Origin of the sequence: Frankia sp. CgMI4 (assembly GCF_001756285.1) — a bacterium.
Lineage (GTDB): Bacteria > Actinomycetota > Actinomycetes > Frankiales > Frankiaceae > Frankia > Frankia casuarinae.
The window spans coordinates 57,672-99,632 of record NZ_MAQZ01000044.1 but is presented as its reverse complement, the minus strand read 5'-3'; the positions used below and the strand labels follow the sequence as shown (position 1 = coordinate 99,632).

Below are 41,961 nucleotides of genomic sequence, written 5' to 3'. Positions count from 1 at the left end.
CGATCGAACTCCGCCTCTGATCCATCGCACCACTCAACCCGATCCGGCTGAGTGAGTTCGGCAATCTCGCGCACCCAGGCAACCAGCCTGGCGTGCCTCGTGGGGGCCACGTCCAGCCCCGAAACCTGTGCCGCGGTTGTCACAGCTCACACCTCCGGTCGAGTCGAACCTGCCGCGCTCTCTTCCCATATGCAGGTACCCACTTGAGAACTCGAACGTACTCGTGGAMGTTCAGACAAAACCCACAATATAGGGGAAGTTCGAGGCCACGTTCAGGATCATTAGACTGTACCGCGCGTTCCGTCCGCAGTCGCGCGATAGCGAGTGCGCAGAAGCGTCGGATCCATCACGCACCGATACGGACCGACCGCTGCCGTCCAGCTCCGCTTCGTGACGGCGGCAACCCTCGGGTTATCGTTCTCGGCGTGGCTTCCCTCGTACAGCAGCCAGCCGGGCCTCCGCAGACGGACATCGCCTCGCACCCGCGTGACCTGGTGCGACCKCGCATGCGGGGATGGCTACATGCCGGCGCGTTCCCGATCAGCCTGACACTAGGCGTCATTGCGGTGGCACTGGCTACCACGCTGCGTGCCCGGCTCGGTATCGCGGTTTACGCCCTGAGTATTGCGGCCCTCTTCGGAACGAGCGCCCTCTATCACCGGACGATGTGGTCGACATCACGTGCCCGGGCGCGCATGAAGCGTCTCGACCACTCAATGATCTTTGTTTTCATCGCCGGGACTTACACCCCCTTCGCCCTKATCGCGATGCCGCCGACGACCGCTCGGGTGGTCCTGGCGGTGGTGTGGGGAGGGGCGGGACTCGGCGTCGCCATCCGGATGCTGTGGCTGCACTCGCCGCGGTACCTGACCGTGCCGCTCTACATCGCGCTCGGCTGGGTAGCCGTCTTCGTGATCCCGGAGCTCGCCCACCGGGCCGGGATCGCCTCGATGGTACTTCTGCTCGTGGGGGGGGTCTGCTACAGCCTCGGCGCCGTCGTCTACGCCTGCCGGCGACCGGACCCGGCACCCACGATCTTCGGCTACCACGAGGTGTTCCATGCCTTCACCCTCGTCGCCGCGACCTGCCACTACATTGCGCTGCTCTTCGCCATCTACTAACAGCCTTCCCCCGCACGGCGGCTACCGGGGGCTCCGGCGGCTACAGCCGAGGGCCCACCGAGCGGATCTTCTCCACCTGTTCCATGGCCTCCCGGAGCTGGCGCAGCCAGCTGTCGGCGTTCTCGCCCACCAGACGTACGCACCAGGCGAGGGCCTCGCTGCGGCTGCGCGCCACCCCCGAGTCGACGAGGGTGTCGAGCACCTGGCGTTCCGGCTGGCGCAGCCGAGTCATCACCGGCACGGACAGCGCGGTGAACAGCTCGGTGGTGTCACCGACGGTCGCGCCCCACGCCACCTTGCGGTTGTACCGATGTTCGGCCTTCGTGGCGATGGCGATCCGTTCCTCACGGGTCTGCTCCCGGAACCGCCGGATCCGGGCCCCCGTCGCCGACGGCCCTCCTCCGGGCGCGACGCCGCCGGCCGCGAGTACCCCGATGACCGTGATCTCGTCCCGGTCCACGACCACCGTGGGCATCCCGGCGAACCACCCGGCCGGGATGTGCTCGGCGAACCAGGCTGCGGCGTCGTCCGCCGGAACCACCTCCGCCCGCTCCCCCGGTCTGCCGTACCCCCGTCCACGCGGACCGGACATGACGTGTCCCCTCGATCTCCGATCGGGACCCGCGCGCGGGCCCGGCCTGCCGGCTGATCCGGACCCGGAGGCCCGATCTGGCACTCCAGAGCGGATCCGAAGAACCCCTCGTGACAATTACATGCTTACCGCACCGCCAGTCTTACCGCATCACCAGTGCAACATGCTTACCGCATCACCAGTGAAAGAAGAGGGACGGTCAGCTGGCCACCTTCACCCCGAGTTGGCGGCGCACCTCGGCTGCGGTCCGGGCCGGCAGCTCACAGACGAAATCCCGGCACACRTACACCCCAGCCGTTTCCCGGCCGACGGTCAGCGGTCCGCTGGTCACCACGACCGCACCGGGCGCCGTGCCGAGGCGGGCGAGCCGTTCCAGCGCCGGGCTGTCCACGACCGCGACCTCGGCCGGCCCGGCCAGCAGCGCCTCGGCGACCGCACCGGCCCAACCGGCGAACCGGGCATCMCGGGCCAGCAACGGAGCGACGCGCGCCACCGTCGTCTMGGCGGCCGACCGGTGTTCGGTGGAACCGGTCAACGCCGCGTAGCTGACCAGGGCGCCGGCGACAGCCGCCTGGCCCGACGGGGTCGCCGAGTCCGAGTCGTCCCGCGGCCGGCGCAACAGCACCTCCGCGTCGTCCGCGGTATCGAAGAACCCCCCGTCAGAGGCCGCGAACCGATCACGGACGATGTCCAGCAGCGTCCCAGCGAGCGCGAGCCACTCCGGATCGCCGGTGACCTGGTGCAGGGTGAGCAGTCCCTCGGCGACGTCGCCGTAGTCCTCCAGTACCCCGGCGTTCACGCCAACCCGCCCGTCCCGGCTCGTCCGGCGCAGGCGTCCGTTGACGAGATGCACGTCCCGGAGCAGGACGGCGGCCTGTTCGGCGGCCCGCACCCAGTCCGGCTCGTCGAACAACGCGCCAGCCTCGGCCAACGCCGCGATGGCCAGGCCGTTCCAGGCGGCCACCACCTTGTCGTCGCGAGCCGGCTGCGGCCGGGTCGCCCGTGCCGCGGCCAGGGCCGCGCGGACCGCCGCGAACCTCGCCGGATCGTCCGGGTCCGCCGGCAGGCGCAGCACCGACGTACCACGTTCGAAACTGCCCTGCTCGGTGACGCCGAAGACGCCGGCGGCCCACCGCCCGTCTTCCGGCCCGAGGACGGCGACGAACTGGGCGGGTGTCCAGGCGTAGCTGGCCCCCTCCTCGGGGTGCGCTCCCGCCGGGGCAGCGCTCGCGGGAACGGCATCCGCGGGAACGGCATCCGCGTCGAGCGCCGAGGCGAACCCCCCCTGGGGGGTGCGCAGATCCGCAAGCAGGAAGGCTGCCGTCTCCCGGACCACCCGTTCGGCCAGTGCCGACCCGGTGGCCCGCCACAGGTGCAGGTAGACCCGCAGCAGCAGCGCGTTGTCGTAGAGCATCTTCTCGAAGTGCGGGACCGTCCACGTCGCATCGACGCTGTACCGGGCGAACCCCCCGGCGAGCTGGTCGTAGATGCCCCCACGCGCCATCCGTTCGCAGGTCACCGCGACCATCTCCAGGCTGCGCGCGTCCCCCGTGCGGGCGGAGTGYCGCAGCAGCATCTCGGCGACCATGGACGGCGGGAACTTCGGCGCACCGCCGAATCCACCGTGACGGGCGTCAAAGCGGGCCGACAGCCCCGCCACGGCGGTGTCGAGCAGAGCCGGGGTGATCTCGGCTGCGAGACCGGACGCCGGACCACGCGTCGCCGCCTCGGCGAGCCGGCGGGCGATGTCCRCCCCCGACTCCTCGATCTCGTCCCGCCGGGTCCGCCAGGCCTCGGTGACCGCCGTCAGGACCTGGCGGAACGACCCCATGCCGGGCCGGGGACGCGGCGGGAAGTAGGTGCCGGCGAAGAACGGCTCGGCGGTAGGGGTGAGGAACACCGTCATCGGCCAGCCGCCGTGCCCGGTCAGGGCGACGGTGACGTCCATGTAGACGGAGTCGACGTCGRGCCGCTCCTCCCGATCCACCTTGATGTTGACGAAGTGGTCGTTCATGTACTCGGCGGTCGCGGCGTCCTCGAACGATTCGTGCGCCATGACATGGCACCAGTGGCAGGATGCGTAGCCCACCGAGAGCAGCACCGGCACCCCCCGCCGGGCCGCCTCGGCGAAGGCCGCCGGGCTCCAGGGCCACCAGTCGACCGGGTTGTCCGCGTGCTGCAGCAGGTACGGAGACGTCTGCTCCGCGAGCTTGTTAGGCACCCGAACTCCTCATGATCTGCGTGTCCGCCAGGCCCGCGGAACCCCGTAGGCCTCTGGATATGCAACCAAAGGCGCGCCCAGGTAGTCCGCCCTCATCTCCACGCCGCGCCGACGTGATCGGCGCGCTTCCTCGACCGGCCCGCCGCGCCGACGTACCCGGCGGATAGGCTCGTGGGACCGCACGATCCCCGCCGTCCGCTCGCCCGACCGCCGTCCGTCAGGCCGCCGTTCCCGCCGCGAGAGCGGTGAGAGGGTCGACGTACCAACGAGTTTGGATGGCACGAGCGATGAGTGAGACGGCCGAGCCCGGCGCCCGGACCGGCGCCGCGGACACCACGGTGGCACCGACCGGTGCGTCTGGCGGGATCATCCCGGCAGCCGCGGGCACCGCGGGCGGCGCCCCCGCCGGGACCGGGAGCGTCGAGCCGAGCTTCCGGTACGACGCCCGGCTCGCCGCCGACATCGAGCGGCGCTGGCAGCGCCGGTGGGCCGACGAGGGCACGTTCAACTCGCCGAACCCGGTCGGGCCGCTCTCGACGGGCTTCGAGAAGGTCGCCGGCCGGGAGCCGTTCTACATCATGGACATGTTCCCCTATCCGAGCGGCTCGGGGCTGCACGTCGGGCACCCGCTGGGGTACATCGGCACCGACGTGTTCGCCCGCTATCTGCGGATGTCCGGCCGGCACGTGCTGCATCCGTTCGGATACGACTCCTTCGGCCTGCCCGCCGAGCAGTACGCCATCAACACGGGCCAGCATCCCCGCGACACCACCAACGCCAACATCGCCAACATGCGCCGCCAACTCTCCCGGCTGGGGCTGGGCCACGACACCCGCCGCGAGATCGCGACGACCGACGTGGGCTACTACCGCTGGACGCAGTGGATCTTCCAGCAGATCTTCAACAGCTGGTACGACCCGMAGGCCGGCCGGGCCCGGCCGATCGCCGAGCTGATCGAGGAGTTCGCCGCGGGCACCCGGGCGCYGGTAGCCGGCCCCGCCGGGGGGAACACGGCCGTGTCGGTTGACGCGGTCCGGGCGGCGAACCCGGCCGGGCTGGCGTGGACCGAACTCGACGAGGTGTCCCGCCGGAAGGTCGTCAACGCGCACCGCCTGGCCTACATCTCYGAACAGCTGGTCAACTGGTGCCCGGGGCTGGGCACCGTGCTGGCGAACGAGGAGGTCACCGCCGACGGCCGCAGCGACATCGGGAACTACCCAGTGTTTCGCCGGCCGCTGAAGCAGTGGATCCTGCGGATCACCGCCTATGCCGAGYGGCTGATCTCCGACCTCGACCTGGTCGACTGGCCGGACTCGATCAAGCAGATGCAGCGCAACTGGATCAGTCCGAGCGAGGGCGCCAGCGTCGAGTTCACCGTCGTCGCCCCCGGCGAGGAGGCAGGTGCGTCCGATCCGTCTGGCTCATCGACCGCCCGGCGTATCGAGGTCTATACCACCCGCCCGGACACCCTGGCGGGGGCCACCTTCCTGGTACTCGCGCCCGAACATCCCCTGGCCGACGCCCTGATCGCCGACACCTGGCCGGCGGACACCCCGGTGAGCTGGCGCTTCCCGGCGGGACGGCCGGGYGGCGGCACGGAACCGGCGGACACCGCCGGGCCGGAGGCGGGCGCCGATCCGGCGTGGACCCCGCGAGCCGCCGTCGACGCCTACCGGGAGTTCGCGGCCCACCGCAGCGACCGGCAGCGCGGCGAGGAGGTCATCGACCGCACCGGCGTGTTCACCGGCTCGTACGTGCGCAACCCGGTCGGTGGCGGGGTCATCCCGGTCTTCCTGGCCGACTATGTGCTGCTGGGCTACGGCACCGGGGCAATCATGGCGGTACCGGCGCACGACAGCCGGGACTTCTCCTTCGCCCGCGCGTTCGACCTGCCGATCCCCGCCGTGCTGGAGCCGGACGCGGACTGGTACGCCGCGCACGGGGTAGTGCCCGCGACTCCATCAGCGCAGTGGCCCGAGGCGTTCAGCGGTGCGGGCGAGTATCGGCCCGGTCCGGCCAGCGCCCCGGTGCTGGTCGGCCTGTCGAAAAGCGAGGCGATCAAGGCCACGGTTCACTGGCTGGAGGAGATCGGCGCCGGCAGGTCGGCGCGGTCGTACCGGCTGCGGGACTGGCTGTTCTCCCGCCAGCGGTACTGGGGCGAGCCGTTCCCGATCGTCTTCGACGTCGACGGGCTGCCCCACGCGGTTCCCGACGAGCTGCTGCCGATCGAACTGCCGGAGATGACCGACTTCCGGCCCACGGCGATGGCCGAGGACGACGCGAGCGACCCGGTGCCCCCCCTGGCCCGGGTGGCCGACTGGGTGACGGTCACCCTGGATCTCGGCGACGGGCCGAAGCAGTACCGGCGCGAGACGAACACCATGCCGCAGTGGGCCGGTTCGTGTTGGTACTACCTGCGCTACCTGGACCCGACCAACACCGAGCGCTTCGTCGACCCGACCGTCGAGCGCTACTGGATGGCCAGGCCGGGCGCGGTTCCCGGCGACGGCGGCGTCGATCTGTACGTCGGCGGTGTCGAGCACGCCGTGCTGCACCTGCTCTACGCCCGGTTCTGGCACAAGGTGCTCTACGACCTGGGCCACGTCTCCACCAAGGAGCCGTTCAAGCGGCTGTTCAACCAGGGATACATCCAGGCGGATGCCTTCACCGACGCCCGGGGCATGTACGTCCCGGCGGCCGAGGTGACGGCGACCCCCGACGGCCGGTTCCTCTTCCAGGGCGCCCCGGTCAACCGGCGCTCGGGCAAGATGGGCAAGAGCCTGAAGAACAGCGTCAGCCCGGACGAGATGTACGACAGGTTCGGCGCCGACACGCTGCGCGTCTACGAGATGGCGATGGGCCCGCTCGACGCTGACCGGCCATGGCACACCGACGACATCGTCGGTTCGCACCGGTTCCTCCAGCGGCTGTGGCGCACCGTCGTCGACGAAACCACCGGGGCGGCCGCCGTCGTTGACGAGCCGTTGGACGGCGAGGCTCTTCGCGTCCTGCACCGGACGATCCTCACGGTCACCGCCGAATACGCGGGGCTGCGGTTCAACACCGCGGTCGCCCGGCTCATCGAACTAACCAACTTCGTCAGCAAGAGCTACGGGAAATCCCCCACCCCCCGCGCGCTCGCCGAGCCRCTCACCCTGATGGCGGCCCCGCTGGCCCCGCACATCGCCGAGGAACTGTGGTCCCGCCTCGGTCACGAGGAGTCGGTCAGCACGGTCGCCTTCCCGATCGGGGATCCGGCGCTGGCCGCCGAGTCGGTCAGGACGATCCCGGTCCAGGTGAACGGGAAGGTCCGGTTCACCATCGAGGTTCCGGACGGTTCAGCGGAGCAGACGGTTCGCGATCTGCTCGCCGCACATCCCGAGTTCGCCCGGCAGACCGATGGTCGGACGATCAAGAAGATCATCGTCGTGCCCGGTCGGATCGTGAATATCGCCATCTCCCCCGCCTAGCCGGGGTCTGCGGCAGCCGCCTACCGATCGCTCCCCGCGGAGCCCGCGGGGGGTCCAGGCTGGGTCGGCAGGTCCAGCTGCTCGCCGCCACCCGCCAGGCCCGCCGTGCTACCGGCGCCGGCGGTGCCGGCGGTCTCCTCGACGACCTCCCCGTCGATAACCGGCCCGTCTCCACCGTCCAGCCGGCGCATCGCGTTCGGATCAGGGTCGACGCCGGCGAACTCGCCGCTGGCGACGTTCGACCGCATCCGGCGCAGGCTCTTCGAGAGGAAGAAGAAGATCACACTGGAGGCCGCGATCAGTGCCAGGACGACGAGGAGCCCGACGGCTCCGGCGTCGATCTTCCTCTCGACCAGCACGGAAGCGGCGAAGACCTCGTTCACGGGCACGTCCTCACACCTGGTGTCCTCTGGTGTCCGCCACACCTGCTGTCACCGCCCGCCACGGGGACACTCCACGACGGGCGCCGATTCCGACCCTACGCCCTGCCGTACGAGTCCTCCGCCTCCGCGGTCACGCACCGTTGACTAGATCACATACTGTTCGAAAAGTCACATGCCATCCGAAAAGTCACATGCCACCTGAAAGGTMAGGTTACCGGAGAGTCACACGCCGTTGAACAGATCGTCTTCGGGCAGCATGCCGACCTCGATAAGAGAACGGGCCAGCTGGTAGTCCTCTGTCGGCCAGGCGTCCCGCTGCACCTCCAGGGGTATCCGGAACCACCATCCGGTGGGGTCGACCTGGGTGGYGTGGGCGATCAGTGCCCGGTCGCGGGTCTCGAACCAGTCCGCGCACTCCACCTGGGTGGTGAGCCGACCGGTGTCCTCGGCRCGGTCGACCCACTCGGCCAGCCGCTCGGCATAGGGGGACTCCAGACCGCGGGCCATCATCTCCTCGTGGAGAGCGAGGACGCGCTCCTTGTGGAAGGTGAGGTGGTAGTAAAGCTTGAGCGGCTGCCAGGGTTCGAGGCCGGCGTCGACACCGACCTCGGGATAACGGTCGGGATCACCGGCCGCCTCGAACGCCTCCACACTGACCCGATGGGTCATGATGTGGTCGGGATGCGGATACCCGCCCGACTCGTCGTAGGTCGTGATGACCTGCGGCCGGAACTGACGGATCAACCGGACCAGCGGACGGGCCGCCTCGCCGAGCGCGATGGTGGCGAACCGCCCGTCCGGAACAGGCGGCGGCGGATCGCCCTCAGGCAGTCCGGAGTCGACGAAGCCGAGCCACTCCTGGCGGACCCCGAGGATGAGCCGGGCGGCCTCCATCTCCTGCCTGCGGATCTCCGCCATCCGGGCGGCGACACCCGGCTGGTCCATCGCGGGGTTGAGGATGCTGCCCTCCTCTCCCCCGGTACACGTGACCACGAGGACGTCGGCGCCCTCGCTGGCGTAACGTGCCATGGTGGCGGCGCCTTTGCTGGACTCGTCATCGGGGTGGGCGTGGATGGCCATCAGGCGCAGGCCATGCCGATCGTGGACCGCGGGCATGCGGCCCATTGTTCCTGATGCCTCGACGTTGCTGATGCCTCGACGTTCCTGATGCCTCGACGTTGTTCCGGGCTCACCGGTCTGGGTGATCCGACCTCGTCCGAGGAACCGCCGGGGCCCGCCCCGCGTTCGGTCTGGAAAAGTCACCCAACGCCGTGGCACAATGCACCGTCCGCGCATGCTTCGACGGCAGGCCTGCCGTCGACCGGCGCACCGACATCGTCGTCGGCCCGGTCCGGAGGGCCGATGGACGACGGCCGGTTCCGTCGTCCTCCCACCCCTGCGTGAAGCATGCGTGGTCGAGGTCGAAGGCAAGGGCTGTCGGATCACCCGTAAGGGCTGACCCGCCGGTCCGGAGCTTCCGGGCGGTCCAGACGCCGCCAGAGCCACCAAGCCCGACATCGGATTCCTTGATTCATTTTGGTATGATGACCCTTTTGATGTTCACCGAGGAGCGTGACCCGCGTGACGCAGCAGACTTGGCTCACCCAGGAGGCATACGACCGGCTCCGCTCCGAGCTCGACTACCTGACCGGCCCGTGGCGTACGGAGATCGCGACCAAAATTGAGGCTGCCCGCGAGGAGGGCGACCTCAAGGAAAACGGCGGCTACCACGCGGCCAAGGAGGAGCAGGGCAAGCAGGAGGCCCGGATTCGCCAGCTCACGGACCTGCTGCGCGACGCCCAGGTCGGCGAGGCACCCGCGGCGACCGGCGAGGCCRGCCCCGGCACCGTCGTCGAGGTGCGCTTCTCCGGCGAACGGGAGACGGAGAAGTTCCTCATCGGCTCGCGTGAGGACCACAGCACGCCCATCGAGGTCTTCTCCCCGGCGTCCCCGCTAGGCGGCGCGGTGAGCGGGCACAAGGCGGGCGAGACCGTCTCCTACACGCTGCCCAACGGCCGTTCGGCCAAGGTCGAGATCGTCTCGGTGTCGCCCTACTCGGGCTGACTACGCCAGCAGCGGACGAGCGCCGGCCCGGCTGCACGGGTGGCGGCGTCGGCGTACCGTCAACGGGTGGAGGATCTGCCGGCACAGCCCAGTCATTCCATACCACCGACCGTGCCCCCGACCGTGGCATCTGCGGTCCACCCGCCGACGGCCGCCGCCCCGCAGTTCACCACCCTGGGTGGGCTGCGCCGCAGCGGGCACGCGCACCGCCCGGTGCGGACGGAGCTGCGCGACAACCTCGTCGCCCTGATGCAGGGCGACGGCCCCCGGTTCCCGGGCATCGTYGGTTTCGACGAGACCGTCCTTCCCCAGGTCGAGCGGGCCATCCTGGCCGGTCACGACATCGTCTTCCTCGGCGAGCGCGGGCAGGGCAAGACCCGGCTCATCCGCACTCTGGTGAGTCTGCTCGACGAGTGGTCGCCGGCCGTCGCCGGCTGTGAGATCAACGACCACCCCTACGCGCCGGTCTGCGGCCGATGCCGGGCGCTGGCGGCCGATCTCGGTGACGCGCTGCCGGTGGTCTGGCGGCACCGCGGCGAGCGGTTCAGCGAGAAGCTCGCGACCCCGGACACGAGCGTCGGCGACCTCATCGGCGACGTCGACCCGGTGAAGGTCGCCGAGGGCCGCACGCTCGGCGATCCCGAGACGGTCCACTACGGGCTGGTGCCACGCACCAACCGCGGGATCTTCAGCGTCAACGAGCTGCCCGACCTCGCCGAACGGATCCAGGTCGCGCTGCTCAACGTGCTGGAGGAGCGGGACATCCAGGTCCGCGGCTACCTGCTCCGGTTGCCGCTGGACCTGCTGCTGGTCGCCTCGGCCAACCCCGAGGACTACACCAACCGGGGGCGGATCATCACGCCGCTCAAGGACCGGTTCGGCGCCGAGGTCCGCACCCACTACCCGCTGCACCTCACCGACGAACTGGCGCTGATCCGCCAGGAGGCGGTGATGTCCTGGGCGGGGTCCCCGCTCGGCGCACCGGAGATACCCGATCACCTGGTGGAGATCGTGGCCCGGTTCACCCGGCTGGTGCGCGACGCCCCCCAGGTCGACCAGCGCTCGGGGGTGTCGGCCCGGCTGTCGGTGGCCGCGRCCGAGACGGTGGCGGCTTCGGCGGTCCGCCGCGCGGCGCTGACCGGCGAGGAGACGCCCACCRCACGGGTGGTCGACCTCGCCGCGATCGTCCCGGCGGTACGCGGCAAGGTCGAGTTCGACCAGCTGGAGGAGGGCCGGGAGGACGAGGTCCTCGCGCTGCTGTTGCGCCGCGCGGTGGCCGAGACATTCCGGGCAAGGCTGGCCGGCGCGGACCTCACCGGCCTGCAGGCCCGCTTCGACGCGGATGGCCCGGTCGAGACCGGCGACCTGGTAGCGGCGGCCGAGCTGCTGCGCCGGGTCGGGCCGGTGCCCGGGCTCGCGGCGATCCTGACCAGGCTCGGCGTGGACGGGGCGGAGTCGCCGGGGCTCGCGGCGGCCGCGCTGGAGCTGGCGATGGAGGGACTGCACCTCAACCGCCGGCTGGYCAAGGAAGAGCTTCCCGGACGGACCGTCTACGGCACCTGACCCGGCGGCACCTGGCCTCGGCACGGAAGCTTCCAGGAGGAACAGTGAATTCCGGAACATTCCGGTATGGCCCGTGGGACGGCGGACCCGACCCACTCGCCTCTCCCTTCACCGCGTCCGACGCCCTGGATGAGATGTCCCGCCAGATTCTGGAGGGACGCACCCCGCGGGAGGCTCTGGAGTCGCTGCTGCGCCGGGGCATGCCGGGCCGGCGTGGTCTGGACGACATGCGCCGGGCCGTCGAGCGGCACCGGCGRGAGGCCCGATCCCACGGCCGGATGGACGGGACACTCCAAGAGGTCCGCCGGCTGCTCGACACCGCCGTGGGCCAGGAACGGGCGGCGCTGTTCCCCGACCCCTCCGACGACGCCCGGCTGCGCGAAGCCGAGCTGGACGCGCTGCCCGCGGACCCCGCCCGTGCGGTGCGCTCGCTCGCCGAGTATGACTGGCGGTCCCCGCCGGCCCGCGAGACGTACGAGAAGATCTCCGAGCTGCTGCGTCGCGAGGTCCTCGATTCCCAGTTCAAGGGGATGAAGCAGGCCCTGGAGGGGGCCACGCCCGAGGACTTCGCCCGGATCCGGGAGATGGTCGGCGCGCTCAACGCCCTGCTGGAGGCGGACGCCCGCGGTGAGGACACCGACGAGGCGTTCGCCCGGTTCATGCGGGAGTTCGGCGACTTCTTTCCGGAGAACCCCGGCTCGCTGGAGGAACTGGTTGACGCGCTGGCCCGCCGGGCCGCCGCCGCCGCGCGGTTGCTGGCCGGGCTCACCCCGCAGCAGCGCTCCGAACTCGCCGATCTGATGTCCACGGCGATGGAGGACCTGGGGCTCGCCGCGGAGATGTCACGACTGGCGCAGGCGCTGCGCGCGTCCCGACCTGACCTCAACTGGGGTGGACGGCTGCGGGGGCGGGCCGGCCGGTTGGGCGACGGCCTGAGCGGCGAGGAACCGCTCGGTCTCGGCGACGCCACCACCGCGCTGGAGGAGCTCGCGGAGCTGGACGAACTGGCCGCCGCGCTGGGGCAGGACTACGCCGGGGCCTCCCTGGAAGACGTTGACCCCGAGGCGGTGGCCCGGGCGCTGGGCCGGTCCGCCGTCGACGATCTGCGAGGGCTGCAGGAGATCGAACGGGAGCTGGAGCGGCAGGGATTCCTCACCCGCCGGGCCGGGAGCCTCGAGCTCACCCCGCGGGCGGTGCGCCGGATCGGGCAGGCCGCACTGGCCCGGATCTTCCGGCAGGTCTCCGCCCGGGGCCGCGGGGATCACAGCGTGACCGACGCGGGTTCCGCCGGGGATCTGCTGGGCACCTCCCGGGCCTGGCAGTTCGGCGACACCCAGCCGATCGACGTCGTCCGCACGGTCCGCAACGCGGTGCTGCGCGGCGGTCCGCCCGGCCGGGGCCACCCGATCCGCCTGGCGGTGGCCGACTTCGAGGTCGCCGAGACGGAGCGCCGCGCCACGGCGGCGGTGTGCCTGCTCGTCGACCTGTCCTACTCGATGGCGCTGCGGGGCACCTGGGGCATCGCGAAGTCGACGGCACTCGCGCTGCACACGCTCGTCAGCACGTCGTTCCCGCAAGACAAGATCCACATTGTCGGCTTCTCGGACTACGCCCGGGAGCTGCGGYCGGTCGAGCTCGCCGGGCTCGACTCCGAGATGGTGCAGGGCACGAACCTGCAGCACGCCCTGCTCATCGCTGGCCGGTTGCTGAGCCGCTACCCGCAGTCGGAGCCGGTCATCATGGTGGTCACCGACGGTGAGCCCACCGCGCACCTGCTGCGCGACGGTACTCCCTCGTTCTCCTGGCCGCCGATGCCCGAGACCCTGGAGCTGACCCTGGCCGAGGTCGACCGGCTCACCCGGCGCGGCGTGACCGTCAACGTGTTCATGCTCGACGACGAGCCACGGCTGGTGCAGTTCGTCGAGGAGATAGCCAGACGCAACGGCGGGCGGGTTCTCTCACCCGATCCCGCCGCCCTCGGCAACTACGTCATCCGGGACTACCTGCGGGCCCGGGGCAGGCACCGCACCGCCCGCTGACCGCCGCGCCACCCCGCCCGGCTCGGCGGCGAGGCGTTCCCAGAACTCGACCGCGAGCYCCTCGTAGCCGAGCCCGAGATCGAGGGTCCGGCGCAGCGACCAGGCCAGGGCGCCCGCGGGCAGCGCGATCAGGGAGCGGTACACCTCCAGGTGAGCGCGATGCGCCGCCGCCTGGGCCCGCGCGAGCCGGCTGACATCACCCGGCCGGCCCAGATCGGCGAATGCCAGCTTGAGCAGGCCGGGATCGCGCAGCTCGGTGCGCCCGGCCTCCGGGACGGTGAGCCACGCGGCCAACCTGCTCCGGCCGGCGTCGGTCAGGCGAAAGATCCGCCGCCTGCGGCCGGACTCCTCCCGTTCCTCCGAGAGGAGTCCGGCCGCGGCAAGGCGGGGCGGCTCCTTGTAGAGCTGGGCGTGCGGAAACGACCAGAAGTTACCGATCGAGCCRGCAACCGCGACCTTGAGCTCGTACGGAGTGGCGCTGCCAYGCCGCGCCACCTCCCCCAGGACCAGATACGACACCGGCGTCAGCGCGATTCCAGCCATGGTCTCGATGATATGGCTTGAATGATACGGGTTGAATGATACGGGTTTATAGGTACCGTCTCTTCCGGACTATCTAGCACCTAGCCGTCTTACCCCTACAGCCCTCTCCAACCGGCCCATGGAGAGGGGTCGACAAGGGCGGGAGGCGCGGCCCGCCGACCCACCCGTCCCACAACGCCCGCGAGCCGCCACAGAAGGCGACAGTACTGCTACTCTGCGCTGTCGTGACGTCACGGAGTGCAGACCAGGAGTCCGAGCGACGGGCGGACGCGGCACGCCTCCGCCCACTCCCGCCGGCGGATGTACCCGGCGCCACCCGGGCCCGCCCACGCCCGCCGGCGCGATCGAGGCTCACCGTCGCGATCCTGCTGACGGCGGGCGTCGCGCTGGCACCCGCGGCCCTTCCGGCCAGCCCCGCCCAGGCGGCGTCGGACACCGGGCGAGGGGGCGCGCCGATCGCCGCCACGTACCCGGGATCCACCGCGGGACAGCTCCTCTCGGCGCCGGGGGCGGTGACCCTCGCCGAGCAGCGCGAGGTCGAACGGTACTGGAGCGCGCAGCGGCGGGCCCGAGCCTTCGGGGCCCGCACGAACGACCATGCCGATGCCGCCCCCCTCAGTCCCGGGCCGGCCCCGCCTGCCGCCGGCGACTCCGAAACGGCCGCGAGCGACGCTCCCCCGCCCCCGAGCGCCGGAACGCCCTACACCCGGGGCGGGCTGGTGACCACGACCACCGGCCGGTTGTTCGCCACCATCGGCGGCAGTGACTACGCCTGCTCCGCGAGCGTCGTGTCCAGCCCCAGCCGTGACCTCGTGGTCACCGCGGGGCACTGCGTGCACGGCGGTAGCGGGGAACAGTTCGCGCGGAACGTCATCTTCATCCCCGGGTTCGACAACGGCGCGATGCCCTACGGCATCTGGACCGCCCGCCGGCTTACCGTGACGTCCGGGTGGGCCCGCCAGGACGACTTCGACGTCGACACCGGCTTCGCCCTGTTCAACCCGTCCCCGTCCCGCGGCCGTCATCTCGAGGACACGGTCGGATCCCAGGGCATAGCCTTCGATCTTCCGGGGACGTATCCGCAGTACACCTTCGGCTACCCGCGGCTGCCCCCCTACGACGGCAGCCAACTCGTCTACTGCGCCGGCCCCGGCTTCGGCGACCCCTACGGCAGCCCGTCGATCGGCGTCGCCTGCCGCATGACGGCCGGCGCCAGCGGCGGGCCACTACTCACCGGCCTCGGCCGGCTCGGTTCCGGGCACGGCTGGGTCGACGGGGTGGTCAGCTACGCCTATGCCGGAGTCAACGACAAGCTGTACGGAACTCACTTCGGCGACGTGGTGAAGTCGCTCTACTACCAGTCCTACCGGCTCTAGCGGATCGCCGTCCCCCGGGATACGGCCGACGGACGACGATCGATACCTTCTGCGCATGCCGCATTCGGGCAGCTTCGGGCTCCTCCTGACCGTGCACGTCGTTCTCGGGGTCTTCGTCATCGGTCCGCTGACGCTGATCACCGTGGTCACCCCGCGCCTGCTGCGGTTGGGGGCCGGTGCCCTGCCGATCCTGCGCCTGTGCGTGCGGATGATCCGGGCTCTCGCGCTCGCCTCACTGCTCATCGTCGTGACGGGCCTCGGGCTGGTGCATCAGGGATCATTCGGCAGCGTGCGGTCGCTGGGCGACCCCTGGCTGTCGGGTGCCCTCGTGCTGTGGGTGGTGGCCACCGGGATCTCGCTGGGCATGATCGCGCCCGGGCTCGCYCACGCCGTCAAGGAGATCGACGCGGGCGGTGACACGCGTCGGCGTACCCTTCCAATCATGGGGGGTGTCGCCGTGAGCACCGCCTGCTGGATACTGATCATCGCTTTCATGGTCATCAAGCCCGGGACCTGACGCGGCCGGGCCACCGCGACGATCCGGGCAGGCGGGTCGTCGCTCAGCTCGCCTGCGCGAGCGTCCCGCGACGATCGACTTCCCCGCGATGCACGACATCGTCAAGCTTGTCCAGGATGCGACCCCAGACCTGGCGGGGGAGCTCATGCCCCATCCCGTCGATCTCCAGCAGCTCCGCGAGCGGGATCGCCGCGGCCGTCAACCGACCACCGAGGACCGGGACGAGCGGGTCCGCGTCACCGTGGACGACGAGGGTGGGGACCGGGAGCCGCGCGAGCCCGGGGGTGCGGTCGGGCGCCGCGAGCACGGCGGCGATCTGGCGCATGACCCCGACCGGGTTCGGGCGACGGCCCCATTGGATCTCGGCCCGCCGCCGCAGCCACGCCACGTCCGGCGCGAACAACGGCGAGCCCAGGACCTCCTGCGCCTCGTGCCCGGCGAGGACGAACTCCTCCAGGTCGGCCGGCGCCGGCCGCAGGAACAGCGCGATCGCCTCGGCGGTCGGCTGCACCCKGTGGTCACCCGGATGGGACATCATCGAGGTGAGGCTGCGCACCCGCTCGGGGTTCCCGAGGGCCACGATCTGGGCGATCATGCCACCCATCGAGCTGCCCATCAGGTGCGCCGACTCGATCCCGAGGGCGGTCAGCAGGCCGACCGCGTCCGCGGCCAGGTCCTCGAGCCGGTAGGGAGCGAGGTCGAAGCGACCGCTCAGGATCGCCGCCAGGTCGGGCCGACCGAGCTGGTCGAGATGAGTGGACAGTCCCACGTCCCGGTTGTCGAAGATGATCGTTCGATAACCGCGACGACCGAGCGCGGCCARCAGGTCCGGGTGCCAGCCGACGAGCTGCTGCCCGAGGCCGCCGATCAGGAGCAGCGGCAACCCGTCCTCGTCGCCGTGGATCTCGTAGGCGAGGTCGATGCCGTTGACTGAGACGATGCCCATGGTCGGAAGGTAGCCATCCCATGGCGCCGGCGCACGAGTTCCACCGGCAATCGGCCGGAGGCTACCCGAAAGGGCCAGGCGGATGCCGGCAGCGCGGCCGTCGAGCGGCGAACACCCCACCCATCAACTACTTTAGGTAGTCGCTCGACTTCCTAAAGCGATTATCCTGCTGGGCGACCCCACCGGACGGGCACACATGATCTTTCCGACGATCGAGTTTGCGGCGTTCCTTGTCGTGGTGCTGGCGATCTCCTGGCTGCTGATGCCCCGGCCGAGGCTGTGGAAGCCGTTCATCCTCGGGGCGTCGTATTTCTTCTACGGCTTCGCGGACGCACGCTTCGTGCTGCTGATCGTGGCCTCCACCTTGATCAACCAGGGTGCCGCCGTCGCGATCCACCGCTGGCGCGACCGCCGCGTCCTCATCGCCGCGATCGTCTGCGACCTCGGCCTGCTCGGCTGGTTCAAGTACTACAGCTTCTTCGCCCTGTCGGTGGACCGCGCGCTGGCCGAGATCGGTCTCCCCACGGCGCTGCCCCTGCTCCAGGTGGCGCTGCCGATCGGGATCTCGTTCTTCACCTTCCAGGCGCTGTCCTACGTCATCGACGTCCATCGCGGCACCAGCACACCCGCGTCGCTGCTGGACTTCSCCGTGTACGAGGCGTTCTTCCCGCATCTGGTCGCCGGTCCCATCGTGCGTGCGCGCGAGTTCATCCCCCAGCTCGCCACGCCACGGGACCCGAACCAGGTCCAGGCCACCCGGGCCGTGTTCCTGATCGTGGGCGGCCTGGTCAAGAAGGTGGTGCTCGCCGATCTGATCGCCTCACGCCTCGTCGACCCCGTCTTCGACGCACCCGGYCAGCACTCGTCGCTGGAGATCGCCACGGCCGGCTACGGCTACGCCGTGCAGATCTACTGTGACTTCTCGGCGTACTCCGACATCGCGATCGGGATCGCCCTCCTGCTCGGCTTCCGCTTCCCGGACAACTTCGACCGTCCCTACGCGGCCGTCACCCTGCAGGACTTCTGGCGCCGCTGGCACATGACCCTGTCCCGATGGCTACGGGACTACGTCTACCTACCGCTCGGAGGGAACCGGAAGGGGCAGCGGCGCACCTACCTCAACATCATGATCACCATGACTCTGGGTGGTCTCTGGCACGGCGCCGCCTGGACGTTCGTCCTGTGGGGAGCGCTGCACGGCGGTGGGCTGGTGACCGAACGCCGGATCCGGGCCCGACGGGCGGACCGGATCCGGGCGACGGAACGGGCCCGAGCCACGGGACAGGAGCAGATCCCGGGACGGGCCCGAGCCACGGGACAGGAACAGATCCCGGGACAGGCCGAATCGGCGGGGCTCTCCGCGATGCCGCTACCCCGGCCGGGATCGGAGAGCCCCGCACCGCTCCTTTCCGCTGGCGGATCCGGCGCCGTTATTGGTCCCGGTCCCGCTGCCGGCTTCGGCATCGCCGGCAGTTCCGCGGGGACGCCAACCACGGCGAGCCGCCGGACGATCATCGCCGCACAGGCCGCGCTTCCCGAAGCGGTCCCCAACCCGGTCCGCGCCTGGGCCGGCCGGCTGGCCGTCTTCCACTTCGTGTGTGCCACCTGGGTCCTGTTCCGAGCGCCCGACCTGGCAACGGCACGCGAGCTCGTCGTCCGGCTGTTCACCGCGAGCGGACCGGCGCCGCTGGTCACTCCGACGGTCCTCGCCGCCATCGGGGTGGGACTGGCCACCGCAGCCGTCCCGCGCGTCTGGTGGATCCACGCGCAGGCCGCCTTCACCCGACTGCGCCTTGGCGCCCAGATCGCGCTGCTCACCCCGAGCATCATGATCATTTATGCGATCGTCGGCCCACAGGACGTCGCGCCGTTCATCTACTTCCGCTTCTGAGTCACGCTCGCCTGCTCTCCCCAGCCCAACCCCGGTCCCGGAGCCTGAGTGTTACCCCGGCCGGGGTAACACTCAGGCCGGACGATACGAGCAACGGCGAGAGGGACTTTAACTTAGAGTAATCTAATAGCAACGCCCGATCACATTCCGGGACATCTGTGACCTGCGTCAACGAAGCCGAGGGGCGATGACTGAGCGTGAAGATTCGGCGCCACCGGGACCCCCGGCGACCGCACCCGCGGCGACCACCGGCGTCGTCCGGGTTCGGCAGGCCTTCCTGCTGGTAGCCGTCACCCTGGGTCTGCTGGCGGTGCTCCGCGCCTCGGCGATGGTGCACGCGGGCGAGGGCATGCGCCCAGGACTCACCCGCACGCTCGTGCTGGGCGTGGCCCGGCCGACCGAACGGATCACCCGGACCGTCCATCTCGACGAACCGGACCGGTGGTTGTCGCGCGCGTTTGGTCACGACGCCAAGTCCGGCGGCACCTTCTCCGAGCTGGCATCGGCGGCCAGCCGAGCTGAAGCCGAGCCCGATCGCCCCGGCGCCCTCGGGCCGGGCGCCGCCGGTTCCCACCGCTCCCCGCTGCCACCGCGCCACCCGACCGCGGCCGATCCGCTGCGCGTCCTGGTCACCGGGGACTCGCTGACGGAATCACTCGGTCCGAGCATCATGAACAGTGCGCCCGCCACGATCCGGGCACAGACCGAGACGCGGTTCGGCACGGGCCTGGTGCGGCCCGACTTCTTCGACTGGGCCACCCATGCCCGGGCGCAGATCACGCAGCGCAACCCAGAGCTGGTGATCGTCGCAATGGGCGGGAACGACGGCCAGGGCATCACGCTTGCGGACGGAACCGTCCTGCCGGCCGGATCGGACGCGTGGACCGCCGAGTACCAACGGCGTGCCATCGTCGTGATGCGGATCTGGAGCGGCGACGGAGCCCGCCGAGTGCTGTGGCTCAGCCTCCCGCCGGCCCGGTCGGACCAGCTTAACGGCTACTTCCGCCGGCTGAACGAGGCGACCCTCGACGCCACGACCAGGGTGGTCGGAGCCCGATATCTCGATCTCACCCCGTGGTTGTCGAAGAACGGCGCATACAGCGACTACCTCACCGGCACGGACGGTAACACCGTCCTGGCCCGAGCCCGTGACGGCGTGCACCTGAGTCTCGACGGCGCGCGGATCGCCGCGGGACACGTTCTGGAAACCGTGCGCAGCACGTGGAACCTGCGGTGAACGACGATCGGACCGACCGACCGAACTGGACGATCAGACCGACCGAACGCTCAACGGGGGCGGAACCCGAAGCCCGCGCCGTCCAGATCCCGGCGGGCCTCCAGGACGGCGGCCCGGGCGGCGGCCAGGACGTCGCGACCGGACGGCGCCGCCGCACCGGACACCGAGATCGCGGCGACGAGCTCGTCGGCGAGGACCGCGAGCTGGTCGGTCAGGGCATGCGGCGCCAGCCGCGGCGGACGAGCGCCGGCCGGCGCTCCCGTGCCGGCCCGCTCGCCGAGCGACGCCAGTTCGTCGAGCAGCCGAACGGCCCGCTCCGCCCTGGTACCACCGGATTCCACCGGAACATCCCATGATGACCCGGACCAACACTGAAGGCGGTGAATCAGCAGGCCGACCTCACGGATGAGATCACGGACCTCGTCGGACATCCGAGCAGGTTACCTGACGATGACGGGAACGGGTCTTGCTCTCTACTGTGGTATAGGGCACCCTCCAGACATGGTCCGTTGACGTCGGGTTTCACCTCAGGAGGCGCGCATGTCGCTGAACCGCTCCGCCCAGACCCACCAGATCCTCATCGAGCGGATACCGAAGGCAACCGGCCACGACGTGAACCACTGGCTCGATCGGCTCGACGACGGACCCGGCCTGCTCCGCTTCGCAGAGCGCGTCAACTGGCTGCGGGCCGAGCACGACCTGCCGCACTGCTATGCGGCGGCCCTGGTCCATGAGGCCGATCTGCGGCGGCGGGCGATCCGCGCGTAGACACTCGGCGGCCCGGCCGCGCAGGCCCGGCCGCTCGGTGGGGCGTCGAGGTACGGCCCGGCTTCCCKCAGCTGTCCCCCGCCCCATGGCGCCGGGTACCCGGCGCCATGGGGCGGACATGGTCCGCATCGTTGACGCGCCCGGTCGGCCACCGGACACATCACAATGACTGCATGAACCTCGACGCAGCCACTGAGTTCGTACGCGATCACCACCGGGCGGTGCTCAGCACCACCCGCCGGGATGGCACGCCCCAGATGTCACCGGTCACCGTCGGGGTGGACACCGACGGCCGTCTGCAGATCAGCAGCCGGCTCACCGCCTACAAGGTCCGCCACATCGAGCGGGATCCGACCGTACGGATCTGTGTGTTCCCCGATGAGTTCTTCGGGCCCTGGGTGCAGATCAACGGAACCGCCGAGATCGTCCGGCTACCGGCGGCGATGGACCTCCTGATCTCCTATTACCGAGACATCGCGGGTGAGCATCCCGACTGGGACGACTACCGGGCGGCGATGATCCGCGATCAGCGATGCATCATCCAGATCACTGCGCGGTCGGCGGGGCCGGACGTCTCGGGCTGAGGACCAGGCTTGAGGACACCCGCTATGCGCGCGCCCTGACCACGCGCGCCCTGACCCTGCCCGCCCTGACATGATCATCGGCAGGACCCGGCCCCACGACGGACCCGCGCGCTACTGCCGCAGCTTGGAGAGCAGGCGCAGCGTCTCCAGGTAGACCCAGACGAAGCCGATCAGCAGGCCGAATCCCGCCCGCCACGCCTCGGAACGCGGCGCATGGGACGCGATCGCCCGCTCGATGTAGTCGAAGTCGAGGATGAACTGCAGGCTCGCGACGCCGARCACAAGCAGGCTGAACAGGATGCCGAGCGGCGTCGCATCGTTGATCACCGGCAGGTGGCTTCCGCTGGTGGCCCTGATCACGAGGTCGGTCAGGCCGAGGAGCACGACCCCGAGGAGCACGCCGAACACGATACGGGCCATCCGGGGGGTGGCCCGTAGCCGACCACTACGGTAGGCGACCAGCATCGCGACGAAGATCAGACCGGTCCCGAGCAGGGCCTGCGGGATGATGCCGTTGAAGGCGTTCTCGTAGTAGCGCGAGACCGCCCCGACCGCCACCCCTTCGATCAGGGCGAAGGCGATGATGAGCGGCGGACTGATCAGGTTGCGAAACGAGACGAACAGGCTGATCGCCAGGGCGACGAGGCCGGCCCCCAGCGCGATGCCGGGCGAGTCCGGCGCGAGGGCCCAGCCGACCGCGCCACCGACCGCCAGCAGCGCGAACAGCCCCAGCGTGTGCACGACGACGTCGTCGATCGTGAGGGTGGTGGGCTGGCGGTAGTGGCTCGCCAGCTCCTCGGGGGTCGGCGTGGGAGGAGACGCGAACCCACCGCGACGGAACGCGGGGTTCGAGGAACGAAGGTCGGCCATGGAGCCGGCTCCTCTCGGTCGCCTCCGGGGAGGCATCACCCTCGGTGACTACAGCCTACGTCACCGTCTGGAACGTTCCTTGGGATACGGGAGTTCCCGGCGCACCGGGACACGGTGGATGGCGACAAGGCATCGCGGCGCACGTCCACGCGCGCATCCTCACAGCATCCCACAGCGACGAAGCCTTCCCCTCCTCGGCCGCGGTTCATCGGTCAGATGCCCGGATGACCGAGAAAGGATTGTGCCGGTGGTCGGAGTCGAACCGACACTCGAGCTGTTTTTAGGACAGCCTCCTCTACCAGTTGGGATACACCGGCTCGTCTACATCGCTGATGTTTCTACCACGCTACGTAGGGTCTGGGAATAACACATGCGGAAAAAGTGGTCCGGAGATGGCGGCACGACCGAAAGCGTGACTCATCGTGACGAGGATGCCAACTGTTCGCCATCCCCTTCGATCGGTGGACAGCTCAGATCGCTAAAAGGCGGGTCCACCGTCGGGTTTGGTCCTGACGGCCAGAGCGGAGACGCGGGAAAACACCCCCACCTAAGTGCCGTGAAGCCACGAGGGCCGGTGAACCATCGCAACCGGGCGACGATTCACCGGCCCGCAGGCTCCCGGCGTCCCTACCGTCACACGCCGGCCATGGTGCCGCCGGGCGCTCAGTTCACGTGCCGCGCGGACCGGGCGTCCGGCTCCGGCCGCGGGAGATCCTGCCGGTCGGTGCGGCCCGGACGACATCCTCACCCGGGGACGCGGCCTCACCACCCTCGGCCTCACCGCCCTCGGCATCGCCGGGCGAGTCGGCTGCGACGGCGGACGCGGGGGCGCGAGTGGTCCCGTTCCGCCCGGTCGTCGTGACCGGAGTGCCGGGCGTGCCTGGGGAGATGGCCGCGGCGAACGCGGACGGCATCGCCGCCCGGCGGAACTCGGCCCGGGGATCGGCGAAGGATCCGAGCGAGACGATCTCGCGGCGGAAGAACAGTGCCAACGACCAGTCCGCGACCACCCTGGTCTTGCGGTTGAGGGTGGGAACCCTGCTCAGGTGGTACGTCCGGTGCATGAACCAGGCGGGCCAGCCGCGCAGCTTGACCCCGTAGACCTCGGCGACACCCTTGTGCAGGCCCAGGGACGCCACGCTGCCGGCATAGCTGTGCTCGTATGGTTCGAGGGGCTCGCCGCGCAGCTCGGCGAGGATGTTGAGGGCCAGCCGGCGAGCCTGGCGGACGGCGTGCTGGGYCGAGGGACCGGTCGTGACATCCTCGCCCCTGGTCAGGTCGGGCACGGCCGCGCAGTCACCCGCGGCCCACGCGTCACCCACCCCGTCGATCTGCAGGAAGACGGTCGCGCGCACCCGGCCTTGATCGTCCAAGGGCAGATCCGTGTCGGCCAGCATCGGGTTCGCCCGCACCCCGGCCGTCCACACGATGGTGCCCGCGTCGAACTCCTCACCGTTATTCAGCACAACCCGCCCACCGACCAGGCTCTCCACCCGCGTGTTCAACCTGACGTCGATGCCCCGGTGCTCGAGCTGCCGGAGGGTATAAAGCCCCATTCCGGGTGAAACCTCGGGAAGAATACGGCCGGCGGCTTCAACGAGGACCCAACGCATATCCGTCGGTTCCAGATCAGGATAGAAAGAACACGCATCGCGGGCCATGTCCTCCAACTCGGCAAGAGCCTCTATTCCGGCATACCCTCCGCCGATGAAGAGAAAGGTCAGCGCCCGGCGCCGGACCGCGGGATCGGTCACCGAGGCGGCCGCGTCCAACCGGCTGATGACCTGATTACGGAGATAAATGGCCTCGGCCGCGCTCTTGAAGCCGATGCCCTGCTCCGCGAGCCCTGGGATTGGCAGGGTTCGCGCCACCGATCCCGGACACATCACCAAGATGTCGTACTTAAGATCAAATTTCTCGCCAAGGGATGGTTTGATCACGGCGGTCCGTGTCCCATGCGACACCTGAAGCGCGCTTCCGCTGACAACCCGACAGCCCTTCAGCACCTTACGTAGCGGCACCACCACGTGCCGTGGCTCAAGGTTGCCGGCCGCCGCTTCCGGGAGGAAAGGCTGATAGGTCATGTACGAGTTGGGCTCGACGACTGTGACCAATGCCTCGTCCTGGCGCAGCTTCCGCCGCAGCCGCAGGGCCGTGTACATGCCGACGTATCCTCCGCCGACGATGAGGATGTGCGGTGGTTGCCCGTAGCCCATGGCAAAAACGTACCCACGAGGGCCGTGTTACACCCTGGTCCCGGGCTGGCCGCCCAGCTTTTTTCGTGACGCAGGACACGAATACCGGCGGTCTTCGGCCCGTGGTGCCGATGCGTGGGGACCGTGTTCCGGCTCACCTTCTGTGTCGACGGCCACAAGGACAAAGACTTACCCGGCCCGCTCAACCACTTCCGCGAGCTCCGCCGCCGTGCCAAAAATCGTGTCAAGCATCACTTCGGTGACCCGACCGGTGAAGGTGTTCTGCTGGCTTGGGTGATAGCAACCAACGACCGACACCCCGGATACGGGAAGTTCGACCCGCACGCCGTGCCCGAACGACACCCGGCGCGGAGGAACCGGGAATCCGGCCTGGACCAGGGCGGGCCACAGGGCGGACCAGGCGAATCCACCGAGGACGACGATGACCCGCAGGGTGGACCGGACAAGCTCCAGGTCACGCACCAACCAGGGCCGACAGGTGTCACGCTCCGTAGTGGTCGGCTTGTTCGCGGGCGGAGCGCAACGGACGACGGCGACGATGCGCGTGGCCGTCAGACGCTGACCGTCCCCGGCGGACACCGAGGTCGGCAGCGCCGCCAGCCCGACGCGGTGCAACGAGGCAAACAGCCAGTCGCCGCTGCGGTCCCCGGTGAAGATGCGTCCGGTGCGGTTCCCTCCGTGGGCCGCGGGCGCCAGACCGATGACGAGGATCCGGGCGTCGCCCGGGCCGAACGAGGGCACCGGACGCCCCCAGTAGGCCTGCTCGGCGAAGGCCGCCCGCCGCACCGCCGCGACTTCTTCCCGCCAGGTGACCAGGCGCGGGCAGGCCCGGCAGACGGACATCCGGGCATCGAGCTCCCGGGTGCCCGTCGCGTCGGCGGCCAACGCGCGGACCTCGCCCGGCGTGGCTGCGACCGGTGTGTCGGCGGCGGCGAGGTCCCCCGGCCAACCGCTTCCCGGTCGCACCGGGCCCCCTGACCGCACCGGGTCACCCGTCCCGTCCGTCACCCCGCCCCACCGGTCCTCCTACAGCTGGTCCTCATACCGACGGGCCGGCGGTGACGGGCGGCGCCGCCCGCCCGGGCCCAGTGGCCGGGGCGCCCGGCGCGGCGGCCAGGGCCAGCGCTATCCCATCGAGGATGTCGCGTTCGCTTGCCACCACCGCCGCGGCGCCCGTTCGCTCGACCAGGGTGCGCAGCACGAGCGCGCCGGCGGCGATGACGTCCACCCGACCCGGGTGCATCACCGGCAGGGCCGCGCGCTGGTCGTGCGTCATCCTCAGCAGCCGGTCCGTGACCTGCGCGACCTGCTCCGCCGTCGTCACGGACAGGTGGATGCGGGTCGGGTCGTACTCGGGGAGATCAGCCGCGAGGGCGGCGACCGTGGTGACGGTCCCCGCGACGCCGACCAGCGTCGCCGCCTCGGTCAGGGGCACGGTACGGGCGGCGAGGTCGAGTGCCGCGTGCACGTCGGCGACGATCGCCGCGGCCTGCGCGCCGGTCGGCGGATCATCGTGCAGGTGCCGCTCCGCCAGCCGCACGCATCCGACGTTCACCGAACGGGCGGCCCGCACCCCGCTCACGTCCCCGAGGACGAGTTCGGTCGAGCCGCCGCCGATGTCGGCGAGCAGGATCGGCGTGGCGACCGGCCCCGTCGGCGCGCCCTCGACCGAACCGGCAGACGAACTGGCGTCGAACGAACCGGCGTCAAACGAACCGGCTCGGCCGACGAGGTCACCGATGGCGCCGCCGAAGGACAGGGCCGCCTCCTCGTTCCCGCTGATCACCTCGGGGTCCACACCGAGGATCGCGCGGACCCCGGCGACGAGCTCATGGCGGTTGCGCGCGTCGCGGGTCGCGCTCGTGGCGACCATCCGCACCCGTGAGGCTCCCAGCCGCTCGATCTGCTCGGCATAGTCCCGCAGCGCGGTGAAGGTGCGGGCGAGCGCCTCCGGCGCGAGCTCACCGGTCCGGTCGACCCCGGCCCCCAGCCGGACGATCTCCATCTGGCGGGTCAGCTCGTGCAGGGTCGATCCCTCGACGTCCGCCACCAGCAGACGGATCGAGTTGGTTCCACAGTCGATCGCGGCGACCCGACTCACGGTCTCTCCTCCCCGGTCAAATCCCCTATCGGATCTCTTTCGGATCCCCCGTCGGGTCCCCTGCCGGATCCCCTGTCGAACGACTGCCGGTCGGTCCGTCGCCCGCCGCCCCGCCGCCCGGGGCGKGTCCGGGCGCCTCGGCCTCGTCAACGCCCGGACATCGGCCACCGGCCACGCACGGCCCCCGCCGACCCCAGTCGGGAACAGCCGCAAGGGCCTCGTCACCGAACGGATTGACTCCCGGACCCACGGCGAGACTGTGCGCTACGAGGACGTGCAGGCACTTGACCCGATCGGGCATGCCACCCGCGCTCGGAGCGGCGGGCAGCACCTCGTGCGCGTCGCGCCGGGCGAGGTAGTCCCGGTGGGCGACGGCGTAGGCGGCGGCGAGCCGCGGATCCTCCGCCAGCCGGGCTGTCATCTCGCGCATCACCCCGACCCCCTCCAGCCGCGAGATCGCCGACGCAGCCCGGGGGCAGGTGAGGTAGTACAGGGTCGGGAAGGGGGTGCCGCCGGCAAGCCGCGGTGCGGTCTCGACCACGTCGGGAAGACCGCACGAGCAGCGATGGGCCACCGCGAGGACGGCTCGCGGCTCGCGGGAGAGCTGACGGCGCACGATCTCGAGATCCTCGGCCGTCACCRCCGGTGCCATACTCACCCCCTCGCCGTCATCGCCGTCATCACCGTCCGCCAAGCCCGTTCCTTCGCCRCACCGGGGTCGGGGCTCCCGCCCCGTGACCGCTACGGCGTCGAGATCTCCGACCAGAGTCGGGCGTACCAGGCCGAGCCCCCGGACGACCCGCCGCGGGTCTCGTCGCCGTCCTTGGTGGGTGCCGGTTTGATCGGCATCAGGTACGCCCGCTCACCGGGCTTGACGTAATGCAGCCGACGGCGCGCCTCGTCCTCGACCCAGGCCTGGTCGTCGTAGCGCTCGACCGTCGCCCGCAGCTCGTTGACCCTCGCCTGGGCCTGCGCGTTGGTCCGGCTCAGCTCGGAGAGCTTGGCCTGCTGCTGCAGGTACAGCCGCAGCGGATAGGCGAGGGTCAGGACCAGCACGCAGATCACGACGGCGAGCAGGGTCGCCCTCGTGGTCAGCGCGGTGTTCCGCGGCGGCATGGGATCAGCCGGCTTGCCTGCGGCGGGGGAACGCGGCGGCGCCCGCGTACCGGGCCGCGTCGTCGAGTTCCTCCTCGATGCGCAGCAGCTGATTGTACTTCGCGACCCGCTCCGAGCGCGCCGGGGCGCCGGTCTTGATCTGACCGCAGTCGACCGCGACGGCGAGGTCGGCGATGGTGGTGTCCTCGGTCTCGCCGGACCGGTGGGACATCATTGCCCGGTAGCCGCTRCGGTGGGCCAGGTTCACCGCGTCGAGCGTCTCGGTCAGCGTGCCGATCTGGTTCACCTTCACCAGCAGGGCGTTTGCGGCCTTCAAGGCGATCCCGCGAGCCAGCCGCTCCGGGTTGGTCACGAACAAGTCGTCCCCGACGAGCTGCACCTTGCCACCGAGCCGCTCGGTGAGCGCCACCCAGCCATCCCARTCATCCTCGGCCAGCGGGTCCTCGATGGAGACGATCGGGTAGGCGGAGACGAGCTCGGCATAGTAGTCGCTCAGGTACTCGGCGCTACGCGAGTTGCCCTCGAAGGTGTACGACCCGTCCGCGTAGAACTCGGTGGAGGCAACGTCCAACGCCAGGGCGATGTCCGTCCCCAGGGCGAAGCCGGCCTTGTCGATCCCCTCGGCGATGAGGTYGAGAGCCTCCCRGTTGGTGGGCAGGCTCGGCGCGAAGCCGCCCTCGTYGCCCACGCCGGTCGCCAGGMCCCGCGCCTTCAGCACGCTCTTGAGCGCGTGATAGACTTCCGCACCCCAGCGCAGCGACTCGGCGAAAGTGCTCGCGCCGATCGGAGCAATCATGAACTCCTGAATGTCGACGTTGGTGTCGGCGTGCGCACCACCGTTGAGGATGTTCATCATCGGCACCGGGAGCAGGTGCGCGGTCGGACCTCCCAGGTACCGGAACAGCGGCAGGCCGCTCGACGACGCCGCCGCCTTGGCCACCGCCAGGCTGACCCCGAGCAGGGCGTTGGCGCCGAGGGCCGACTTGCCCGGGGTGCCGTCGAGGTCGATGAGCGTCGCGTCGAGAAGACGCTGCTCGGTGGCCTCCAACTCCATGATCGCCGGACCGATCCGGTCGATCACCGCGGCCACGGCCTTGGTCACGCCCTTGCCGCCATAGCGGTTGTCCCCGTCGCGCAGCTCGACGGCCTCGAAGGCACCGGTGCTCGCCCCGCTGGGCACCGCGGCGCGGCCCAGCGTGYCGTCCTCCAGGACGACCTCGACCTCGACGGTGGGGTTACCGCGCGAGTCAAGGATCTCGCGGGCTCCGACGGCCTCGATAGACGGCACGGCTTCGACCTCCGGTATGCGCTCTGACACGGAACGATGACGCGGTGGCAGCAGCGGACCGCCACAGGCCGGTGACCGGAAGCCACCACCCCGCGGCAGGCCACCGGGGCAGACCCTGATGGCCTGCCGCGGATCGTGGCGCGGGACGAGCGGTGCCGTCCGGACGAAACCGGTCGCTGCGAGACTACCGTCGCCCCACGGCGACGCGACGCCGGTCCCGGCCCGGCGCGGCGCGTCCATTCACCCGCGGCGGGTCCGTTCACCGGCCACCCGACGGTCATTTCACCGCCTGCCTGGCCGTCGGGCACCCGGGCGTCGATCCTCCCGCGGACGGCGGTGTCACGCATCCCACAGGCCGGCGAGTTCGTTGTGGGCCACCGGTGCGGACCGGCTAACCGATCCGCCCGATCGGCGGCATGACCAGCGGACCGGCCGAGGGCAGACCAAGCCGCGCCGCCAGCGGTGCCAGCGCCCCCCAACCCGGGACGAAGCCGGCACCGGGACCAGCGCCGAGCAGGCCCAGGGCGGACCCGGCCACCGACCCGGCCACCGACCCGGCCACCGACGCGGCGGCCCCGCGGTCCTCGCTGGACTTCGGCGACCGGACCCGTTCCAGCACCGACGGCTTGGGCGTCAGCCGCACCCGCGGAGTCTCACCGGCCGGCAGACCGGCGCGCGACCAGGCGAGTTCGATCGCCTGCGCCAACCCGCCGAGGACGTCCACCAAGCCGTGCGCATGGGCGTCCGCGCCGGTCCACACCCGGCCGCGGGCCAGCTGGTGCGCCTGGTCCCGGGACAGCCCGCGAGCGACCGCCACCTTGTCAACGAAGTCGGCGTAGACCCGGTCCAGGAACTCCTCCAGTTTCTCCCGCTCCCCCGGGGTGAAGGGCCGCCGCGGCGACATCATCAGCGCATGCTCGCCCTCCGCGACGGCACCGAAGCCCACTCCCACCTTGTCGAGCAGCCCGCTGATCACCTGCTTGCCGGCGAACACCCCGATCGAGCCGGTCAGCGTGCCGGGGTTCGCCACGATCGCATCGGATGCCAGGGCGACGAAGTAGCCACCAGAGGCCGCCACGTCACCCATCGAGACGATCAGCGGCCGGCCGCTGGCCCGGAACCGCTCGGCCTCCCGGCGGACCAGGTCGGAGGCGACGTAGGAACCCCCAGGGCTGCTCACCCGGAACACCGCCGCCGCCACCGCGGGATCACGCGCGGCGGAACGGAAGGCCGCCGCGGTGGCCTCCGCTGCGAGCACCGGCCCGGAGAACGGACCCGGGGCACCGTKTCCGAGGACGACCGGCCCGGTCCCATGGATGAGCGCGATGACCGACTTCTTCGGGTCTCGATGTGGCGCCGTCACGGAGGGGGCCAGCGCACTCGTCCCGCTGCCCGCGGCCTCGTCCGGGTGGAGGTGGGCCTCCCCGGCGCCGTCGGGACGGGAGCCGTCCCGATCATCGGGAACCTCGCGGAAGAAGAAAGCCGCCGGACCGCCGGCCGCCAGCGCCGCCACGCGAAGCGCCGGGAACTTCTCCCGCCGCTCGGCGGACCGCCGGTAGGCGGAGGCGTACATCAAAACCGGCTCCGCGCCGGACCCGCGGCGCGCATCCTCCCGGCCCGCGCCCTCCCCGTCACCCCCGAATCCGGCCGACGGCCCCCGCGTCACCCGTTCCCGTGCCGCCGCGTACACCTCGTCGCGGTAGCCGAGACGGTCGACGAGACCGGTGTCGAGCGCGRCGGACCCGGCCAGCGGTCCGAGATCGATCAGACGCCGAACCCGGTCGGTGGACAGCCCGCGTCCCTCGGCGATGCCGGCCACGATCTGGTCAGAGCTGGACTCGATGATCCGGCTGACCGCCTCCAGGTGCGCCGGGGTGAAGTCCCGCTCCACCAGCGTGTTGACGGCGTTCTTGTACTCGTACCGCTGGCCGATCTCGACGGAGATACCGAGCCGGTCGAGCGCTCCCCGCAGGAACGGCGCCTCCATCCCGAGACCGGTCAGGCCGCAGTCACCGGGCGGGGCGAGCCAGATCTCGTCGAACGCGCAGGCCAGATAGTAGGGCGCCGTGCCGCCCCCGAACTCCCCGAAGGTGTCCGCGTAGGCGATGGCGGTGCCACCGGCCGCACGAAACGCGGCGATCGCGGCGCGAATCTCCTGGATACGTGCCAGCGGCATCCCGCAGGCGGCGATATGCGCGACCACGATGGACACCCGGGGATCCTCGGTCGCGTACCGTAGGCCTTCGACGACATCCCGCAGGGTCGTCCGACGCCGGGCGAGCGCCAGGGTGATCGGGTCGGTGGGGACGCCTTCGATCGGGTCGACCGTCAGATCGAGTTCAAGGACGATCGGAGCCGTCCGCCGCGCCGCGATCTGGCGGACGTCGGCCAGCGCCTTACGTGGGATGGCAGCCATGCCCTCAGAGGCTAGCCTTCCCCCGCACGGCGCCTCCGGCGCAGTGCGGGGACCCCTGGCATCGGGCGCCGTACGGGGTCTCCGTCGCCTCGCCTTCGGCGAACCTCCTGGGACAACCCTCAAAGAACCCACGGCGCCTCCGGCGCAAAGAACCCACAGCGCCTCCGGCGCAGTGCGGGGACCCCTGGCGCCGCCGGAAAATAACTTCAAGTTTTGATCTTGGTCTTGCCGGTGCGATGCGCGAGGCCCGCCGCGGTGGGTGCGGTGATCGGTATCCGCGGATCAGACGGTTCCTCCCGACCGTTTCGCGTCGTCGTGCAGCCCGCCGACGAACGACTCCGMGACGCTGACCTGCTCCCGAAGCGTGGAGAGTTTTTCCTCCGCGAGTACCACCCAGGTGCCAAGCCGCTCCTGGAGCTCGGCCCGGACGCCCGCGGCGAGGTCGGGCTCGGCGAGCTCATCACGAAGGGCCAGCAGCGACCGTATCTCCTCCAGGGTGAACCCCAACGGTTTCATCTTCTTGATGAGGAGCAGCCGCTCGATGGCGTCGTCGTCGTAGAGACGAAATCCCCCTACGGTCCGACCTACCGGCGCGAGGAGCCCTGACTCCTCATAGTAGCGGACTGTTCGCAGGGAGAGGCTGACCCGCTCCGCAACGTCCCCGATCTGGTAAACGTCGCCACGGGTCGTGTTCGATCCCGAAACACCACGGCGCTTGGTGGACAACTCGGCCCTTACGTTAGGGTAGATATTGGACGACCGGACCGGACGATTTTGGGCAACCGGACCGGACGTCAGGCAGTCGACTGTACGTCGCTCGGCGATGTGGYGCCCCCTTCGCCGAAGCGGGCGGGACGGGGGAGTGCGGGGCGCCCGAGCGTGCCGTCCGTCGTCCGGTACCGACCGGACCGCGTTGCCGGAAACGTGAGATGCGTCACGTCGGAGCCGTCGCGCTCGCCGATGCGGCCCCGCGGYCGTGTCCACGGCGTCCACCCGGCCGGCCCCGCGTTCGTATGGACGCGCACGTTACCGCGGCCCCGACGAACATGGCGCCGGTCCGAACGGGAGGAGGGTGGGTTGCCGGGGCGGGTGGGAAGGTTGTCGTAGGCTGGACATATCGTCTGTGCCGACAGGGCTGAGCCGATCGAGGTCGATCCGGTATCAAGGTTGACCCGTATTAAGGTCGGCTCGGCATCAAGATCGATTGGGTATCGAGGTTGACCCGCTGCCGGCGCCTGCGGACCGGGGCATCGCCGGGCGGAAGCGTCGTGTGGAGCGGGGCCGGGCCGGACGGTAGATCAGGGCCGGATCGGCCTCGCCGTGTCACGTCGTCGGATCCCAACCATCGGATCCCAACCAACCGAGAGGCACAGGGACGCACCCCATGACCCTCGCGCCGTTGCTCGACGCGCTGATCGCCCGTCCCGGCGGGGACCCTGCCCTGGGCCGGGCGATCGGCGCGGTCGGTGAACCGGTCCTCGACCTCGCTGGTCCCGCGGCGTTGCGGCCCTTCGCCGCCGCGGCCCTGGCGGTCGGGGCCGACCGGCCGGTCCTCGCTGTCGTGGCTACCGGCCGGGAGGCCGAGGATCTGGCGTCGGCGCTCGGCAGCCTGCTCGGTCCCGATGTGGTCGCGGTCTTCCCGAGCTGGGAGACCCTGCCCCACGAGCGGCTGTCCCCCCGGGCTGACACGGTCGGGCAGCGCCTCGCCGTGCTGCGCCGGCTCGCGCATCCGGCGAGCACCGGTCGGCCRCCACTGCGGATCGTGGTCGCGTCGATCCGTGCGGTGTTGCAACCCCAGGTGGCCGGRCTCGGCGAGCTCGCACCGGTCACCCTCGCCGAGGGCGATACGGCCGACCTCGACGGCGTGGTGACGCGGCTGGTGGACATCGCTTATCACCGGGTGGACCTGGTCGAGCGGCGCGGCGAGATCGCCGTGCGCGGCGGCATCCTCGACGTCTTCCCGCCCACCGAGGAACATCCGCTGCGGGTCGAGTTCTTCGGCGATGAAGTCGAGGACATCCGCCGGTTCTCCGTGGCGGACCAGCGGGCGCTACCGGAGGATGATGGCGCGGCCGGTGGTGGCCGTGTCCTGTTCGCGCCGCCGTGCAGCGAACTGCTACTGACCGCGCAGGTGCGGGCGCGGGCCGCGGACCTCGCGACGCGCCACCCGGAGCTGCTGGACCTGCTCGACAAGATCGCCGACGGCATCCCCGTGGAGGGGATGGAGGCGCTCGCCCCGGTACTCGTCGACGCCATGTCACTACTCCTGGACGATCTGCCGGCCGGCACCCACGTGCTGGTCTGCGATCCCGAACGGGTCCGTTCGCGGGCGAGCGAACTGGTGCGCACGAGCCAGGAGTTCCTCGACGCGTCGTGGAGCGTCGCGGCGCTGGGTGGCGGCGCGCCGATCGATCTCGGCGCGGCCGCCTACCGATCGATCATCGAGGTCCGCGAGCGTGCGGAGGATCTCGGCCTGCCGTGGTGGTCGGTCACTCCCTTCATGTCGACCCCGGCAGGCAGCGACCGGGAACCGGCGGGCACCGGGCTGACGGGCGCCGCCYACGACGGGACCGAGTACGGCGACAACTACGGCGACAACACGGTGGTCGCCAGCCTCCGGCCCGCGCCGATCTACCACGGGGACACCGCGGCGGTCATCGCCGACGTCAAGGGCTGGCTCGCCGAGTCCTGGCGAGTGCTGCTGGTCACCGAGGGGCACGGTCCGGCGCAGCGCCTGGTGGAGATGCTGCGCGACGCCGACCTGGGCGCCGGCCTCGCCGAGGAGGCCACGCTCACTCCGGGCGTCGCCATAGTCACCTGCGGTCGGCTCGCCACCGGCTTCACCAGCGATACTTTGCGCCTCGCCGTTCTTACTGAAAGCGACATCGCGGGTGCCCGCGGGGTGAGCACGAAGGACATGCGGCGCATGCCGAGCCGGCGGCGCAAGGGCATCGATCCGCTCGCCCTGCTCCCCGGGGACATGGTGGTCCACGACGCGCACGGCGTCGGCCGCTACGTCGAGATGGTCACCAGGACCGTCGCGGGCGCCAAGCGGGAGTACCTTCTGCTGGAGTACGCCCGGGGCGACCGACTGTATGTGCCGACCGACCAGCTTGAACAGATCACCCGGTATGTCGGGGGTGACGCGCCGAGCCTGGACCGCATCGGCGGCGCCGACTGGGCCAAGCGCAAGAGTCGGGCCCGCAGGGCCGTCAAGGAGATCGCCGGTGAGCTGATCCGGCTCTACAGCGCCCGGATGGCTGCTCCCGGGCATGCCTTCGCTCCCGACAGTCCCTGGCAGCGTGAGCTGGAGGACGCCTTCCCGTTCCGAGAGACACCCGATCAGCTCGCCGCCATCGACGAGGTCAAGGCCGACATGGAGAAGCCGGTCCCGATGGACCGGGTAATCTGCGGCGACGTCGGCTACGGCAAGACCGAGATCGCGGTGCGGGCCGCGTTCAAGGCGGTGYAGGACGGCAAGCAGGTCGCGGTGCTGGTGCCCACGACGCTGCTGGTCCAGCAGCACTTCCAGACCTTCTCCGAGCGTTACGCCGCATTCCCGGTGGTGGTGAAGGCGATGAGCCGGTTCAACTCGCCCGCCGAACACAAGGCGGTGCAGGAGGGGCTCGCTACCGGCAGTGTCGACGTGGTCATCGGCACCCACCGGCTGCTGTCCGGGGAGAACCGCTTCAAGGATCTCGGCCTGGTGATCGTCGACGAGGAGCAGCGCTTCGGTGTCGAGCACAAGGAGCAGCTCAAGAAGATGCGCACGGCGGTGGACGTGCTCACGATGAGCGCCACACCGATCCCCCGCACGCTGGAGATGTCGATCACCGGCATCCGGGAGCTGTCGACCATCGACACTCCGCCCGAGGAGCGGCACCCGGTGCTGACCTCGGTCGCCGCCTACGACGCCCGTCAGGTGGCCGCGGCGATCCGCCGGGAGCTGCTGCGCGAGGGGCAGGTCTTCTTCATCCACAACCGGGTGGAGACGATCGACCGGGCCGCCGCCCGGCTGCGCGATCTGGTTCCCGAGGCGCGGATCGCCACCGCCCACGGCCAGCTGCACGAGGACGCGCTTGAGCAGGTCATGGTCTCCTTCTGGGAGAAGAAGTTCGACGTGCTGGTCTGCACGACGATCGTGGAGTCGGGCCTGGACATCTCCAACGCCAACACCCTCATCGTCGAGCGGGCCGACGTGTTCGGCCTGTCCCAGCTGCACCAGCTGCGCGGCCGGGTCGGGCGGGGCYGGGACCGGGCGTACGCCTACTTCCTCTACCCGCCGGACAAGCCGCTGACCGAGACCGCCCACGACCGGCTCGCCACGATCGCCCAGCACAACGACCTTGGTGCCGGAATGGCCGTGGCCATGAAGGACCTGGAGATCCGGGGAGCGGGCAACCTGCTCGGCGGCGAGCAGTCCGGGCACATCGCCTCGGTCGGGTTCGACATGTACGTGCGGATGGTCGGCGAAGCGGTGGCCGAGTACCGCAGGGAGGGGGTCGAGGAGCCCCCGGAGGTCAAGGTCGAGCTGCCGGTCGACGCGAGCCTGCCGCATGACTACGTGCCGAGCGAGCGGCTGCGGCTGGATGCCTACCGGCGGCTGGCCGGCGCCGCCACGGACGCCGACATCGACGAGGTGCGTGGCGAGCTCGTGGACCGGTTCGGTCCGGTGCCCGAACCGGTCGAGAACCTGCTGGCCGTYGCGGGCCTGCGGGTGCTTGCCCGGCGCTTCGGCGTCACGGAGATCATCACCGCCGGTCGCCAGATCYGGTTCGCTCCGCTGGAGCTGCGGGAGAGTCAGACACTCCGGCTGACCCGGCTCTACCGGGGCGCCGTGGTCAAACCGGCGGTGCGGACCGTACTCGTTCCCGCGCCGACCGAGACGGGGCRCATCGGTTCCCGGCCATTGCGGGACCGGGCCCTGCTCGTCTGGGTCGGCCAGCTCCTGCATGCGGTCGCGGGCGACTCGGTMGCCGCCGCGGCGGCCTCGATCTGACTCCTGGCGTAGGGCGCCGTACCGTACGCCACGCTGAGCGGATACCGTCTCGGCTCGTGAAGCTTTCCCGTCTCCTCGCCGGTGTCGGGCTCCTCATGCTCGTCGGTACCGGGTGCACGACCCATGCCGGGGCCGCCGCCCAGGTCGGTTCGCAGACCATCGGGACCTCCCAGCTGCGCGGCATCGTCGACCGTGGGCTCAAGGCCGCGCAGACGGTACCGATCCCGCAGACCTCGCAGTCGGCGTCGCAGAGTCTCAACCGGGGTGAACTCCAGCGACGAACCCTGACCACGCTCGTGCAGCTCGAATTGATCTCCGGTGAGGCGAAGCGGCTGGGGATCTCGCTGACCGGCCAGGACATCGCGTCCTACTACCAGGCGTACGCGATCCTGCAGTTCGGCAGCGTGAAGGCGTTCGAGCAGCGAGCCGCCGCGGCAGGCTTCGCCCAGCAGGACGTGGCGACGATCGTCCGCTCGGGAGCGTTCGAGTCGGCGCTCGGGGACAAGATCAGCCCGGGTGTCCTCGCCTCCGACGCGGACACCCGCGCCCAGTACGACAGCATCGTCGATCAGATCGGGAAGATCCCTCTCAGCTACCGGCAGGCCAAGCCCTACCTGGCTCGGTTCCTGGTGGCGGACAAACGGGCGACGAAGGTGCGTCCGCTACTCGCGCAGGCCGAGTCCCGGGATCCCATCTCGATAAACCCACGATTTGGTACCTGGGACACGAAGCAGTTCGCCGTGGTCGCCGCTGAGGGCTCGATCGCCAGCAAGCCCGCGCCCACGCCGATCCTGGACCTGACCACCCGATCCTGAGCGGACGGCGACATGTTGATGCGGATCACCGTGGTCGTCACCAGCCCCCGGGTGGCACCGGGAATTCTCACGGCCCGGGCGTGGGATGTCGTGCGCACGGTGCCCGTCCTGACCGCGAGCCCCACGCATCCTCAGCTCGCCGCGCTGCGGGCGGCCGGTGCGACCGTCCTGATCGTCGATCCCGGCGATCCCGGCGATCCMGGCGGTCTGGCCGGCGCGGTGACCCTCATCCGGGCCGCCCTGCCTGATCCCGCGGCGGCCGAGGTCGCCTGGCTACCCGATCCGCTTGCGCCGAACATCCTCGACTGCCTCCTCGACGAGGCGAGTGGATCCGGGGAACGCAACGATGCCGGCGTCGACGGGGTGACCGGGGTCGAAGTGACGAGCCTCGTGRCCACCAGGGAGCTGCCCGGCTCGAGCCTGTTGGACGCCGTCGCGGTCATGGACCGCCTGCGGTCGCCGGGCGGCTGCCMCTGGGACGCCGAGCAGACGCACACCTCGCTCGCACCGTACCTGGTCGAGGAGACGTACGAGGCGTATCAGGCGATCGAGGACGGCGATCTCACCGAGCTGCGCGAGGAACTCGGCGACGTGCTGATGCAGGTGCTCTTCCACGCTCGGATCGCCGCCGAGCGCGCCGACGACGGCTGKGACGTCGATGACATCGCGGCCGGTCTGGTGGCCAAGTTGATCCGCCGTCATCCGCACGTGTTCGGTGACGTGGTCGTGGACGGTCCGGCGAACGTCGTCGCCAACTGGGACGCGATCAAGGCGGTCGAGAAGGGGCGCGTCTCGGTGACCGAGGGTGTCCCACTCTCCCAACCGGCGTTGTCCCTCGCGGCCAAGCTGCTGAAGCGGGCGGCCGGCATCGGCGTCCCGGCGGATCTCGCGCTGACCGGGACGGCCGCGTGGGGTGTGACCGACGCGGGCGATCGGGTCACCGAGATCGCCGCCACGGCCGCCGTACTGGCCCGGTCGGGCACGGCGGGGGACGACCTGATCGGTGATCTGCTCTTTGCCGCCGTCGCGCTCGCCCGGACGGCCTCCGTCGATCCGGAGCGGGCCCTTCGGGCGACCGCCCGTCGCTTCCGGGACCGGCTGGCCGCCGTCGAGGGCACAGTCCGTGCCGAGGGCGCCGATCCGGCTTCCCTGTCCGACACCCRCTGGCGCGCAATCTGGCGGCAGCTACCCGGGTAAGCACCGATCACCGGCGCCCGATGYCAGGGAGTACCGGGTTGGCGAGCCTGATCGTGGGCGGGGCGTCGTGGCGGATGCCGCGCTGGCCGGGCTTCTTGACCGGGTACTGGTTGTGGCGGGCGCGGCGGACGCGGCGGACGCGGCGGACGACGCGGGGTCTAAGATGCCCGTCTTCACCGCCGTGCCCATCGTGCTGAGGACTGCTGTCCGCCCCACGYAAGACCGTGTCCTGCGACACCCCCGCAGCCCGGGCCACCAGGCGAACAGGGACGAGCCAGCCCCGGCAGGGATCAGCCCCCAGGGATCAGCCCCAGAGCSGCTGGTACATCGCCGCCGCCGCGGGATTGATGGTGGGGTCGACCAACGAGGAACGGACGTTGTTCGGCACGGCATCGGGGAAGTACGCCTCGTAGGCGAGAATGTCCGCGTTACGCACAAACGTCTCGTGCATCTTCTCTATATAGACGGGGTTGTCCCCACCCGCGGCCCCGACCCGACCCGCCTTGGTGCCCTGCTGGCTGACCACGCCCCACTCCGGCACCGAGAACAGCTTGTGATGGATCCGCGCAAAGATGATCACCTGACAGAGACCGCCGGTCTCGTTGCACTGGTTGTCGAAGTCAGCGTAGGTCGGGCTCGGCGGGTACTGGTCGTAGCTGTCGACCCCGATGACGTCGACGTACTGGTCACCCGGGTAGAGATCGAAGGCGCCGACCGACGTGGTCGAGCCGTGGGCGTTGAGGTTCCAGTCGATGCGGACCCGCGGACTGGTAGCCTTGATCGCCGACGAGGCGTTACGGAAGCACTGCACCCACTGCTGCGGGTCCGTGGCCGCCCACGCGAACCACAGCCCGTTGAACTCCCAGCCCAGCCGGACGAACGAGTCGCCCCGCTCCATGCTCACCAGCCAGCGGCCGAACTGCCGCCACTCGGCGTCGTAGCGGCCGGCCGCGCAGTCGGCGAGGTTGCCCTTCTCCGGCCCCTCGTCCGGAAAGAGCGGCTGGCTGATGACCCATGTGCCGGAGAACCCGGCGAAGGTCGAGGCGCCGCGACCGATCCAGGGCTCGACGATCGCCCGCCAGCTGGACCGCTCGGTGTACATGACGACGACGTCGTTGGGCCGGCCACGGAATTCCGCCCAGCGGTTCGCCTGCGCCAACGTGTGCGCGGCGACCCCCGTGGGAAACTCACCGGTCGTGGCGGCCCGCTGCACCCGGGGCACGGTGACCGGCGGCTGGACCCCCGGTGCGGGCGAGGGGCCGGAGCTCGGCGACCGCGCGGGCGGCGACTGCGGCGGGGGCTGCGACTGCGGGGCGGACGTCGGGCCGCCGGCCACCGTGTCCGTGGGGTGTCCTCCGGAGGACACCAGAACCCAGGCGGTCAGGGCGGTCACGACCGCGATCGAGACCGCGACAAGCGGGAGACGCGGGATTCGGCCGGCTCGGCCCCCCGGGCGCGCAGCGATCCAACCGGCGACGCGAGACAGACGACCCGGGCCAGGTTCACCGCCGCCGTCCGCCCGAACACGCGCGTCCGGCACCGGCCCGTCCCAGACCGGCACGTCCCGGGCCAGAACGTCCCGGGCCAGAACGTTCGTGTCCGGCGTGTCCAGCCTCTTCCCGGCCGGGGCCTGCCGCCCGTGCCAATGGAACACGGTCGTGGTGGCGCCGTCCGGACGTGCCCGCACCGGGTCCGGCCGGTCCCCGCCGGGGGCTGTGACCGGGCCGCCATCCGCGTCGCGAGGAGCGCCGTCGCGGCGGATGTGGACCAGCTCGGTGGGGGAACCCTCGCTAGGGGAACGGAGGATCCGCGGCGTCGTGTCGCTTCGGCGACGGCGCAGCGGGAGCAGCCGGGCGTCCGGCCACTCGCCCCGGGACGGGGTCGGCATGCCGGCGCTCCCACCGGCGGGCCGCCGATCGGCCGAACGGGGCGGGTCCGTCTCGGAGTGATGCACCGTGCCGTCCTGGTCCGAGGATGGCGATCCGGCCACCGGCCAGCGACCAGCGGCCGGAGGGTCATCCGACCAGGAGCGCCCGCGCACCCGCATCACCCCAGTCGTACATTTCTATCTATAAAGTCATTTTTACTCATGTAGTGCAAAAGTGCGGCCAAGCGCGACACTCTMCCCGATCCGGTGGCTCGCAACGAGGTCCGCCATCACCGTCGACACCTGAGCCGAGGCTCGTTCGGTAATCCGAGAGTGATCGCTAAACAGTAACAACCACCGACGAAGTGCACCTTCGGCGGCCTCGGCTTATCACGSAGTGCAACGATCAGCCATCCGTAGACCAACCCTCCCGCTCCGAGAGAATTGTTCGACACGCGCACCCGACCCACCGAAACCGTCATCCGGTCCCGGAGCCAGGGAAGTCAGGGAAGTCAGACGCGTGGGAGGCCCGCRGGGCTGTGGGGTCTATGCCGCATACGCGGGTTCGTAGGGACACCGCCAGCCGGCAAAGGACCATACGGTACCGTTGCCACGGGTCACGCCCGCACGCACGTTCGCGGGCGAGYAGCGACGTCCTCACCCGCGTGGGAACGCGCCGCCCGCGCAGCCGGACCGCCCGGTGGCTGCCCCCACCGGTCACGACCAGCCGGCCCGCGGGACGGCTGCCCCGGATCACCCGGAGCGCGTCGCGGTCCCGCAACGACCAGGCCATTGACGCCCATCCGCCCCGAGTGCGTCCGGACCGGGGCATGAGCACGGGAGACGCAACAGCCTTGAGCATCGAGATCGCCCAGACCAGCGAGATTCCCGACGTGGCGGACATCCCCGTCGTGATCCTGTGCGGCGGGATGGGAACCCGGCTGYGGGAAGCCAGCGAGAAACTACCCAAGCCGCTGGTGGACATCGGCGGCAAGCCGGTGCTGTGGCACATCATGAAGACCTACGAGCACTATGGCTTCCGTAAGTTCGTGCTCTGCCTCGGCTACAAGAGCGATCTGATCAAGAACTACTTCCTCGCCTACCGTGCGCAGGTCGCCGACTTCACCCTCACGCTCTCCGACGACCACACCCCCCAGTTCCACAACACCGTGGGCGACGAGGCGTGGGAGGTGACCTTCGCCGAGACGGGCCTACTCACCGGAACCGGAGCCCGGCTGCGCCGGGTCGCCCAGTACCTGACCGGCCCGCGGTTCATGCTGACCTACGGCGACGGCGTGGGTGCCGTCGATGTCGGCGCGGTGCTCGCCGACCACCTGGCGTCGGGGCGGATCGGGACGGTCACCGGCGTCCGGCCGTCGAGTCGCTACGGCGAGCTGACCACGGACGGCAACGCCGTCACCCTCTTCGCCGAGAAGCCGCCGCAGACCGGCTGGGTGAGCGGGGGATACTTCGTCTTCGAGCGCGAGTTCATCGACAAGTACCTCGACGACGACCCGGCGCTGCTGCTGGAGCGTCACCCGCTGCAGCAGCTGGCCCGGGACAGCGAGCTGACCCTGCACACTCACGACGGGTTCTGGATGGGTATGGACACGTTCCGCGACTGGACCGAGCTGAACCAGCTCTGGGATTCCGGTGCCGCRCCCTGGCGTGTCTGGGCCGGCTGAGGTTCCGGACGGGTCCAGCGATGAGCGATTCCTCCCGCGGCTCCGGCGGTCCCGAGCCGAACGCTTCCCCCCTGAA

Annotated in this window: 34 protein-coding genes and 1 tRNA gene (1 of these 35 cut by a window edge); 16 read left to right on the top strand and 19 right to left on the bottom strand. The window is 70.5% G+C overall.

What is annotated here, in order from left to right:
- Positions 1-143 (bottom strand): hypothetical protein (locus Manayef4_RS24755; protein WP_175443314.1); only part of this gene is annotated, 143 nt, incomplete at its 3' end.
- Between the two features lie 363 nt (positions 144-506).
- On the opposite strand from Manayef4_RS24755, the gene Manayef4_RS04375 reads away from it, so the two are divergent.
- A complete protein-coding gene (locus tag Manayef4_RS04375) occupies positions 507-1,121 on the top strand; it encodes a hemolysin III family protein (protein ID WP_070130709.1) in 615 nt (204 codons plus the stop codon).
- 40 nt (positions 1,122-1,161) lie between these two features.
- On the opposite strand, the gene Manayef4_RS04370 is transcribed toward Manayef4_RS04375, so the two are convergent.
- Entirely contained in the window at positions 1,162-1,713 is a 552-nt protein-coding gene (locus tag Manayef4_RS04370) for a hypothetical protein (RefSeq protein ID WP_011438273.1), read from the bottom strand.
- 199 nt (positions 1,714-1,912) lie between these two features.
- Positions 1,913-3,934 carry a thioredoxin domain-containing protein gene (locus Manayef4_RS04365; RefSeq protein WP_070130708.1) on the bottom strand — a complete coding sequence of 674 codons (2,022 nt, stop codon included), beginning with the start codon at positions 3,932-3,934 and terminating at the stop codon, positions 1,913-1,915.
- Between the two features lie 275 nt (positions 3,935-4,209).
- Here Manayef4_RS04365 and Manayef4_RS04360 point away from each other — a divergent pair, with 275 nt between their 5' ends.
- Positions 4,210-7,404, top strand: a complete 3,195-nt coding sequence (locus tag Manayef4_RS04360) for a class I tRNA ligase family protein (RefSeq protein WP_139139997.1) — start codon at positions 4,210-4,212, stop codon at positions 7,402-7,404.
- 20 nt (positions 7,405-7,424) lie between these two features.
- On the opposite strand, the gene Manayef4_RS04355 is transcribed toward Manayef4_RS04360, so the two are convergent.
- Positions 7,425-7,787 carry a hypothetical protein gene (locus tag Manayef4_RS04355; protein WP_023840081.1) on the bottom strand — a complete coding sequence of 121 codons (363 nt, stop codon included), beginning with the start codon at positions 7,785-7,787 and terminating at the stop codon, positions 7,425-7,427.
- A gap of 222 nt (positions 7,788-8,009) precedes the next feature.
- Positions 8,010-8,912, bottom strand: a complete 903-nt coding sequence (mca, locus tag Manayef4_RS04350; RefSeq protein ID WP_070130707.1) for a mycothiol conjugate amidase Mca — start codon at positions 8,910-8,912, stop codon at positions 8,010-8,012.
- Positions 8,913-9,368: 456 nt separating this feature from the next.
- Between mca and greA the strand changes: the two genes are divergently transcribed.
- From greA to Manayef4_RS04335, 3 genes are all read left to right on the top strand, one after another.
- On the top strand, positions 9,369-9,851 hold the full coding sequence (gene greA, locus Manayef4_RS04345; protein WP_070130722.1) for a transcription elongation factor GreA: 483 nt from the start codon (positions 9,369-9,371) through the stop codon (positions 9,849-9,851).
- A 123-nt stretch (positions 9,852-9,974) separates the two neighbouring features.
- Entirely contained in the window at positions 9,975-11,414 is a 1,440-nt protein-coding gene (locus Manayef4_RS04340) for a magnesium chelatase (RefSeq protein ID WP_175443313.1), read from the top strand.
- A 44-nt stretch (positions 11,415-11,458) separates the two neighbouring features.
- Positions 11,459-13,453: a hypothetical protein gene (locus Manayef4_RS04335; protein WP_070130705.1), complete on the top strand. Its 1,995-nt coding sequence runs from the start codon at positions 11,459-11,461 to the stop codon at positions 13,451-13,453.
- On the opposite strand, the gene Manayef4_RS04330 is transcribed toward Manayef4_RS04335, so the two are convergent.
- Positions 13,373-13,996 (bottom strand): PadR family transcriptional regulator, encoded by a 624-nt coding sequence (locus tag Manayef4_RS04330; protein WP_070130703.1) that lies wholly within the window; start codon positions 13,994-13,996, stop codon positions 13,373-13,375. The two genes, Manayef4_RS04335 and Manayef4_RS04330, sit on opposite strands and share 81 nt — an antisense overlap.
- Positions 13,997-14,220: 224 nt before the next feature.
- Between Manayef4_RS04330 and Manayef4_RS04325 the strand changes: the two genes are divergently transcribed.
- Together Manayef4_RS04325 and Manayef4_RS04320 are read left to right on the top strand one after the other, a co-directional pair.
- Positions 14,221-15,372 carry a hypothetical protein gene (locus Manayef4_RS04325; protein WP_011438282.1) on the top strand — a complete coding sequence of 384 codons (1,152 nt, stop codon included), beginning with the start codon at positions 14,221-14,223 and terminating at the stop codon, positions 15,370-15,372.
- 55 nt (positions 15,373-15,427) lie between these two features.
- On the top strand, positions 15,428-15,889 hold the full coding sequence (locus Manayef4_RS04320; protein ID WP_011438283.1) for a membrane protein: 462 nt from the start codon (positions 15,428-15,430) through the stop codon (positions 15,887-15,889).
- A 43-nt stretch (positions 15,890-15,932) separates the two neighbouring features.
- On the opposite strand, the gene Manayef4_RS04315 is transcribed toward Manayef4_RS04320, so the two are convergent.
- On the bottom strand, positions 15,933-16,835 hold the full coding sequence (locus Manayef4_RS04315) for an alpha/beta fold hydrolase (RefSeq protein ID WP_011438284.1): 903 nt from the start codon (positions 16,833-16,835) through the stop codon (positions 15,933-15,935).
- A 196-nt stretch (positions 16,836-17,031) separates the two neighbouring features.
- Between Manayef4_RS04315 and Manayef4_RS04310 the strand changes: the two genes are divergently transcribed.
- On the top strand, positions 17,032-18,726 hold the full coding sequence (locus Manayef4_RS04310; protein ID WP_070130702.1) for an MBOAT family protein: 1,695 nt from the start codon (positions 17,032-17,034) through the stop codon (positions 18,724-18,726).
- A 187-nt stretch (positions 18,727-18,913) separates the two neighbouring features.
- Positions 18,914-19,963, top strand: coding sequence for a DUF459 domain-containing protein (locus tag Manayef4_RS04305; protein ID WP_011438286.1), 1,050 nt, complete (start codon positions 18,914-18,916; stop codon positions 19,961-19,963).
- 50 nt (positions 19,964-20,013) lie between these two features.
- On the opposite strand, the gene Manayef4_RS04300 is transcribed toward Manayef4_RS04305, so the two are convergent.
- On the bottom strand, positions 20,014-20,304 hold the full coding sequence (locus tag Manayef4_RS04300; protein WP_235462825.1) for a hypothetical protein: 291 nt from the start codon (positions 20,302-20,304) through the stop codon (positions 20,014-20,016).
- A 199-nt stretch (positions 20,305-20,503) separates the two neighbouring features.
- Between Manayef4_RS04300 and Manayef4_RS04295 the strand changes: the two genes are divergently transcribed.
- Positions 20,504-20,731 (top strand): DUF4287 domain-containing protein, encoded by a 228-nt coding sequence (locus Manayef4_RS04295; protein WP_011438288.1) that lies wholly within the window; start codon positions 20,504-20,506, stop codon positions 20,729-20,731.
- A gap of 173 nt (positions 20,732-20,904) precedes the next feature.
- Entirely contained in the window at positions 20,905-21,315 is a 411-nt protein-coding gene (locus tag Manayef4_RS04290) for a PPOX class F420-dependent oxidoreductase (protein ID WP_023840079.1), read from the top strand.
- Positions 21,316-21,426: 111 nt separating this feature from the next.
- Here Manayef4_RS04290 and Manayef4_RS04285 read toward each other — a convergent pair whose 3' ends face one another.
- From Manayef4_RS04285 to Manayef4_RS04240, 10 genes are all read right to left on the bottom strand, one after another.
- Positions 21,427-22,185: a Bax inhibitor-1/YccA family protein gene (locus Manayef4_RS04285; RefSeq protein ID WP_070130698.1), complete on the bottom strand. Its 759-nt coding sequence runs from the start codon at positions 22,183-22,185 to the stop codon at positions 21,427-21,429.
- A gap of 242 nt (positions 22,186-22,427) precedes the next feature.
- Positions 22,428-22,502, bottom strand: a tRNA-Leu gene (locus tag Manayef4_RS04280).
- 351 nt (positions 22,503-22,853) lie between these two features.
- Positions 22,854-24,401, bottom strand: coding sequence for an NAD(P)/FAD-dependent oxidoreductase (locus tag Manayef4_RS04275; RefSeq protein WP_070130696.1), 1,548 nt, complete (start codon positions 24,399-24,401; stop codon positions 22,854-22,856).
- Positions 24,402-24,569: 168 nt separating this feature from the next.
- Entirely contained in the window at positions 24,570-25,367 is a 798-nt protein-coding gene (locus Manayef4_RS04270; protein ID WP_023840076.1) for a uracil-DNA glycosylase, read from the bottom strand.
- Positions 25,368-25,440: 73 nt separating this feature from the next.
- Positions 25,441-26,502 carry a Ppx/GppA family phosphatase gene (locus Manayef4_RS04265; RefSeq protein WP_011438294.1) on the bottom strand — a complete coding sequence of 354 codons (1,062 nt, stop codon included), beginning with the start codon at positions 26,500-26,502 and terminating at the stop codon, positions 25,441-25,443.
- A 25-nt stretch (positions 26,503-26,527) separates the two neighbouring features.
- Positions 26,528-27,154, bottom strand: a complete 627-nt coding sequence (locus Manayef4_RS04260; RefSeq protein ID WP_070130720.1) for a DUF501 domain-containing protein — start codon at positions 27,152-27,154, stop codon at positions 26,528-26,530.
- A gap of 89 nt (positions 27,155-27,243) precedes the next feature.
- The gene (locus tag Manayef4_RS04255) at positions 27,244-27,618 is read right to left on the bottom strand and encodes a septum formation initiator family protein (RefSeq protein WP_011438296.1); all 375 of its coding nucleotides are present in this window, start codon (positions 27,616-27,618) and stop codon (positions 27,244-27,246) included.
- A gap of 4 nt (positions 27,619-27,622) precedes the next feature.
- On the bottom strand, positions 27,623-28,906 hold the full coding sequence (gene eno, locus Manayef4_RS04250; protein WP_070130719.1) for a phosphopyruvate hydratase: 1,284 nt from the start codon (positions 28,904-28,906) through the stop codon (positions 27,623-27,625).
- Between the two features lie 391 nt (positions 28,907-29,297).
- The gene (locus Manayef4_RS04245) at positions 29,298-31,322 is read right to left on the bottom strand and encodes a S49 family peptidase (protein ID WP_070130694.1); all 2,025 of its coding nucleotides are present in this window, start codon (positions 31,320-31,322) and stop codon (positions 29,298-29,300) included.
- Between the two features lie 282 nt (positions 31,323-31,604).
- On the bottom strand, positions 31,605-32,048 hold the full coding sequence (locus tag Manayef4_RS04240; RefSeq protein ID WP_070130692.1) for a MerR family transcriptional regulator: 444 nt from the start codon (positions 32,046-32,048) through the stop codon (positions 31,605-31,607).
- A 658-nt stretch (positions 32,049-32,706) separates the two neighbouring features.
- Between Manayef4_RS04240 and mfd the strand changes: the two genes are divergently transcribed.
- From mfd to mazG, 3 genes are read left to right on the top strand one after another with little or no spacing between them, the layout of a single operon-like run.
- Complete coding sequence (gene mfd, locus Manayef4_RS04235) at positions 32,707-36,321, top strand: transcription-repair coupling factor (RefSeq protein ID WP_070130690.1); 3,615 nt, start codon at positions 32,707-32,709, stop codon at positions 36,319-36,321.
- A gap of 56 nt (positions 36,322-36,377) precedes the next feature.
- A complete protein-coding gene (locus Manayef4_RS04230; protein ID WP_023840073.1) occupies positions 36,378-37,136 on the top strand; it encodes a SurA N-terminal domain-containing protein in 759 nt (252 codons plus the stop codon).
- Between the two features lie 12 nt (positions 37,137-37,148).
- The gene (mazG, locus tag Manayef4_RS04225) at positions 37,149-38,333 is read left to right on the top strand and encodes a nucleoside triphosphate pyrophosphohydrolase (protein WP_070130689.1); all 1,185 of its coding nucleotides are present in this window, start codon (positions 37,149-37,151) and stop codon (positions 38,331-38,333) included.
- Positions 38,334-38,637: 304 nt separating this feature from the next.
- Here the strand turns inward: mazG and Manayef4_RS04215 are convergent, their stop codons facing one another.
- Positions 38,638-40,221, bottom strand: a complete 1,584-nt coding sequence (locus Manayef4_RS04215; protein ID WP_254665450.1) for a glycosyl hydrolase — start codon at positions 40,219-40,221, stop codon at positions 38,638-38,640.
- A gap of 908 nt (positions 40,222-41,129) precedes the next feature.
- Between Manayef4_RS04215 and Manayef4_RS04210 the strand changes: the two genes are divergently transcribed.
- Together Manayef4_RS04210 and Manayef4_RS04205 are read left to right on the top strand one after the other, a co-directional pair.
- Positions 41,130-41,885, top strand: a complete 756-nt coding sequence (locus Manayef4_RS04210) for a sugar phosphate nucleotidyltransferase (protein WP_254665453.1) — start codon at positions 41,130-41,132, stop codon at positions 41,883-41,885.
- Between the two features lie 20 nt (positions 41,886-41,905).
- Positions 41,906-41,961 carry the start of a DUF4910 domain-containing protein gene (locus tag Manayef4_RS04205; protein ID WP_139139996.1) on the top strand. The gene runs 1,393 nt beyond the window's last position, so the window shows 56 of its 1,449 coding nt (coding positions 1-56); it begins with the start codon at positions 41,906-41,908; the stop codon falls past the right edge of the window.

Coding starts and splice junctions, on each gene's coding strand:
- Manayef4_RS04370 (WP_011438273.1), bottom strand. CDS start 1,713: ATGTCCGGTCCGCGTGGACGGGGGTACGGCAGACCGGGGGAGCGGGCG.
- Manayef4_RS04305 (WP_011438286.1), top strand. CDS start 18,914: ATGACTGAGCGTGAAGATTCGGCGCCACCGGGACCCCCGGCGACCGCA.
- Manayef4_RS04295 (WP_011438288.1), top strand. CDS start 20,504: ATGTCGCTGAACCGCTCCGCCCAGACCCACCAGATCCTCATCGAGCGG.
- Manayef4_RS04290 (WP_023840079.1), top strand. CDS start 20,905: ATGAACCTCGACGCAGCCACTGAGTTCGTACGCGATCACCACCGGGCG.
- Manayef4_RS04255 (WP_011438296.1), bottom strand. CDS start 27,618: ATGCCGCCGCGGAACACCGCGCTGACCACGAGGGCGACCCTGCTCGCC.